The sequence below is a fragment of the Streptomyces sp. NPDC107559 genome (genome assembly GCF_055657365.1).
Genome location: NZ_JBVKBD010000034.1, coordinates 1 through 53442 on the forward strand (window position 1 = coordinate 1; position 53442 = coordinate 53442).

Here is a 53442-nt window from a genome sequence, read left to right on the forward strand (position 1 = left end):
CCCCGATCTTCGACCTGGTCGACTACGGCGTCGTCGGCGACCTCTTCGACGTCGTCCCCCAGCTCACCGACGAGGTCAAGACCCGCAAGGGCTGACCTCTCCCAGGATCCATACGGGGCACACGCATGCGTACTGTGCCCTGCGGCCACCTTCGCCGGGCATGGGCGCTCGGCGAAGGTGCGGCATGGTGGAGTTGGTGTCGAAGTTTCGTTGTCGGTCGATCGGCTCCCGCCGTGCTCGCTGCCGAATTCGGACCGGCTCGCCGGCGATGTCTGCCACTGGCCCGCCTCTGCGCGGTGTGTCTCGGCAGTGCCCGAAGACGGGCGGGGTGACCATCGACCCACGCCACGGGGACGTCACGGCCAACGGGGCGGCATCAAGGGCCGGCTGCCGTGCGGGGTCGCGAGGAAAAGAGCCGACCCCGCCGGTCCTGTCATTCAGGCAGCAACCGGTACCGGTGTCTCTCACCCGGCCGTTGCGACTTCGGCTGGCCGGAGTCGGTGATCATGTCCCCCGAAATCCTGTGCTGAGGCGGCAGCGCATTCGCCCCGCCAGGGCTCGATCGGTCGAGCTGAACCGGCAAGGTCGGCCTGTGGCCCGCTGCACCTGATCGCCCGCGTCCGGATGCGCGGCGGATCACAGCGGGCGGAGGGTGGACAGGGGCGCCGCCACCTCGTAACTTAACGAATGTTCGACAAAGACGGTGATCGTCATTGGTGATCAGAGCTGGGAGCCACGCATGTCCGACGCAGTACTTGCCGAATTCCGCGACGACGGGATCACCGTCATCACCCTCAACCGCCCCGAGGCCCGCAACGCGGTGAACCGTGCCGTCGCCGAAGGCGTCGCCGCCGCGCTCGACGAGCTCGACCGCAGGGACGACCAGGCCGTCGGTGTCATCACCGGAGCCGGTGGCACGTTCTGCTCGGGCATGGACCTCAAGGCGTTTCTCGCCGGGGAGCGGCCGGTCGTCGAGGGGCGCGGGCTCGCGGGGATCACGGAGGCGCCGCCCCGCAAGCCGATGATCGCCGCGGTCGAGGGGTACGCCCTGGCCGGCGGATGCGAGATCGTGCTCGCCTGCGACATGGTCGTCGCCGGCGCCGACGCGCGTTTTGGGATACCCGAGGTCAAGCGCGGTCTCGTGGCCGCCGCGGGCGGACTGCTGCGCCTGCCGCGCCGCATCCCGCAGCAGATCGCCATGGAGATCGCCCTGACCGGCGACTTCCTCGACGCGGGCCGTGCCCACGGCTTCGGGCTCGTCAACCGGCTCACCGAGCCCGGCCGTGCTCTGCACGAGGCACTCGAGCTGGCGCGAGCCGTCGCGGCCAACGGCCCTCTCGCCGTACGCGCCACCAAGCAGATCCTCACCGAGGCCCGCGGCTGGGAGGCCGACGAGGAGTGGACGCGCATGCGGGAGATCACCACCCCGGTGTTCGGCTCCGACGACGCCAAGGAAGGTCCCCGCGCGTTCGCGGAGAAGCGCGCGCCGCGCTGGACCGGACGGTGAGCGCCGGACCGCTGGCCGGAGTGCGCGTCGTCGAACTGGGCGGACTCGGCCCCGGACCGTTCTGCGGGATGCTGCTCGCCGACCTCGGCGCCGAGGTGATCCGGGTCGACCGCCCCGCCGAGGCCGGCCGGGCGACCCGGCATCCCGTCCTCCACCGCAGCCGCACCTCCATCGCCGTCGACCTCAAGCATCCCGAGGGTGCCGAAGCCGTACGGAGGGTGATCGCGGGCGCCGACGCCGTCATCGAAGGGTTCAGACCCGGCGCCGTGGAGCGTCTCGGCCTCGGGCCCGATGTGTGCCTCGCCGCCAACCCGAAGCTCGTCTACGGACGGATGACGGGTTGGGGCCAGGACGGGCCGCTCGCGCAGGAACCCGGCCATGACATCAACTACATCGCCCTGGCAGGCGCGTTGCACGCCATCGCACCCGCAGGCGGCGACCCTGTTCCGCCGGTCAACCTCGTCGGCGACTTCGGCGGCGGCGGCATGCTGCTCGCCCTCGGGCTCCTCAGCGCGCTCCTGCACGCGCGCACGACGGGCGAGGGCCAGGTCGTCGACGCGGCCATGACCGACGGCACCGCCCTGCTGCTCGCCATGACGTACGGCTTCCTGGCACAGGGTGCCTGGGAGGACAGGCCCGGGGTGAACCTCCTGGACGGGGGTGCGCCCTTCTACGCCGTCTACCGGTGCGCGGACGGCGGACACGTCGCGGTCGGCGCGATCGAACCGCAGTTCTACGCCGCGCTGCTGGACGTTCTCGGACTCCGGGACGACGAACGGTTCGCGCGGCAGCGGGACCGCGCGAACTGGCCGGTCATGAAGACCGTGCTGGAGGAGGCGTTCGCCTCGCGTACGCGGGACGACTGGAGTGTCGCCTTCGAGGGGAAGGGCGCGTGCGTCACCCCTGTGCTGTCGCTCACCGAAGCCGCCGAGCATCCGCACAACACCGCCCGTGGCACCCACCGCCGTGGCGTCCACGGCGGACACGAACCCGCGCCCGCTCCCAGGTTCAGCGCCACCCCCGCCGACGAGCCGGTCCCCGCTCCCGTCATCGGGGCACACACGGCCGACGTGCTCACGGCCGTGGCCGGTTTCACCGATGACGAGGTCGACACACTGCGTGAGAAGGGGATCGTCGGATGAAGCGGTACGTGCCCGAAGGAATGCCCGAGAGTCTCACCTACCCGCACGCGTCCGTCGGTGACCTGCTCGCCGGTTCGGCCCGCAGGTACGCCGACCGGATCGCGCTGAGGGACGGCGAACTCACCCTCACCTACCAGGAGCTGTACGACCAGGCTTCTCGCGTCGCGGCCGGACTGCGGGAGCGGGGCGTGCGGCCCGGCGAGACCGTCGCACTCCACCAGCCCAACTCCGCATGGTTCACGGTGACGTACTACGGCGTACTGCTGGCGGGCGCGGTCGTGACGCCGGTCAACCCGGCCCTGCCCCCCAAAGCGCTGCGCGACCAGCTCCAAGAAGCGGGCGCGGTGGCCGTGTTCACGCACCCCCAGACCCGCGCCGTCCTGGAAGAAGCCGAAGTGCCGGGCATCCGGCTGGTCGTCCTGGTCCCGCCGACGCAGGCGGCGCCGGCCCCGGAGGGCGTCGACCCGAGCGGCATCCGTCTGGAGGCGCTGCTGGCCTCCGGGCCGCGGACGCCCGTCGCCCTGTCCGGCGACGACCTGGCCCACCTCTCCTTCACCGGCGGAACCACGGGCCGCTCCAAGGCGGTGCGGGTGCTGCACCGCAACGTCGTCGCCAACGTTCTGCAGATGGCCTGCTGGCGGGGCGCCGCCCGGCCCGTCGTCGACGAAGAGGGGCGCGTGCACCTGGAGCAGATTCCGGAGGCGCAGACCCCGTACACGATCAAGGTCGGCTCGTCGACCGGCGTCGCGCTCGCGCCGATGTTCCACGCCATGGGTCTCATCAGCCAGTCCGTGAGCATGGTCACGGGGACGAGCGTCGTCCTGGCGGGGCGGTTCGAGCCGCAGCGGTTCGTCCGGCTCATCGAGCAGCACCGGGTGAACATGATCCCGGGTTCGCCCGCCCTGTTCCACGCCCTGCTCGCGCTGCCCGGCATCGAGGACGCCGATCTGACCTCGGTCCAGATCGTCAATTCCGGAGCGGCGCCCATCGACAGCCATGCCCTGCACCGGCTCGGCGAGCTGTTCCCCGCCGCGTGCATCGTCGAGGGATACGGGCTGACCGAGGCCACCATGGCCCTCACCACCCATCCGATGCTGCGCGACAGCCCCGTGCCGGCCGGCAGTGTCGGCGCGCCGCTCTTCGACACCGACATCGAGATCAGGGAGCTGGGCTGCGGTCCCGTCGTACCCACGGGCGGGACCGGCGAGGTGTGGGCACGTGGCCCGCAGATCACCGATGGCTACCAAGGGCACCAGGACCTGACCGACGAGCAGTACCAGGACGGCTGGCTGCGCACCGGCGACCTGGGACGCCTGGACGAGGAGGGCTGGCTCCACCTGGTCGGCCGGGCCAAGGACATGCTGATCTACAAGGGGTACAACGTGTACCCGACACCCCTTGAGGATCTGCTCCACGAACACCCGGCCGTCGAAGGAGCGAGCGTCATCGGTGCGCCGGACGCCGAAGCCGGCGAGATCCCGGTCGCGTACGTCGTCACCCGGCCCGGGTACGAGGCAGGTCCTCAGCTCGCCGCGCAACTCATGGAGTTCGTGGCCTCGCGAGTCGCCCCCTACCAGCGGGTGCGCGAGATCCACTTCCTCGACGCCCTGCCGCTCTCCACGGCGGGCAAGGTTCTCAAGACGGAGCTGAGACTGCGTCACGCGTGACGCGCGGCTTCGAGAAAGGCTGTACCACCATGTACGTGCGAACCGTCGAGCACGAGCAGAGAATGGGCCCGCCGGCGACCGTCACGGAGCTGCGCTATCAGCGCTGCACCTGGTGTTCGACGGTCGTCTTCCGCACCGTGCTGCTCTGTCCCACCTGCTCGTCCACCGAACTGCGCTGGTCGCGCAGCCCCGGTCACGGCACGGTCTCCAGCGTCGTCGAGGTGCGACGCAAGGGGCAGCGGCCGCGGATGGTCGCCGTCGTGGAACTGACGGACGGCGTGCGCATGCGCTGTCTCGTCGAGGGGATCTCCGCCTGCGGGGTCCCCCCGTTCGGGGCGTTGGTGTCGGCCGTCGAGGTCGCACCCGACGGCATCCCCGTCTTCCGTCTCGATCCCGTGAGGAGGGAACGCTGGTGAATGGGCTCGTGCGGCGCGTGCCGCGGTCCTTGTTGTCCGTCCCGGGCAGTAGCGAGCGGTTCCTCGCAAAGGCACGGGACGTGCCCGCGGACGGTATCGCGTTCGACCTGGAGGACTCGGTCGCAGCGGCCGACAAGGCGACCGCACGACATCTCGTCGCCGGCAGTCTCGCCGATTTCCCGTCGCGGGGGCGGATGTTGTGGGTGCGTCCCAACGCGCTCGACTCCGGGCTCCTGGAGGCGGACCTGGACGCGGTGGTGGTTCCGGGCCTGCACGGACTGCATCTGCCCAAGGTCGACGACGCCGAGACGCTCGTCCGGGTGGGCCACTACCTGGACTATCTGGAATCGGTACGCGCCCTGGACGCCGGCTCGGTGCGGCTCATGGCGTGGATCGAGTCGGCGGCCGGTCTCGCCGACGTCGAGCGGATCTGCCGCGCGTCGCCCCGGCTCGACGGCATCTCGCTCGGATCCGAGGACTACACCGCCTCCCTCGGCGTGCCCCGTACCCGCGACGGGCGGGAGCTGACGTACGCCCGAGCCCGTGTCGCCAACGCCGCGGCGGCCGCCGGGATCGGTGCGATCGACGGACCGGAGGCCGACTTCCGCGACATCGAACTCTTCAAGGCACAGGCCGAGTCGGCGCGGAGCGTGGGCTTCACCGGGAAGTTCTGCATCCACCCCGGGCAGGTGGACGCCGCCCATCACGTGTTCGCGCCCGGCGACGCCGAGCTGGTCTGGGCGCGCAGCGTGCGCGACGCGTTCGAGGAGGCCGGCGCAGGAGTGGTGACCGTGGCCGGAATGATGGTGGACCGGCCCGTCTACCTGCGGGCCTTGCGGACCTTGGGAGTGATGGACGGATGAGCGGGACCGTGGGCAGCGAGCCGGAAGCGCTGGACGAGGAGGAAGCCGATTCCCTCTGCCCCGGTCCCCTGGGCAAAGGCGAGCACATCTCCGTGCAGGAGGTGGAAGGGGCGGACGACGGCATCGTCGAGGGGTACTGCCACTCCGGTCGTGCTCCCTCCCGCAGCTATGGCGGCGCCGCCCTCGCCCAGGCGCTCGCGGCCGCCTACCGCACCGTCGACGACGACCGTGCCGCGCACTCGCTGCACGCGTACTTCCTGCGGGCTCTGTCGCCTCAGCGGCCCGTGCGCTACGCCACCGACGTGGTGCGCGACGGCCGCAGCTACTCCATGCGGCAGACCACCGCCGTCCAGGACGGCAAAGAGGCGCTCACCATGAGCGTGTCCTTCAAATCGACCCAGGGAGACGGGAGCTGGCGGCAGCCGGACATGCCGGACGTGCCGGATCCGGGGCGGCTCGGTGACGGCTGGGCCTTCCGGCCGACGGACCATCCGCTGCGCACTGCCCTGGAGTACCGGGAGGTGCCCCGGGAGGCCCCGCACCCCGGAACCGGGCGTATCGACCGCTACGCCTGGATACGCACCGTCGGGACGCTCCCCGACGACCCGGCCCTGCACGCCTGCGTCCTGGCCTACATCTCCGACGCCCCGCTCGCCCCGACGGCCCTGGTGCCCTACGGCGAGCCCCGCCCCGCGGGCGTCGCCCTCGCCTCACTCGACCACGCGATGTGGTTCCACCGGCCGGTCCGCCCCGACCGATGGCTCCTGTACGCGTGCCGCAGCACGGTCGCCGGGGACGGGCGCACCATGGCACACGGAGAGTTCTGGACGCGCGACGGCGACCTGGTCGCCTCGGTCGCGCAGGAGGCGCTGCTGCGCGTGCGCTGAGCGGCCCGGACCCGAGAAACCCCTGCTCCACGAGATGACCTCCGTGGGGCAGGGGTTTCTTGGTGCCGGGGCGGCAGGCGCGTCAGAGGAAGATGTCGGTCCGCAGTGCCGCGTCACTGTCCGGGTCCGCGCGGTACGCCTCGAAGTCGGTGACGCCCTCCTCGCGCAGCACCTCCTCGTCGATCAGGCAGTGCCCGCTCGTGTCGCCCGCCGGGCGGATCAGCACGGCGTAGGCGGCGTCCGCCATGATCTGCGGGGTCCGGCTGACCCGCGCCGCCTCGTCGGCTCCGCGGAGATTGGCGGTGGCGGCCGTCGCGACGGTGGTCGCCGGCCACAGACAGTTCGCGGACAGACGTGCGCCGCGATGCTGTTCGGCGATGCCGAGGGTGAGCATCGTCATGCCGTACTTGCTCACGGTGTAGGGCGCGTGGTCGCGCAGCCAGCGCCGCTCGGGGTTCAGCGGCGGCGACAGCGTCAGGACGTGCGCGTGGCCGGAGGCGAGCAGGTGCGGGAGGGCGAGGGAGCTCAGCAGGAACGTGCCGCGCACGTTCACGTCCATCATGAGGTCGTAGCGCTTGAGGGGGAGTTCGCCCGGGTTCTGCAGGGTGATGGCCGAGGCGTTGTTCACCACGATGTCGATGCCGCCGAACCGTTCGACGGTCGCCGACACGGCCTGCCGTACGTCGTCCTCGTCCCGTACGTCCCCGACGATCGGCAGCGCCTTGCCGCCCGCCTTCTCGATCTCGGCCGCGGCCGTGTGCACGGTTCCGGGGAGCCGGGGGTGCGGGGTGTCCGTCTTGGCGAGCAGCGCGACGTTGGCGCCGTCGCGGGCGGCGCGCAGGGCGAGGGCCAGGCCGATGCCGCGGCTGCCGCCGGACATCAGGAGCGTGCGGCCGGTCAGTGGGAGGCGTCCTGAGGTGGACGAGGTCATCGGAGGGTCCTCTCTGGGGCGGGGCGGCCGCAGGATGCGGCGCGGGGCGTGAAGCAGGTCACCTCGTCGTCGTCTCCCTGGACAGGTTCTGCCGCACAGGCATAACTTAACGATCGTTCGAACGAAACGTCTACGGCGCACGCCACATCCGACCGGGCGCCGTGGATCACAGGAGGAGAGGTCGCCGTGCGCCGCACGCTGTTCAACGAGGACCACGAGGCGTTCCGCCAGACGCTGCGGGATTTCATCGCCAAGGAGGTCGTCCCGGTCCACCACGAGTGGGAGGAGGCCGGTCACCCGCCGCGCGACTTCTACCGCAAGCTCGGTGAGCTGGGCCTGCTCGGCATCCAGGTGCCCGAGGAATTCGGCGGAGCGGGGGAGTCCAGCTTCAAGTTCTCCGCCATCGCCGCGGAGGAGACCTCGCGGGCCGGTGTCTCGTTCGGCAACTACTCGGTGCACTCCAATCTGATCCTGCCGTACCTGATGGCGTACGCCACGCAGGAGCAGAAGGAGCGCTGGCTGCCCGGGTTCGTCACCGGTGACCTGATGACGGCCATCGCGATGACGGAGCCGGGCACGGGCTCCGACCTCGCCAACATCCAGACCAAGGCCGAGCTGTCCGCGGACGGCACGCACTACGTGCTCAACGGCGCCAAGACGTTCATCACCGGCGGGGCGCTCGCCGACCTGGTCCTCGTCGTCGCCCGCACGGCGGTCTTCGACCCGGCCGACCGGCGCGCGGGTCTGTCGATCCTCGTCGTGGAGTCGGCGAGCGAGGGTTTCTCGGTGGGCCGCAAGCTCCAGAAGATCGGCCTGAAGGCGTCCGACACCGCCGAACTGTCTTTCGTGGATGTGAAGGTCCCGGTGGCGAACCTGCTCGGTGAGGAGGGGAAGGGGTTCACGTACCTCTCCCACAACCTGGCACAGGAGCGGCTCGCCATCGCCATCGGCGGTGCCGCCACGGCCGCGGCCGCGCTGCGGTTCGCGACCCAGTACGTCAAGGACCGCACCGTCTTCGGCAAGCCCGTCGCCCACTTCCAGAACACCAAGTTCGTCCTCGCCGAGTGCGCCACCGAGGTCGAAGCCGCGCAGCTGATGGCCGACCGGGCCCTCGAACTGCACGACGTCGGTGAGCTGTCGGTGGCCGACGCGGCGAAGGCGAAGCTGTTCTGCACCGAGGCCGCGGGCCGCGTCATCGACAAGTGCCTCCAGCTGCACGGTGGTTACGGCTACGTCACCGAGTACCCGATCGCCCGCCTGTACGCGGACACCCGCGTCTCCAGGATCTACGGCGGCACCAGCGAAGTCATGAAGACGATCATCGCCAAGTCGCTCGGTCTCTGAGCCCCAGCCCCCGAACCCAGCCCGCCCAGAAGGGATCTGTCATGCAGATCGACGCCCGCTCCTCCGCCCTGGTCACCGGTGGCGCCTCCGGTCTCGGCCGTGCCACCGCCGAGCGACTGGCCGCGGCCGGCGCCCGTGTCGTCATCTTCGACCTGCCCACGTCCGACGGCGTCGCCGTCGCCAAGGAGATGGGCGCGACCTTCGCGCCCGGTGACGTCACCAGTGAGACCGACGTCAGCGCGGCCATCGCCGCGGCCACCGCGCTCGCCCCGCTGCGGATCACCGTCAACTGCGCGGGCATCGGCGGCGCGGGCCGCACCGTCGGCAAGGAGGGCCCGTACGACCTGGACAAGTTCCGCAAGGTGGTCGAGGTCAACCTGATCGGCACCTTCAACGTGATCCGCCTCGCCGCGCAGGCGATGGGCGACAGCGAGCCCGTCGACGGCGACCGCGGCGTCATCGTCAACACCGCCTCCGTCGCCGCGTTCGACGGACAGATCGGACAGTGCTCGTACTCCGCGTCGAAGGGCGGCATCGTCGGCATGACCCTGCCGATCGCCCGCGACCTGTCCCGCACGAACATCCGTGTGATGACCATCGCCCCCGGGCTGTTCGAGACGCCGCTGCTCGGCCGTCTTCCGCAGGAGGCGAAGGACTCGCTCGGCGCCCAGGTGCCGCACCCCTCGCGGCTCGGGCAGCCCGCCGAGTACGCGCTGCTCGCCGAGTCGATCATCGTCAACCCGATGCTGAACGGCGAGACGATCCGCCTCGACGGCGCGATCCGCATGGCTCCTCGCTAGACCCCGACCCCCTTACTCATCAAAGGAGTTCCGCATGCGTGACGCGGTCATCGTCGATGCCGTACGCACTCCCGTCGGCAAGGGAAAGCCGGGCGGCGCCCTGTCCGGCATCCACCCGGTCGACCTCTCCGCCCATGTCCTCAAAGCCCTCGCCGAGCGCACCGGCCTCGACCCGGTGACCGTCGACGACGTGATCTGGGGCTGTGTCTCCCAGGTCGGCGAGCAGGCCGGCGGTGTCGGCCGGTACTCGGTGCTCGCGGCCGGCTGGCCCGAGTCCGTGCCCGGTCTGACCGTCGACCGGCAGTGCGGTTCCTCGCAGCAGGCCGTGCACCAGGCAGCCGCCGGAGTCATCTCCGGGCAGTACGACATCGCCGTCGCGGGCGGCGTCGAGTCGATGTCCCGCGTCCCGATGGGGTCGACGCGCGCGGGCGGCCAGGTCGGCGCCCCGTACGGGCCGCTGGTCGGCGAGCGCTACGACCACTACAGGTTCAACCAGGGCGTCGGCGCCGAGATGATCGCCGAGGAGTTCGGACTCACCCGCGACGAACTCGACCGGCACGCCGCCGACTCCCACGAGCGCGCCGCCCGCGCCATCGACGAGGGCCGCTTCAAGGGCCAGATCACCCCGGTCACCCTCGCCGACGGCACCGTCTTCGACACCGACGAGGGCGTACGCCGGGGTACCACGCCCGAGAAGCTCGCCGCCCTGAAGACCCCGTTCAAGCAGGACGGCGTCATCTCCGCGGGCAACGCCTCGCAGATCTCCGACGGCGCCGCCGCGCTGCTCGTCACCACGTCCGAGATCGCCGCGCGAAACGGCTGGTCGCCGATCGCCCGCTTCCACACCGGCGTCGTCACCGGCGTCGACCCGATCACCATGCTCAAGGGTCCGATCCCCGCCACGGCCAAGGTACTCGAGCGCTCGGGCCTGGCGCTGGACGAGATCGGCGCCTACGAGATCAACGAAGCCTTCGCCTCCGTCTCCCTGGCCTGGCAGCGGCAGACCGGTGCCGACTACCTGCGGATGAACCCCAACGGCGGCGCCATGGCGCTCGGGCACCCGCTGGGCGGTTCCGGCGCCCGTCTGATGACGACGCTGGTGCACCACATGAAGGACAACGGCATCCGCTACGGCCTGCAGTCGATGTGCGAGGGCGGCGGCATGGCCAACGCCACCGTCCTCGAACTGCTCTGACACCCCTCACGGAAGGACCAAGGACACCATGGACGCCGCCGACTTCAAAGCGGTACGGGACGCCGTGCGTCGTCTCGTGCGCGAGGACGTGGTCCCGCGCGAGGACGAGATCGAGGAGACCGACGCGATACCGGAGGACATCCGGCGCAAGGCGGCGGACATGGGTCTGTTCGGGTACACGCTGCCCGAGGAGCACGGCGGGCTCGGGGCCTCCCTGCACGAGGACGTGCAGCTGGCCTTCGAGTTCGGCTGGACCACGCCCGCGTTCCGCTCCATGTTCGGCACGAACAACGGCATCGCGGGCAAGGTCCTCGTCAACGCCGGGACGGAACAGCAGCAGCGGCGCTGGCTGCCCCGGCTCGCCGAGGGCGCCGTCGCGTCGTTCGCGCTCACCGAGGCCGAGGCGGGATCCGACCCGTCCGGTCTGACCACGCGCGCGGTGCGCGACGGCGACGGGTACGTGCTGAACGGCTCGAAGCGCTTCATCACCAACGCGCCGCTCGCGGACCTGTTCGTGGTCTTCGCGCGGACCGGTGAGGAGTCGTACGGGACGAAGGGCATCTCGGTGTTCCTCGTCGAGGCCGGGCTGCCGGGTGTCACCGTCGGCCCCAAGGACCACAAGACCGGTCAGGCCGGCGCCTGGACCTCCGAGGTGTTCTTCGACGACGTACGTGTCGACGAGGCATCACTGGTCGGAGGCGAGGAGGGCGCCGGGTTCGGCGCCGCCATGAAGTCCCTGATCCGCGGCCGCATCCACATCGCCGCGCTGTGCGTCGGCATGGCCGAGCGGATCCTGGAGGAGTCCGTCGCCTACGCCGCCTCCAGCAAGCAGGGAGGCCGTCCCATCGGCGAGTTCCAGTTGGTGCAGGCCATGCTCGCCGAGATCCAGACCGGCGTACTGGCCGGCCGGGCGATGGTCCTGGACGCCGCCGAGAAGTACGACTCCGGTGAGGACCGCAGGCTCAGGCCCTCCGCCACCAAGCTGTACTGCTCCGAGATGGTGTCCAAGGCCGCCGATCTCGCCGTGCAGATCCACGGCGGCATGGGCTACATGCGCGGAACCGTCGTCGAGCGCTGCTACCGCGACGCGCGACTGTTCCGCATCTACGAGGGCACCAGCGAGATCCAGAAGCTGATCATCGGCCGCGCCCTCCTCAAGGACGCCCAGAAAGGTGTGAAGTAGCCGATGGCCATGACCGAGATCCCCCTCATCGCCCAGCTCTCCGAGGACGAGCGGGCCATCGTCGAGGTCGTCGCCGACTTCGTCGACAACGAAGTACTGCCGGTCGTGCAGGAGTTGGAGCACTCCAACACCTACCCGGAGAAGCTCGTCGAGCAGATGAAGAAGCTCGGTGTGTTCGGTCTGCTCGCGCCCGCCGAGCACGGCGGCGTGGACGTGTCGACAGCCTGCTTCGCGCTCGTGGCCCAGGAACTGGCGCGCGGCTGGATGTCGCTGTCCGGGTCGATGGGCGGCCACTCCGTGGTCACCTACCTCATCCGCACGTTCGGCACCCCCGAGCAGCGGGCCGCGTACCTTCCGCGCATGGCGACCGGCGAGCTGCGCGCCACCATGGCGCTCACCGAGCCCGGTGGCGGCTCCGACCTCCAGGCCATGGGCACCAAGGCCGTCCTGGCGGACGGCACGTGGACCGTCAACGGCTCCAAGACCTGGATCACCAACTCGCGCCGCGCCGGTCTCATCGCCCTGCTCTGCCGGACCGAGCCGAAGGAAGGCAAGGGCTTCTCCATCCTCCTGGTGGAGAAGGACGCCGGGTACGTCGTCTCCAAGGACCTGCCCAAGCTCGGCTACAAGGGCGTCGAGAGCTGCGAGTTGGTCTTCGACGACGTGAAGGTGCCGGAGTCGGCCGTGCTCGGCGGAGCCTCCGGGTCCGGGTTCGCCCAGATGATGCGCGGCCTGGAGATCGGCCGCATCCAGGTCGCCTCCCGCGCCCTCGGTGTCGCCCAGGCCGCTCTGGACGACGCCACCCGTTACGCCCAGGAACGCCATACCTTCGGGCAGCCCATCTGGCAGCACCAGTCGATCGGCAACTACCTCGCCGACGGCGCCACCAAGCTGCGCGCCGCCCGCCTGCTCACCCTGGACGCCGCTGCCCGGGTGGACGCGGGGGAGCGGGCCGACATGGAGGCCGGCATGGCGAAGTTGTTCGCTTCCGAGGTGTGCATGGAGATCGCCCTCAACGCGGTACGCGTGCACGGCGGTTACGGCTACTCCACCGAGTTCGACGTCGAACGCTACTTCCGTGACGCCCCGCTGATGATCGTCGGTGAAGGTACCAACGAGATCCAGCGCAACGTCATCGCCAAGCAGCACATCGCCCGCAACCGCGTCGACGACGGAGGCCGCCGATGAACGCTCCGTCGACCGGGTACCAAGAAGGACTCGCGGCCGGGGAGCTGCGCTTCCAGCGCTGCGGCGACTGCGATAGCGCCGTCTTCTACCCGCGCGTCCTGTGTCCGAGCTGCGGCGCCGAATCCCTTGAATGGCAAGCGAGTTCGGGGCTCGGCACCGTCTACGCGACGACCGTCCTGCACACGCGCGGCAGCGACCCGTACAACGTCGCCCTGGTCGACCTCGACGAGGGGTTCCGCATGATGAGCCGCGTCGAGGACATCGCGCCCGAGGACGTCGCGATCGGCGCGCGGGTGGGACTGGCCGTGATCGAGGAGGAGGGCGCGCCGCTGGCCGTCTTCCGACCGCTGGAGGACCAGGAATGAGCAGCACCGATCTGCGGGGCAAGGTCGCCGTCGTAGGAGTCGCCGAGTCCGACCTCGGCCAGGTCGCCCCCGGACTCACCCACTTCGACCTCATGGGCCAGGCCACCGCCCGAGCGCTGAAGGATGCGGGCCTGAGGAAGTCCGACATCGACGGCTTCTTCTGCGCGTCGTCGTATCTCCCGTTCCCGACCCTCGACGTCGCCGAATACCTGGGCATCCGGCCCGTGTACGCCGATTCCACGAACGTCGGCGGCAGTTCCTTCGTCGCTCACCTGCTGCATGCCGCGACGGCCATCGAGGCGGGCCTGTGCACCACCGCCCTCATCGCGTACGGCTCCACCCAGCGCTCCGACGGCGGCCGGCTCGTCTCGCCGACGAAGCTGCTGCCGTGGGAGGAGGCCTACAGACCGCGCTACCCCGTCTCCATGTACGCCCTCGCCGCCTCCCGTCACATGCACGAGTACGGCACGACGCGCGAGCAGCTCGCCGATGTCGCCGTCGCCGCCCGGCACTGGGCGCAGCTCAACCCGAAGGCGTTCACCTACGGACGCGGCCCGCTGACCGTCGAGGACGTGCTGTCCTCGCAGATGATCAGCTACCCGCTGACGTCCAAGGACTGCTGCCTCGTCACGGACGGCGGCGGCGCGGTCATCCTCACCAGTGCCGAGCGCGCCCGGGACCTGCCGGTCGCCCCGGCGTACTTCCTCGGCGGCGGCGAGGCCACCTGGCACCGCTCGATGTCGCAGATGCCGGACCTGACGACGACCGCCGCGGTCGACTCGGGGCGCCGCGCCTTCGCGATGGCCGGACTGAAGCCGAGCGACGTGGACGTCGTCGAGCTGTATGACGCGTTCACCATCAACACCCTGCTGTTCCTGGAGGACCTGGGATTCTGCGAGAAGGGCGAGGGCGGGGCTTTCGTGTCGGGCGGGAGGATCGCGCCCGGCGGCGAGCTGCCCGTGAACACCAACGGCGGCGGCCTGTCGTACTGCCACCCCGGCATGTACGGGATCTTCCTGATCATCGAAGCCGTGCGACAGCTCCGCGGCGAGGGCGGCGCCCGCCAGCAGGCGAACACGAACGTCGCCCTCGTCAACGGCAACGGCGGTGTCCTGTCCAGCCAGGCCACGGCGCTGCTCGGCACGGCGGAGGCCCTCGGATGACGGCCGACGTCCGCGAGACCTTCGCCCGGATCGAGGCCGGATGGCGGCCCGCTCCCGTGGAGACCACCGAGTTCCTCACGGCCGCGCCCGCCCAGGCGTTGTCCGGCCTCTTCGACCAGCCTCCCGCAGTCACCGGAGTCGGCGACGCACTGCCCCCTCTGTGGCACTGGCTGTACCTGCTCGACAGGCCCGCTCAGGCAGAGCTCGGCGAGGACGGTCACCCTCGGGACGGACTGTTCCTGCCGCCGCTGCCCGAGCGCCGGCGCATGTTCGGGGGCGGACGGTACGTCTTCCACGCGCCGCTGCGCGTCGGGGACCTGGTGACGCGCCGTTCGGAGGTCCTGTCCGTGCGGGTCCGCGAGGGAGGGTCGGGACTGCTGCTGCTGGTGACCGTCCGGCACACCCTCCTCGTCGAGGGCGAGGTCCGCACGGTGGAGGAGCAGGACATCGTGTACAAGCAGCCCGGCGGTGCCCGTGCCGTCACGTCGAAGTCCGACCGGCAGTCCGACCGGCAGGCTGATCGGCAGGCCGTCCGGCAGGCCGACCGGCAGAGCGTCCCTGAATGGTCGTTCGGCCTGCGGCCCGACCCGTCGCTCCTGTTCCGGTTCAGCGCGCTCACCTACAACGCCCACCGCATCCACTACGACCGCGACTACGCCCGTGACATCGAGGGCTACCCCGACCTCGTCGTGCACGGCCCCCTGCTCGCCCTGTCCCTGCTGGAACTGCCGCGCCGCCATGCCCCGGAGCGCACGGTCACCACCTTCTCGTTCCGCGCCACGGCGCCGCTGTTCGCGCCGCGCGAGCTGCAGGTGCGCGGCACGCGTGACGGCGACGTGGTCGCACTGGACGCGGGCCTGACGGGCGCCGTGCCCGGCATCACCGGCACGGCGACGCTGGCGTAGACGTTCGAAAGTCCTCAGAGAAAGAAGAGTTCCCCCCCCATGCCCAAGGTTTTCTCCTCTCCCGCCGAGTTCGCCGCCGCGGTCGGCACCCACGTCGGTGTCAGCGACTGGGTGACCGTCGCGCAGGACCGCATCGACACGTTCGCCGACGCCACGGGCGACCACCAGTGGATCCACGTCGACCCGGCGCGCGCCGCGGACGGCCCCTTCGGCGGGACCATCGCGCACGGCTACCTCACCCTCTCTCTCATCCCGGTCCTCACCCAGGGGGTCTACAAGATCGAGGGCGTCAAGATGGGCGTCAACTACGGGCTCAACAAGGTCCGCTTCATGAACCCCGTCAAGGCCGGCTCGCGCGTGCGCGCCTCGATCGACATCGTCTCGGCCGACGAGGTGCCAGGCGGCGGCCACCAGGTGGTCAACAAGGTCACCATCGAGATCGACGGCTCCGACAAGCCCGCCTGCGTGGCCGAGACCGTCGTACGCGTCTACGCCTGACCGCGCACCGACACCAACAACTCACCCGCACACGACAATGGAGTGCATCATGTCTTCCGAGGCTGTCCAGAAGGTCGCGATCGTCACCGGAGCCGCCCGGGGCATCGGCGCCGCCACCGCCCGCCGCCTGGCGCAGGACGGCTGTGCCGTCGCCGTCCTGGACCTCGACGAGACGGCCTGTGCCGACACCGTCGCCGCCATCGAGAAGGACGGCGGCCGTGCCTTGGCCGTGGGTGTGGACGTCGCCGACGCCGACAAGGTCAAGGCCGCCGTCGAGCGGGTGGCCGCCGAGCTGGGCGCGCCGCTCGTCCTCGTCAACAACGCCGGCATCACCCGCGACAACCTCCTGTTCAAGATGACCGAGCAGGACTGGGATTCCGTCATCGGCGTCCATCTGCGCGGCGCGTTCCTGATGTCCCGCGCGTGCCAGGCGTACATGACGGAGGCGCGATGGGGCCGCATCGTCAATCTGTCCTCCACCGCGGCCCTCGGCAACCGCGGCCAGGTCAACTACTCCGCCGCCAAGGCCGGACTCCAGGGTTTCACCAAGACCCTCGCGATCGAGCTCGGCAAGTTCGGCGTCACCGCCAACGCCATCGCGCCCGGCTTCATCGCCACCGAGATGACCGCGAAGACCGCCGAACGCGTCGGGATGTCCTTCGACGACTTCAAGGCGCGGGCCGCGTCGAACATCCCGGTCGCCCGTGTCGGCGCACCGGAGGACATCGCCGCCGCCGTGTCGTTCTTCGCGGGCGAGGGTGCCGGATTCGTCTCCGGGCAGGTGCTGTACGTGGCAGGGGGACCGCGCGCCTGACGCGCGCGGACGCTCCTGGAACGGCCACTGCGTCCTTTTGCGCCGTGGCCGTTCCCGTCGTACTTCTGAACGTTCGTTCAAGGCATTGACAGGGGCGGGCCCGCCGACGATGCTCGTCCCAGCGGATATGACCACCTGGTCATATCCGCTCCCCCTTCCTGGAGTGCCCGCTCACGGCCGCACTCCCGCCCCTTCCGTACCCGGCCTCGTCGCCGACGCCGATGGAGGAATCCCGCATGGGCCCCTTTCTGCCCGATGCCGTACGCCGTCACGCCGCCGGCCGCCCGCACGCGCCGGCGATCACCCAAGGCGCCGAGACCCGCACCTTCGCGGATCTCGATGCGCGCAGCAACCGCGCCGCCCGGGCGCTGCTCGCGCTGGGGCTGCCCGCCGGCGCCCGCGTCGGCTACCTGGTCCGCCCCGGCCTGATGGCCGCCGAGCTGCTGGTGGCCTGTGCCAAAGCAGGCCTCGTGGCCACGCCGCTGAACTGGCGGCTAGCCGAGCCCGAGCTGATCGCCGTCGCCCGCGACGCCGGACTGGGCGTCGTCCTCACCGAAACCGAGTTCCTGCCCAAGGCCCGCGCCGTACGTGCAGCCCTGCCCGGCATCGACCTCGTCGCCGAGTCCGGTGCGGGCGAGGAGCAAGACGAGCGGACCTACGGACGCTGGCTCGACGACGCGAGCGCGGACGACCCCGGTCACGGGCAGGACGGCGACGCCGTCTTCCTCCAGCTCTACACCTCCGGCACCACGGGCCTGCCCAAGGGCGTCCAGCTCACCCTGGGCAACGTCAGCGCGGGGGAGCACCAGCTCCGCGAGATGGGCTGGCAGCAGTCCTCGGTAGCCCTGAACGCCATGCCCGTCTTCCACATCGCGGGCACCGGCTGGCTGGTCACGGCGCTGAGCGCGGGCGCGCACACCGTGGCGCTGCGCGACCTGGTCCCGGCGCAGGTCATCGAGGAGATGGAGCGCCACCACGTCACCCACGCGTTCTTCGTGCCCGCCGTGCTCCACCTGCTGACCCAGCTGCCCGGCGTGGGCGAACGCGACTTCTCCGCGCTCGAACTCATCGTCTACGGCGCCTCCCCGATCACCCCGGCTCTGCTGCGCCGCTCCATGGACACCTTCGGCTGCGGCTTCTACCAGAAGTACGGGCAGACCGAGACGACCGGCTCCGCCACGCGCCTGCTCCCGGAGGACCACGTCGTGGACGGGCCGCGCTCCGCGCTGCTGCGCTCGGCGGGCAACACCCGGCCCGACGTCGAGGTCGCCATCGCCGACCCGGTGACGGGCGAGACGGTGGCGCCGGGCGTGGTCGGCGAGATCCTCACCCGCTCCCACCACCTCACCCCCGGCTACTGGCAGCGGCCCGACGAGAACGCCGCCCTGTTCACCGCCGACGGCTGGCTGCGCACCGGTGACGCCGGCTACCTCGACAAGGACGGCTACCTCTTCATCACCGACCGCATCAAGGACATGGTGATCACCGGCGGCGAGAACGTGTACCCCATCGAGGTGGAGTCCGCGCTCGCCGAACACCCCGCCGTCCTCGACGTCGCGGTGTTCGGTACGCCCGACGAGACGTGGGGCGAGGCGGTCACCGCCGCCGTCGTGCTCCGCCCGGAGGCGGCCCCTGTCACCGCCGACGACCTTATCGCCTTCACACGTGAACGCGTCGCCTCCTACAAGAAGCCGCGCGTCGTGCACTTCGTGGACGAGCTGCCGCGCAACCCCAGCGGCAAGATCCTCAAGAGGGTGCTGCGCAGGGAGCTGAGCCCGGACGTCTGACGCCTCCCTGCGATGATGGGGCGCGCACAGCACCGTGCGACGCCCCATCGGAGGATCCTTGCCCACGACGACCTGGCAGCGACTCGATCCCGCGCGCCGCGAGCGGATCACGGCCGCGGCGATGACCGAGTTCGGCCGCCACGGCTACTCGGCGGGAAGCCTCAACACCGTCGCGCGCGAGGCAGGCGTGGCCAAGGGGTCGCTGTTCCAGTACTTCGACGACAAGCTCGACCTGTTCCGGTATGTCGCCGAGACCGCCGCCCAGCGGGTCCGTGACGCTCTCGCGCCCTGGCTCGGCACTCTCCCGCGCGACACCACCTACCACGCCTTCTTCTGCGACGGCGTCATCGCCTGGGTCGACTACTTCGCCACCCATCCGCTGGAACGCGGCGTCATCGCCGCCACCCACCTGGAGATCGACCCCGAGGTGCGCACCGCCGTGCATGAACCGGCCCGCCGCCTGTACACCGCCGAGGTCGCCTCGCTCGCCCGACAGGCCGTCGAGCGAGGCGACCTGCGCGCGGACGCGAGTCCCGACATGTTCGCGGCGCTCGCCAGCGTGCTGCTGCCGTATCTCGCGGTCGCGCCGTACGAGCCCGGTTTCGAGGGCCCTGTGCCGCTCTACGGGCTGCCACGCGACGAGCTGCACTCCCGGGTCAGGGAGCTGGTGTCCGGTTTGTTCGCGGGGTTCGGGCCCGTGCCTGCCTGAGAGCGCCCACGGGCCACGGGCAGCGGCCGGTTGAGACCGCTGCCCGTGGCCCGTGGACGCTTGCCCGGATCGGCTATGCCGTCCCGTCCAGCCACGGCAGATACTCCGGCAGGTCCTCCGGGACCCGCCCCGGAAACTCCGGCGCCCGCCGTTCGAAGAACGACTTCACGCCTTCCCGCGCGTCGGCGCCGCGTACCGTGTCGAAGACGAGACGCGAGTCCAGCCGGTGCACGGCTTCGGGACTTTCGGCCCACGCCATGCGGTACACGAGCTGCCGGGTGACGGCGACCGAGACCGGTGCGGTGTGGTCGGCCAGGTCGCGGGCGAGCGCGTACGCCGCGTCGAGCACGTCGTCCGGATCGTGCAGGCTGTGCACGAGCCCGGCGTCGAGGGCTTCGTCGGCCGGCACGATGCGGCCCGAGATCAGCCAGTCCAGCGCCTTCGCCAGGCCCACCAGGCGTGGCAGGAACCATGCGGACGCACCCTCGGGCACGATGCCGCGCCGCGTGAACGGGAAACCGAACTTCGTGCCGTGTGCGGCGAGCCGGTAGTCGACGGGCAGCAGCATCGTCGAACCGACGCCCACGGCGGCGCCGCGCACCGCGGCGATCACCGGCTTGTTCATCGAGTAGAGGACACGCGTGACCAGGCCGGCGGGCTCCTGGTACGTGCCTGCCGCGATCTGCCGTGCCGTCTCCTCGTCGACCTTCTGCGTGAAGCCCCGGCCCTTGCCGGAACCGGCCGACAGATCGGCGCCCACGCAGAAGTCCTTGCCCGAGCCGGTCAGGACGACGACGCGCACGGCGTGGTCGCCATCGGCGGTGCGCAGCGCGTCGGCGATCTCGTCGGCCATCTGCCGGGTGTAGCCGTTGCGTGCCCCGGGCCGGTCGAGCGTGATCGTGGCGACGCGGTCGGCGAGACCGTAGGAGATCTGCTCGTATTTCTCCGACACGTCCTGTGCTTCCTGCATGTTCGTGCTCCTGGCGTGGTCGGTCACAGCGCACCCCCGGTGTGCAGCGCGGCGAGGGCGTCGCTGTCGTAGCCGAGTCCGCGCAGTACGGACTCGGTGTGCTCGCCGACCGCCGGGACGGGGTCCATACGGGGCGTCAGGCCCGTGGGCGTGGCGGGTGGCAGGAGTGCCTTGACGGTGCCGCCGGGCGTGGCGACGTCCCGCCACCGGTCACGCCCCGCGAGGACAGGATGGTCCCAGAAATCGGCGACCGAGTTGAGGCGCGCGTTGGCCACCTTCGCCTCGTCGAGCAACTTCACCGCGTCGGCGGCGGTCAGTTCGGCGAAGCGTGCGGCGACGACGGCGTTCAGTTCCTCGCGGCGGGCCACGCGCGAGGACCCCTTGCGGAACCGGTCGTCCGTCGCCAGGGCGGCATCCTCGAGGAACACGGCGCAGAACGAGGCCCATTCACGCTCGTTCTGGATCGCGAGCAGCACCGTCTTCCCGTCGGCCGCGTCGAACGGGCCGTACGGCGCGATCGTCGCGTGCTGCGCACCCACGCGCGCGGGCTGCGTGCCCGAGTACGCCGTGTAGTACGCGGGCGAGCCCATCCACTCGGACAGCGCCTCGAAGAGCGACACCTCGACGGGCCGCGCCACACCGGACTCCCGGCGTTCGTAGAGCGCGGTGAGGATGCCCGAGTACGCGTACATGCCCGCCGCGATGTCGGCGATCGAGATGCCCACCTTCGCGGGCGCCTCGGGAGCGCCGGTCAGCGACACCACGCCGGTCTCGCACTGGATGAGCAGGTCGTACGCCTTGCGGTCCGCCCACGGCCCGGTGTTGCCGTAGCCGGAGATGTCGCACACGATCAACGACGGGTGGCGCTGGACGAGTTCGGCCGCGCCTAGGCCCAGGCGGCGGGCCGCGCCGGGCGCCAGGTTCTGCACGAACACGTCCGCCTCGCCGAGCAGCCGCTCCAGGACCTCGCGGCCGCCGGGCGACTTGATGTCGAGCGCCACCGACTCCTTCGAGCGGTTCAGCCACACGAAGTAGCTCGACTGGCCGTGCACCGACTCGTCGTAACCGCGGGCGAAGTCACCGGCTTCGGGCCGTTCGATCTTGATGACGCGGGCGCCGAGGTCGGCGAGCTGGCGGGTCGCGAACGGCGCCGCGACCGCCTGTTCCAGGCTGACGACGGTGATGCCCTCCAGGGGCAGGCGGGTCATTCGTTCTCCAGGGGGCACGCGGCAGAAGGGAAGGAAGCGCGCATCAATTCGGCTGCGCCCTTCCAGTCGAGACCGGTCAGGAGGCCGGCGACGTCGGAGCCGCAGTCCGCGAGCTTCGCCGCGAACTCGGTTTCGGTGGCGGGCAGTTCGGGTGATCCGGGCGGGAAGGCGAGCGTCGCGGTGTGTGTGGCACCGTCGGCCGTGGTGATCTCCACCGTCGTCTCGCCGGTCAGCAGGCCGTCACCGTCGGGCGACGTGACGATCTCGACCAGCTCCATCAGGCGGCGTGCGCCCGGGCGGCGTACCTGCTCGTCGGTGAACGACGCGAAGCCGGGGTGCCGGTCGAGCAGTGCCGAGGCGACGGCGTACTCCAGGCTGAACTTCCCCTGCAGGCCGGTGTCCGGGCGGGCATGGATCAGCGGGTGCACGGCGGCCTTCGGCGTGCGGACGACGATCCGCACGACATCGGCCGAGCCGATGGATCGCTCGGCGACCAGTTCGCGGACCGCGCCGATCGGGCGCTGCATGGCGTAGCAACACGGAAAGATCTTGGTCGCCAGACCGCCGGGCACGGCTGCGGTGGTGGGGGCGAAGGCGTCGGCGGCGAGGGCCTCCCGGTAGCCGCCGACCAGCGGCAGCCACGCGTCCAGGGCGGAGGGGTCGGCGCCCGCGCCGGCCGCCGCCAGTCGTGCCGCCCGCACCCCGGCCTCGGCCGCGAAGCCCACCTGGAGCGACTTGGTGTCCGTGCCGAACGCCCGCTGCACCCCACCTGCCGCGGGCAGCGCCAGCGCGATCGCGCGCGCCAGGCCCTCGGTGTCCAGACCCAGCGCGAGGCCCGCTCCGACGGCGGCCGCCGGCGCGCCGGCCGTGCAGGTCGCGTGCCAGCCGCTGGTGTAGTGCCGCCAGCCGAGCGCGACGCCGAGCCGGGCCATCACCCCGGCCGCGGCCAGGTACTCACGAGCGCCGCCGCCGGCTGCGAGCACCGCGGGCACGCACACGACGGAGATGTGCGCGGTGGACGGCAGATGCAGGTCGTCGAAGTCCAGTACGTGGCCGACCGCGGCCCAGCGGGCGGCTTCCGGCAGTCCGGCGGACAGGCCGGCCATACGGTGCCCGCGTGCGGCCAAGGACACGGCGACCGTGTCCTTGAGCGCGTGCTCGGCCAGGCGCAGGTCGGCGGGGGAGGGGGCGAGGGCGTGGGCCCAGGTGGCCAGCTCCTCGGCGAGGTACGGCATGCGTCTCTCCCGATGGGGGTGATGGGTGGCGCCGCACGGGCCGACGAGAGGGCGGGCGCGCCACGGGAGGCGGGGCTGTCGGATCGGTTGACTGTGCCGGGCGGCCATGGTTACGTGCAGGTCGCATTCATTCGAACGATCGTTAAGTTAACAGATCGGGACCACACCCACCATGCCCCCGTGCGTGACGAACGCCGCACCACGAACCGCATGACGCGTCACCGGACGAAGACCCGCCGCACGCCGGACCCCCGCACGACGAAACGAGGCAACATGTCCGCGCCATCCGCCGCCGTGTCCCCGCTCGACTGGGACGACCCGACCGACGTCACGAACGCCCACCGGGGCCGACTCGGCTCCCTGGAACCGTGTGTGATCAAGAACGCGGAGGGACGGGTGGTCTGGGACAACGAACGCTGGTCGTTCCTTGCCGAGGACTGTCCCGACACCGCCGACCCGAGCCTGTGGCGCCAGGGTCGGCTCAACGCCCTGCACGGCCTGTTCGAGGTGGCCGAGGGCGTCTACCAGATCCGCGGCTTCGACGTGTCCAACATGACCGTTGTCGAGGGCCCGGACGGGCTTGTCGTCATCGACCCGCTGATCAGTGAGGAGTGCGCGGCCGCCGCCCTCGCGCTCTACCGCCGTCACCGCGGCGACACGCTCCCCGTCGCGGCCGTCGTCTACTCCCACAGCCACACCGATCACTTCGGCGGTGTCGGCGGAGTCGTCGACGAGACCGACGTCGCGGTCGGTCGGGTGCGGATCGTCGCCCCCGAGGGCTTCATGGAGGAGGCGGTCAGTGAGAACGTCGTCGCCGGGCCCGCCATGCTGCGCCGCGCCCAGTACATGTACGGCGTCGGTCTGCCCGCCGCCCCCGACGGCGCCATCGGCTTCGGCCTCGGTCAGGGCACCTCCAGCGGCAACGTCGCCCTGATCCCGCCGACGGACCTCGTCACCCGCACCGGTCAGGAACTCGAGCTCGCCGGCATACGGATGGAGTTCCAGCTGACCCCGGGGACCGAGGCCCCTGCGGAGATGAACCTCTACCTGCCCCACCACAAGGTCCTGCTCGTCGCCGAGAACGCCAACCACACCCTGCACAACGTCCTCACCCTGCGTGGCGCGCAGGTCCGGGACGCCCAGGCCTGGGCCGGGTACCTCACCGAGACGATCACCCTCTACGCCGACCGGTCCGACGTCCTGATCGGCTCGCACCACTGGCCCACCTGGGGCCGCGCCGAACTCCTCACCATGCTCTCCGAGCAGCGCGACGCGTACGCCTACCTGCACGACCAGACCGTGCGCCTGATGAACCAGGGCCTGACCGGCCCCGAGATCGCCGAAGAGCTGGCCGAATTCCCGCCGCAGCTGGCCGCCGCCTGGCACGCGCGCGGGTACTACGGATCCCTCAGCCACAACTCCAAGGCCGTCTACCAGCGCTACATGGGCTGGTTCGACGGCAACCCCGCCCATCTGTGGCCGCACCCGCCCGTCGAACAGGCAAAGCGGTACGTGGAGTTCATGGGCGGTGCGGACGAGGTGGTGAAGAAGGCGCGGGAGACCGTCGCGGCAGGGGATCTGCGGTTCGCCGCGGAAGTCCTCAACCACGTCGTGTTCGCCGACCCCGGCCACCGTGAAGCCCGCGAACTCCAGGCGGACACCTTCGAGCGGCTCGCGTACGGCTGCGAGAACGGCACCTGGCGCAACTTCTACCTCTCCGGAGCCCGCGACCTGCGCGACCACTCGGGCGAGGACGCGCGGGGCACCGGATCCGGCACCGGCGGTGGGCTGTCCTGGGCTCTCCCCGCGGACCAGCTGTTCAAGGCGCTCGCGGTGCGGGTGGACGGGCCGCGAGCCGCTGCCCACCGCATCGTCATGCGCTGGGAGTTCGGTACGGGGCAGGGGAACGCCGTCGACTCGTGGACCCTGCTGCTCGCCCATGGCGTGCTCACCCCGATCCATGGCCCCGCCCCTGCCGGGGAGCAGCCGCAGGTGACCGTACGTACCGAGCTCGGAGCCCTTGGCCAGGTACTGGCGGGGCGGGTCACGCTTGCCGGGGCGGGTGCGCGGATCGACGGTGACGCCACCGTGCTCACGACGTTCCTCGGGCTGCTGCAGGCACCCCGCCGAGGGTTTCCGATCGTGACGCCCTGATCCGTGTCCTGTCCGGACACGGCGACGGCCGCACCTCGCAAGGGAGGTGCGGCCGTCGTGCCGTTCCGGCCTGCGGGCCGGGACCTCGGCATGGTTCAGCCCGGCAGGGCGGGTGCTCCGGCCGTGCCACTGCCGGCTTGTCCAGCACGGAGAGCCGGTCGACCTCGGCGACGTCGGCGCTGCGGTTGACCGGTGTGCCGTGCCGGACGGCGTCCGCCGGTGCCCTGTCGTCGGCCAGGGGCTGCTTCAGCAGGCTGAACCGGATCCTGGCATGGCGGTGGCCCGACTCCGCGGGACGCGGAATCGGGCCATTGTGCCGAGCGGGGGTCAGTGCGGGGTGGCGAGCCCTGCCGCGTCCCGCTCGGGATCGGTGAGCAGCGCCGAGACGACCGCGCCCGTCACGACCAGGACGCCGATCACCAGGAACCCGCGTGAGTACCCGACCGCCGCGGTCGGCGCGGAATCCACCAGGCTGCCGAGGAGCAACGGGGCGATGATCCCGCCGAGGCTGTAGAGGGCGACGATCACGCCCATGACGGCGCCGCGCTGCCGAGCCGGTACGACGTCCGACACGGCCGCGAACGCGATGCCGTAGCCGGCGCTCGTGAGCGACGCCCCGACCACCAGCAGCAGCAACTGTGCGACGCTCCGGTCGAGCAGGGCGAACCCGACCGTGCTCAGCCCTCCGGCGCCGGCGAGGGCCGCTGCCAACAGGCAGCGCGCCACCCGGCTGGAGGCCCCTCGCCGCGACAGCCTCGCCGAGGCGAGTCCGACGAGGATCTGGAAGAGAGCAGCCGCCGCGTACGGCAGCGCGACGAGCGTGCCGGACTGCTTTGCGCTGTATCCCAGGCCTTCTCGCAGATACAGCGGCAGCCAACTGACCTTCACCGCGATGCTCCAGTACGAGGTGAAGAACAGCACCAGCAGACCTATGACCGTGCGGGTGCCGAGCAGTCTGCGCAGCGGAACGTGCTCGGGCAGTGCCGTTCGGGCCTGTTCCGGCGTGGCGGGCTCGGTGCTCATCGGTCCCTCGCCGCCGTTGAAGACCCAGGTCAGGACCCAGGCGATGCCGGCCACACAGAGCACCGTGAACGGAGCGTGCCAGTCGAAGCGCAGCATCACCCAGGTCAGGGCGGGGGAGGCGATCAGCGGCCCGAACCCGGCGCCGGCCACGACGATCGACGTCGGCAGGGCGCGCTTCTCGGGCGCGTACCAACTGTGGGTGACGGCGGTGGCCATCGCCGTCGCGGGCCCCTCGGCGAAGCCGAGCAGGACGCGGCAGGCGATGAGGAGCCCGAAGCCGACGCTGCCGGTCATGGGCGCGAGGCTGATGGCCCACAACAGCCCGGCACCCGCCAGCAGCCAACGGGCCTTGACCCGCCCCATCAGCAGGCCGCCGAGAACCGATCCGACGGCGAGGAGCCAGTAGAAGCTGCTCTGTACGAGCCCGAACCGCTCCTTGCTGAGGCCGAGGTCGTGGATGAGGTCGACGCCTGCGAGGCCGATGACGACCTTGTCGGCGTAGTTGATGAGCATGAAGCAGAACAACAGTCCCACCACAAATGCGGCCCTGCGCTTCGTGGGGGCGGCTGTGGTCGAGCCACGGTGCGGCTCGACCACAGCCGACTGGGCGCTTCGGGGCATGCGGGACCTCCGGAGGGTCGCAGAACGCTGGGTGACGTGAGGCATGGGAGCCAGAATTGGTCGAACGTTAACTACATGAGGCGTAGCTCACAAGAGTGTGGGCCAGGCGATCTCTATCCGGCGGATCAATCTGGGGCAAAAAGGGGCAGCGAGCTGAGGGAGGCTCGCGCGACCTGAACGATTGTTCTGGGAATGGGTGCTGGTCAGGCGCTGCATGGACGAAGGAATCCTGGATGGGCGCGGCTCGCGGCGGTACGATGGCGGCACGTCGCCAGTTGTACGACCGTTCAGTCACGGAGTGAGCTGAGCTGCTGAGGAGATCGGAGCACCGTGTCCACGCGACCCGCAGGCCACAAGGCCATCATCGAGGCCGCCCGTGAGGAGTTCTCCGAGCAGGGGTACAGCGCGACGTCGATCCGGGACATCGCCAAGCGGGCCGGGGTCAGCCTCTCCGCGCTGTACTACTACTACAAGGGCAAGCAAGAGCTCCTCGTCGCGATCCTCGACGACGGTCTCGACGCCTACTTCGGCGCCTGCGACGCCGCCCTGCGGGAGGCGGGCGAAGACCCGGCCGAGCAGTTGGAAGCACTGGTCGCGGCCACGGTCCGGTTCCGTATCGAGCACCCCGTCAAGAGCAGCATCGTGCTCACCGAGGGACGCAGCCTGGAGCCGGAACCCCTCGCCCGCTACCGCAAGAACGAGGAGCGTGGCACCCAGCAGTTCCGTGAGGTGATCGAGCGGGGTATGGCCGACGGCGTGTTCCTGACCCCCTACCCGGACGACGCCCGTCGCGCCGTCATCGCCATGTGCAACGCCATCGCGCAGTGGTATCGGCCTGATGGCGAGGTGACCCCTGAGGAGCTCGTCGAGCGGTACGTGTCGCTGGCGCTGACCGTGGTGGAGTACCGGCCGCGCTCCGTGCGCAAGGCCGTGCGCAGGTAGGGCCGGAGGCCCCCTCCGATCCGGCGCCGGCGCTCGCCGCGGCCTGCACAGTCGCGCTGGAGCCGTCCCCCGGAACACCGGTGGACGCTTACCTGACCCGTGGGAGTCGGCGGCGGACAGTTGCTGCCGCGCCCCGCGAGGCTGCGGCGCCTTTCCGGATCACGGCATGTGAGCTGGACCCGTTCCCGGGCCATCGCGGGGGGCGACGCAGGAGCAGGCCGGCGGTGTGACCAGCGGCCACCGCTGGGCCGTCAGTGGCCTTGCGCCCTCTGACGATCAACGGTGGCCGCAACCGTCGACGCTAGCCGGTCACGCCGGCGGTCTCGGCCGTGCCGGTGGTCTGCTGCCGTGGAAGCGCACCCGCCGGCGGCGTCTGCCGCACGGCCCGGTTGGCCGTGGTGAGGAGCGCCAGGACGAGCAGCCATGCTCCGCAGAGCCAGACCAGCGGCTTGGCACCCAGTGTGCTGATCAAAGCGCCGCCTGCGAGCGTGCCGATCGACAAGGCTCCCGTGGTGAGTGTGGAGACCGCACTCGTGGTCCTGCCCAGCAACTCATCGGGGGTGATGGCCAGTTGGTGGGTGGTCATCGCCACCGCGTACACCGGAGCCACCAGCGACTCGGCGGCCGCGACCGCTCCCAGCACCAGCGGGTTGGGTGCGATGGCGTACAGCGGGAACATCAACGCCTCCAGCCACAGCATCACCACGGCGATGCGGCCCAGCGGGAAGCGGCGCGTGGCCCTGTCCGAGACCAGCGCACCCGCCATGGCACCGACCGCCGCGCCGCTGAAGATGACGCCGATCCACAGCGGCGAGGCGCCCACCTGTCGGGCGAGGGTGATGATCAACAGATACCCGGCGCCGTAGCGCACCTTGTCGGCGGCCGAGACCAGGGTGAGGAAGCGTATGACCGGCCGGCGCCAGAGCCAGCCGAGCCCCTCTCGAATCTCGGTGGTGAGTCGGGACGTCGTCCGCACGGCCTGCCGGTCCACTTGGAATCGAGCGCGCATCAGACGCAGCGACGCCGCGGACACGGCGAAGGAAGCCGCGTTGACGGCGAACGGCACGGTCCGGCCGACGGCGTAGAGCGCACCGGCGAGTGAGGCTCCGAAGATGCCCACCGCGCCGGCGGCGGACTGCGAGTAACCGAGCGCGGCGGACAGTTGGCCCGGACCGACCACGTTGGGCAACGCCGCTGTGTTCGCCACCTGGAAGAGAGTGCTCAGGATCCCGACAGACACCGCCGTCGCATACAACTGCGGGACGGTGAGCCTGTCCAGCCACAGTGCGACGGCGACGCCGGCGGTGAGCACGGCCCGGCCGAGCTCACACCAGATCATCGTGGCCTTACGGTCCCACCGGTCGACGAGGGCGCCGGCAATCAGCCCGAACACCAGGAACGAAAGGGTGCCGAGGCCCAGTACGAACCCCGCTTGGGTGGCCGACCCGGTCAGGGCCAGCACGATCAGCGGCAGGGCCATGAACTGAGCCTGGTCACCGATGGCAGAGACCAACTGGCCGCTCAGCAGCAGCGAGAAGTCCCGGTTCCGGAACAGGCCCGGACCGCGAAGAGTATTCATTGAAGTTACGCTCCGTAACAGCTCAAGGACACAAAGGTGACGTCGAAGCTGGTGTCCGAGCTAAGAAACACGGGGCGTGACAGACATGCGTGAACCGTAGGCAGGGCCCGGGCCGGAACGCAATCGGTTTTCGTGGAGACGGCCGTACGAGCCCAGCGACTTCAACGACGGGATACCTCGGCCGGCGCGGAGCCGACGTCGTTCAGTTCTGGCCGACAGCGTTTGTCCCCCGCTTTGGACCGGAGACGGTGATCACGAGGCCGCCGGATGTTCACGGGTGTGGACGGCACTCACTCCTGGTCGTGTCGTGTGGGGATGGCCGCGATCAGTTGCTTCGTCGGCATCGTTCCTCGGCTTCGGCCGGGGTGTCGTAGTAGCCAGGCTGCGCGAGGAGGACCGAGCTGAAGCAGTAGCCCTGTTCTTCCTCCGGTTCGTCATCGGCTGCGAAGGGACGCCAGAAGCTCAACAGCAGATCGGGGGCGAGGAACGATGCCGGATCTTCTGGATCTGCCTGGACCCTGGTGTGTTCGCGCATGACGCTGACCACTTCACGTGCCGGCAAGGAGAACACGTCCAGACCTCGGAACATCACCCGGTCCGTCGCGGCGGCCGGGCGTCCGAGCTCGATCGCCTCCAACTGGCCTCGCATGCAGTGAATGCTGATCATCAGCCCGCTCGGGCGGAAGATGTGCTGACCTGGCCGGTCTGAATCCGACAGCGAGATGAGGTGTCGGCCAGCCGGATCAGCTCCACCGCATCGGCCTGTGTGTGCGTGTCCATGGCCGGGAACCTATGGCAGGCGCTCAGGAGCGACGCCAGCGGGTGTGCCGTCCGCGTTGGCGCTCAACGCCTGCGCCGGCGTGGCCGTGGGCGGGCAGGAAATGCCGGGCCGGTGCGGGCGAGCGTGGTCGCGTCCTGGGAGTCATCCGTGCCCGGCCTGGCGGCTCGCAGCCTTCACTGATGCGGGCAGGCCCCGCACAATCGGGAAGCCAGTCTGCAGCGGTGTTCGGGGAGCGATCGTGGCGATCAGGGACGATATTGGTAGGTGGTGGGTTTCTCCGGCGGCGCGCAGCATGGTGTTCGTGCTCCTCGCAGCACTGGTCTTCAACGGTCTGGTGCTTTTCGGGCAGCTCAACTCTCGAGACGACGCCTTCGTCGAACACGGCTTTCGATCGTGGGCGGCGGTGGCAACCTTCTCGTTCGCCGTCTGGGTCGCCCTGCTCGGCAGGGGAGTTGCCGCAGCCTGTGGACTGCCCGAGTCGTGGCGGGGCGGGCAACGGTGGTGGCTCGCGCCGCTTGCCTCCTACGCACTGCTCATGCTGGCCGCCGCCACAACGCTCAGAGGGATCACACGGGGTAACTCCTTTGACGTGCCGATCCGACACTTTGCAGTGCTGATCGGTGTGCTCACCGTGGTCGGAGCGGTTGCCGCGGCTCCCTGGGTGCTCTCCGTCTGGCTGGCGCAGGAGCGGATGCGGGAGAGGGCGGAGCCGCAGGCGTCCCTGGACTCCCCGCCCGATCCGCCGCACACAGCTGCCACCGTGGCCGATGTCCTGGCCGCGTGGCGGGTCATCGAGAGCAGCGGACTCGCGCTGTCGCTGATCGTGTCGACGTCCGTGCTCAACACCGGCGCATTGCGCCTGGCACTCATTGGCGCGGGTGTTGTCGACCCGGCCGAGTTCCCTGCGCGCTTCGTCCTCGGGTACGGCGCCTTCTTCACTGCCATCCTGGCGGCCGTCCTGCTCCCGCTCGTGCTTTCCTGGCGCAGGCAGACGTTCGCACTCGTCGAGCGGGCACTGCCCGCGCCCGAGTCGGGGCTCCTGGACGACGACGTGCTCGCGGCCAGGGCGCGCATGGAGACGCAGCTCCATGTAAGCGCCCGCTTCCTGAAGAACCCGATCGCTGCCCTGAGCGTTCTGTCACCCTTCGCGACCGCGCTCGTCACCGCCCTTGTTCCCAGCGCTGCTTGACCGAGGACGCCGCGTGCGGGAGCGGCTTTCACGAGAGCGGGCTCTGGCCCAGCTTTTGTGTGGCGTCAGCAGTGGCAGTGCACTCGTACCAGGATCGTGTCGTGGGGCAGTTGCGACAGGTATGCCTCGCTGCCCGGCCAGACAGTGGGCGCGGGGGGTTGGTGGGTACACGAATCCGGGTCGCAGTACGCGTGAAGGGCGCTTCCGTCGCTCTCTCGCCACCAGCCGTCCACGGTGAGTACGTCCGTCTCCCACGGAACCCAGGAGAGCTCACGGATGTAGTCGGCACGGCTGCCGCGGAAGCCGATGATGGGATGCTCCGTATGGAACGGGGAGTCTGGATAGCCGCCCCGGCCGAGGCTCCAGGGGTGATGGATGTAGGCGTTGATCAGGGGCTGGGCCCGGTAGGCGGCCAGCATGCCGTCGGCCCAGGGACCGCCAGGGAACGCGTGCGGATCTTTTTCCCAACGGTCCTCGAAAAACGACAGGGGCAGTGCCGGCGGGTGTACCGCGGACAGTTGCTGCCACAGGTCCCAGGACGCGGCTATCACGCGTTCGGAAGCGGCTTGCGGCCGTGAGAAGTCGAGCAGGCCACGCGGTCCTCCGGCACAGACTCCCGGAGCGCTGGGAGCGGGGAAGCCGTCATATGTGGGCTCGTCGTGAACCAGCCTGGGATCGTCCTCGTATCCGCGGACGACCGCGAACCCCTGACCGTTGCTGCCGCCGCGGATGCGGCGTGAATCCCACATGCCGCGGCCCACGGGGTTGTCACTGTCCTGGTCAAACGGCGCGAGGGCCGCCGTGAGGGCCCCGTCGATGTCGTCCGCGGCTTCGGGTGACAGACACACCGTCACGGTCAGGCCGGCCATACGCTTTCCCTACTCTGTCGGCGAACAGCATGATCGCATCGAGTGGCAACGTTCGGCATGCCGATTTCGCACCGAGCAGGCGTCCCATCCATTCTGAGTCACAGTCCCAGCCCCAGCAGACCGCGCTTGATGTCCGCGATGAGGCCGCAGACCGGCTCCCCACGAAGCGCCTGGCAAGCGCAGAGGCGGCGGCCGTGAGAACGAACCCCAGTGCGTATGCCGCGCGCAATCCAACGAACTCGGCCACCACGGCAGCCAACGGATACCCGAGGCCCAGCCCCGCCCTGCGTCTCGTTGTAGCGGTCGCCGTGAACGCCGAGGCGTGCCGCCAGGGTGTCCAGGTCGGCCCGCTCGTCGGCGGACAGGGGCAGCTGTGTGGCTGCGGCGTTCTCCTCCACCCGGGCGATGCGGCGGGTGCCGGGGATGGGCGCTATCCATGGCTGCTGGGCGAGCAGCCAGGCCAGGGGGCCACCTGTCCGGGGCTGGCGTTCTTGGCGCGTGCGAGGCCGGTGACGTGGTCGACCAGGGCCTGGTTGGCGGCCCGGTTGGCCGCGTCGAAGCGGGGAATCGTGCTGCGGATGTCTCCTTGGGCGAAGGTGGTCTCCGCCTGCACGGTTCCGGTGAGGAACCCCTTGCCCAGGGGGCTGAACGGCACGAATCCGATGCCGAGTTCGGCCAGCGTAGGCAGGACCTCGGGTTCGGGGTCGCGCGTCCACAGCGAGTACTCGCTCTGCACCGCGGTCACCGGATGGACGGCGTGGGCCCGGCGGATCGTCTCAGCCGCGGCTTCGGAGAGCCCGAAGTGGCGTACCTTGCCGACCTGCACCAGTTCCCCGACCGTCCCGGCGACCTCTTCGATCGGCACCTGGGGATCCACCCGATGCTGGTAGAAGAGGTCGATCGTGTCCGTGCGCAGTCGGCGCAGCGAGGCGTCGGCGACGCGGCGGATCTGTTCTGGACGGCTGTCCAGTCCGGTGGAGGCGCCGTTCTCGATGCGCCAGCCGAACTTCGTCGCCAGGACGACCTGCTCGCGCACCGGGGCGAGGGCCTCACCGACGAGTTCTTCGTTGACGTAGGGGCCGTAAACCTCGGCTGTGTCGAAGAATGTGACGCCCCCCCGGTCGACGGTGCCGCGCAGGACCTCGATCATCTGGCTGCGTTCGCCGGGTTGGGGCCGTAGCTCTGGGACATGCCCATGCATCCCAGCCCGATGGCCGAGACTTCCAGGCCCTGGCCGAGCGTACGTGTGTGCACGGTGGAACTCCTGACGGTGTGTGCGCTCGAGTGCATCCTGGAGCGGCGAGCGTTGTGGCTGCCGCCCCCTTCGGTATTGCCGGCGGGCTCTTCAGGGCCGGAGCAGGGCCTTGATGGCGCGGCGTTCGTCCATGGCCTCGTAACCCTGGGCGACCTCGGACAGCGGCAGTTCCAGGTCGAAGACCTTGCCCGGCTCGATGCGGCCGGACAGGACCTGTTCGATCAGGTCGGGCAGGAACTCCCGCACGGGGGCCGGACCGCCGCGCACGCCGACGTGCGAGTAGAACAACTCCGTGCCGTCGATCCGTACATCGTGCGGGACGCCGACGAAGCCGACGTTGCCGCCGGGGCGTGCGGATTGCAGGGCCTGCTGCATCGACTGCTCGTTGCCCACGCACTCCAGGACGCGGTCGGCGCCGATCCCGCCGGTCATGTCCTTGATCCGTGTCACGCCCTCCGTGCCGCGCTCGGCGACGATGTCCGTGGCACCGAATTCGATGGCAAGCTTCTGGCGGGACTCGTGCCGGGACATGGCGATGATCCGCTCCGCCCCGAGTTCCCTGGCGGCGATGACCGCGCACAGGCCCACCGCGCCGTCGCCGACCACGACGACGGTGTCACCGGGGCCCACCTGGGCGGCCACGGCGGCATACCAGCCGGTGCCCATCACGTCCGAGCAGGCCAGCAGGCTGGGAATGTACTTCTCGTCCGGCACCTCGGGGGTGGAGACCAGCGTGCCGTCGGCCAGTGGGACCCGCAGCTTCTCGGCCTGGCAGCCCTCCGCGCCGACGAACTCGCGGTGCAGGCAGTTGGTCTGGTAGCCGTTCTTGCAGTTCGGACAGGTGTTGTCGGAGGCGAAGAACGAGCCGACGACGAACTGGCCCGGCTTGATGTGCTGCACGGCGTCGCCGACTTCTTCGACGATACCGACGTACTCGTGGCCGAACGGTGTGGGCCCGCTGACCGGGTTGATGCCGCGGTAGTCCCACAGGTCCGAGCCGCACACGCAGGTGGCGACGGTGCGGATGACCGTGTCTGTGGGGTTGATGATCTGCGGGTCGGCGCGCTCTTCGAAGCGCACGTCGCCGGGAGCGTACAGGACTGCTCCGTGCATGATGGTGCCTTTCATTCTCAGCCGCCGAGGAGCGGCCTGTCGCGTGTCCGGAACCAGGACGCAGTCCGGTCCGTGAGCCGCGTGGGTTGTGGTGGTCAGGTGGTGCGAGTGCTGCGGCGAGGGCCGTGGTAGTCGGTGTCGGTGACGTGGTCGAGCCACGTGACGTCGTCGCCTTCCCACAGCGCGATGTGGATCATGAAGTGGTCGGGTGCGGCGCCGTGCCAGTGTTGTTCGCCCGGCGGCGTCCAGATCACGTCGCCCGGGTGCGCTTCGAGGATGGCGCCGCCGCGGGACTGGATCAGCGCGATGCCCTCGACGATGTAGAGGGTCTGGCCAATGCCGTGGGAGTGCCAGGCGGTGCGGGCACCGGGCGAGAAGCGCACCACGTTCGCCCGGGCCTGGGAGGCGTCCTCACCTCGGTAGATCACATCAGCCCAGGCATCGCCGGTGAACTGTGCGCCCGGCAGTTTGATCGTGGGCTTCTTCGGCAGGAGTTCCATGGTGTGGCGTCTCTCTCGTACGTGTTCCGTGTGGGTGTGGGCGGGGTGAGGGCGGGGTCAGGCAGCGCCTGACTCTTCGACGATCCTCTTCAGCTGGGTGGCCGCGCTCATGGCGTTGGGCCAGCCGGCGTAGAACGCCAGATGGGTCAGTGCCTCACCCAGCTCCTCCTTGGTCAGCCCGTTCTCGAGTGCCGTCTTCAGGTGATAGCCGAGCTGCTCGGTGCGATACAGCGCCGCGAGCGTCGTCACCGTGATCAGGCTGCGCTCGCGCGGAGACAGGCCCGGGCGTTCCCAGATGTCACCGAACAGGACCTCATCGGTGACTTCGACCAGCTTCGGTGCGACGGCTGCCAGTTCCTGAGGGGCGGCCTGCTTCTTGGCCATGACGTTTGCTCCTTGCTCTCTGGGCTGCGGCGCAGCCGGCTGTCTTCCTGGGGGACGTTTCTCGTGGGCTGGTCGAAGGGGGCGCTGACCAGCATCTGGCTGCCTTCGTCCATCTGTGGGCAGACCCGTCGCGCATGGCGCCCGTCGTGCATGGCGCCCGTCGGGCCGCGCCTTATGGCGCATCTCCGGGTCGGCGTCCACCGTGCCTGGCCCTCACGGACGAGCCGGTCTCAGCAGCAGGCTCGCGGCGGCGGCCAGAGTCATGGCGGCGGCGATGAACAGGCTGAGGCGCAGGCCATGGACGAAGCCGTCCGAGGCGGCCAGCAAGGCGCCGAAGACGGCTACGGCCAGGGCGCCGCCGATCTGGCGACTCGTGTTGAAGACGCCGCTTGCGATGCCCGCACGATGGGCGGGGACGGTGTGCAGAAGAGCTGCCGTGGTCGGAGGCATGACCAGCGGTCCGGCCAGCCCGACGGGAACGAGCAGAAGGGCGATCGCCCAAACGGGCAACGACACCGGCACGGTGCCCAGCACGGCGGACCCGGCGGCCATCAGCACGAGGCCCGCCACGACCGGGACCCGCGCCCCCAGACGTTGCACCAGCCGGTCGGACAAGGGTGTGACGGCCGCGCTCAGCAGCATCATGGGCAGGAAGCAGAGGCCGGCATCGAGCGGGGACAGACCACGCACCTGCTGGAAGTAGAGGCTGAACACGAACGGCAGGCCGTAGAAGCCGACCATGAACGCGAAGCCGATCACGATGGAGAGGGACATGGTCCGCGACCGGAACATGTCCAGGGGGACCATCGGGTGCCGGCCCCGGGCCTGCGCGACGACGAACGCAGCCGACGCGGCCACCGAGACGGCCAGGGCGGCAAGGACACGGGGAGTGGTGAAGCCGTCGGCGCCGGCTTCGATCGCGCCGTAGGTCAGCGCGCCCATCGCCACGATTCCGGTCACCTGCCCGGTCCAGTCGAAGGGCACCCGGTGCCGCGGGGTGGGTCCCGTGCGGGCGAGGAGCAGCAGGGTCAGCACGCCGACCGGCACGTTGATGCAGAAGATCATCCGCCAGCTGGCCAGGCTCAGTACACCGCCCAGAACGGGCCCGGCCGCAGCTGCGACCGCACCGCCCAGGGCCCACAGCGCGACGGCCCGTCCGCGCCCGGCTGCGTCCGGGTAGGCGTGGCGGATCAACGCCATGGACGTCGGCATGGCCACGGCCGCGCCCACTCCCTGGACGAACCGGGCGGCAACCAGCGCTGCCAGCGACGGCGCCAGTGCGCAGGCCGCGGAAGCCATCACGAACAGCGCCAGGCCCCCGCCGAACGCGCGCCGGGCACCGATCCGGTCGGACAGGGAGCCGGCCGACAGCAGCAGCGCGGCGAACATCAGCGTGTAGCCGTCCACCACCCACTGCAGACCGGCGATGCCCCCGCCGAGGTCGTCGCGGATCGAGGGCAGGGCGACGTTGACGATCGTGGCGTCCAGGGTGATGACGAAGAAGCCCAGGACAGCGGCAGCCAGTGTGGCCTTCGCGTGACGGTCGCCCGCGGCGGCTCCGTTGATGACGGCGGGAGCCGTGGCACCGGCGGTTCCGGACATGAGAGCAGCAGCCATCCTTCTCAAGAGGGGTACGGCGACGGCCGGGCGACCCGGCCGGCGCCTCGCGGAAGCAGCGACTCACCCAGGCAACCACTCTCGAAGCAGGTGAGGGAGTGCCTGCTGTCCGGGGTACTGGCAGGACCCCCCTGTCTGCCGCCCCGCATAGCCTGACCTCATGACTTCCGGTCACAACGTGCGCGCAGACATCCGCGAATTCCTGAGTACACGGCGCGCCCGCCTCACCCCTCAGCAGGCAGGCCTCCCGGCCTACGGCCGCACACGACGCGTGCCCGGACTACGCCGCGAAGAAGTAGCGACGCTCGCCGGCGTCAGCATCGACTACTACGTACGGCTGGAGCGCGGACACGTGGGAGGCGTCTCGCAGGAGGTGATCGAGAGCCTGGCATGCGCCCTCCAGCTCGACGACGTCGAACGCGCCCACCTCATCGACCTCGTGAGCTTGGCGAACGCCTCGGCTTCGGCCCGAGACCACACGCCACCTGAACACGCCCGGCGCGGCGTACGGCAGATCCTGGACGCGATGACCGGCGCTGCGGCGTTCGTCCGCAACACCCGCCTGGATGTCCTGGCAGCCAACCGGCTCGGAACCGCGCTCTACGCCGACCTCTTCGACAGCCCTGCCCGGCCCGCCAACCTCGCGCGATTCGTGTTCCTCGACAACCGCTCGCGGGAGCTCTACCGCGACTGGGAACGCATCGCCGACGCCGCCGCCGGCAGCCTGCGAACGCAGGCCGGCCGCAACCCCACCGACGAAGCCCTCTCCGGACTCGTGGACGAACTCGCCGCCGGGAGCGAACCGTTCCGGGCCCGCTGGGCCGCACACGACGTCGGCTACTACCGCAACGGCGTGCAGTACTTCCATCACCGGATCGCAGGAGACCTCGACCTGGACTACGACGCCCTGGAGATTCCGGCCGATCCCGGGTTGACCATCGTCGCCTACACAGCCGCTGCGGGGTCACGCGCATATGAAGCACTGGAGAGGCTCGGCGACTGGGCGTCGCGTCGCACGCATGCTCCTTGATCTTCCAGGTGGGCCGGCCTGCGAGTTCTTCACAGGCGGCCGACCGGGTACGCCGTGCGCTGGTGAACATGGACTCCGGTGCAGTCCGCATGCCACGCCGGTCTCTTGTCTGTGCGTGCCGGCGTCGGGTGGTGGTCAGGCTTGGGGGAGCGAGCCGGGCGTCGCGACGGGGCGGACGTTGCCTGTTGCGCCCTGGCTCCCGGGCAGGGGCCGATCGTCGATGACGTTCTTCATGACGAGAGTCGAGGTCAGGCGCTGGACTCCGGGAAGCCGGGCCAGCTGCTGGTCGTAGAGCTGCTGAAAGGCCGCGAGGTCGGCGGTGGCCACGCGCAGGAGGTAATCCGGCTCTCCGAACAGGCGCTGTGCCTGCAGCACGTATGGGACCGCGGACACGGCCTCCTCGAAGGCACTGACGGTGTCGGGGGTCTCCCAGCGCAGGGTGGCGAAGACGAGGGCCTCGAAGTTCAGACCGACGGCCGCCGGATCGACGACGGCACGGTAACCGCGGATCGCTCCCTCACGCTCGAGGTCGCGCAGTCGCCGGTGGCAGGGAGAGACGCTCAGCTGCACACGGGCGGCCAGCTCGGTGACCGTCAGACGGCCATCGAGCTGCAGTTCGGCAAGAATCTTCCGGTCCAAGGCATCCATGAGAGAGATTCTCCCTCACTTCGCCCAACCATGGGGTAGATACGCAAACACTTTCGGGCAAATCAAACCTATTCTTCCCTCTGGTGCAAGACGTGCGAGAGGGAACGAACGATGGACGCGACGACGCTGGCGGCCTTCCTGGCTGTGGACCTGCTGCTGGTCTTCACCCCGGGCGCGGACTGGGCTTACGCGATCTCCGCCGGACTGCGGGGACGCTCGGTCGTCCCGGCCGTCACAGGGCTGATAGCCGGCCATGCGGCCTATGCGCTGGTGGCCGTCGCGGGCCTGGCGGTGATCATGACGAGCTTCCCGGCCGCACTCACCGCCCTGACCGTGGTGGGCGCCGGGTACCTGCTGTGGCTGGGATGGGGCGTTCTGCGGCAGCCGGCCGTGCCGACGGCCGCCGGAAAGAGCGCTGACGCCTCCCGGCTGCGGGTCATGCTCAAGGGGGCCGGGATCAGCGGTCTGAACCCGAAGGCGCTCCTTCTGTATTTCTCGCTGTTTCCGCAGTTCATCCACCCCGCCACGGGCTGGCCGGTCGCCGCGCAGACCGGAGTGCTCAGCACGGTGCACCTGACCGCGTGCGCCGTCGTCTACCTCGCCGTCGGCGTCCTGGCCCGCACGGTGCTGAGCACCCGTCCCTCGGCCGCCCGCATCGTCACTCGTGTCAGCGGTGCCATGATGATCGCCATCGGCGCCTTCCTGCTGGTGGAACGCCTGGCCGGCTGAGAAACCCGTCCCGCTCCACCCGACACCGATCCGAAGGAGAGCACGCACGTGGAAGACCGGATGCAGCAGGAACAGGCGAGCCCCGCAGTGCAGAAGCGCGTCCAGGACAGCTTCGACCTGCAGGGCCTGATGTCCCACCTCGGCGCACGGATCACTCACATCGGACCCGGCCGGGTACACATCGTGCTCCCGGCCCGCCCCGAGGTGACACAGCAGCACGGCTACATCCACGCCGGTGCCACCAGCGCCATCGCCGACAGCGCCGGCGGCTACGCCGCGCTCACCCTGTTCGACGAACAATCCGAGGTCCTCACCGTCGAGTACAAGATCAACCTCCTCGCGCCCGCCGCCGGCGACCACCTCGAAGCGATCGGCCTCGTCCTCAAGCCCGGACGCACCCTGACCGTCTGCCAGTTGGAGGTCTACGGCGTCCAGGCCGACGGCGCCCGCAAGCTCGTCGCCAACGGCCAGCAGACCCTGATCCGCGTGGACAAGCTCGGGTAACTGCGCCTGCGGACCGACCGCGTAGCCGACGTCGACGACCACCGCCCCGACCTCGGAGGCGATGGACTCCGCGATGTGGTCGTCCTGCGGCTCCGCTTCGGGATTCGCGCGTCGTCGGTGCGCGCGAACCGGCGCGGGCGCGGCGATGCCGATGCCACGCCCCAAGCCGGTGGACCACGGCGGCTGCCCGGGTGAGAGCGGTGCGGGCGGGGAGGGGAAGGCGCCGGACTCGGGTGAGGCGGTCAGTCCCAGACGGACTCGGAGACGGGGCGCCACTTGTCGTCGGACTCGGCGAGGGCCTGGGCGGCGGCGCCGGCGTACTGCACGGCGTCCTTGCCCAGCAGGAGACGGACCGGGGCGTCATCGTTCCCGGCCAGGCCGACGATGGTTCGGGCGACCCGCGCGGGGTCGGCGGAGTGCGCGGCCGCGACGTGGGGGTCGGTGTTCCTGAGCATGTCGGCGAAGGCGCCGACCGTGGGCCGGTAGGGGGCGCTGATCGGCGGGACGGTCATGGAGGAGCCGGCCCAGTCGGTGCGCATGCCGCCCGGTTCGAGAACGGTGACCTTGACGCCGAAGGGGGCCACTTCCTGGGCGAGGACGGTGGAGAAGCCGCCGACGGCCCACTTGGCGCTCTGGTAGGCGGCCAGGCCCACCGAGCCGATCCGGCCGCCGAGGGAGGAGACCTGGAAGATGTGCCCGAAGCCCTGCTCGCGCAGGACCGGCGTCACGGCCTTGCTGACGTAGTAGACGCCGTAGAAGTTGGTGTCGATCTGGGCGCGGAAATCGTCGACGGTGCCGTCTTCGACGGAGGCGAGGTCGCCGTACCCGGCGTTGTTGACGACGACGTCGTAGCGGCCGAACGTCTTCAGGCCCTCCTGGACGGCGCGTTCCACGGCTCCCGGGTCGGTGACGTCGAGGGCGACGGGGTGGACGCGGTCGCCGTAGCGGGCGACGAGGTCGTCGAGCTTCGCGGTGTCGCGGGCGGTGGCGACCACTTGGCCGCCTGCTTCGAGGGCCGCGACGACGATGGCGCGGCCCAGGCCGCGGGAGCTTCCGGTGATGAACCAGACCTTGGACATGAGCATGCTCGTTTCCTGTCGTGGTGGGGGCCGGCAGGCGTTCTCGGAGACTGCTCAGAGTCGGCCCGAAATATCAGACCGCCGGTCCGTTGCGATGCCTCCAACGTAAGAGACCATCGGTCTGATGTCAAAAGACCGTCGGTCTGTAATATCTGGGGCATGAACACTTTCCAACGGGCGCGCAGCGAGGAGCAGCGGGAGTCGCGGCGGCGGGCGATTCTGGACACTGCCGCCGCCATGCTCGACGAGATGGCCGTGAGCGCGGTCAGCCTCAACGAGCTGAGTCGCCGCGTCGGACTCGCCAAGTCGAACGTCCTGCGCTACTTCGAGTCCCGCGAGGCCATCCTCCTGGAACTGCTCGATCAGGCCTGGAAGCAGTGGACGGCCGAGCTGCCGGAACAACTGGCTGCCGGCGTCGACGCTGCTGCGCCGGCGGTCGAGCGGGGCGAGCAGTTCGCCGCGGTGGTCACCGCCTCCCTCGCCGGGCGCCGGATGCTGTGCGACCTGCTCAGCGCGCAGGCCGGCGTGTTGGAGCACAACGTGTCCCCAGAGGTGGCGGCCCGCTACAAGAGGGCCGCCATCGCGAACGTGGACGAGCTCGCGGCCCTCGTGCGGGCGCACCTGCCCGAGCTCGGCGACAGCGCGCACCAGCTGGCCGCGTCCATGCTCCTGGTGATCGGCGCGGTGTGGACCCACGCCCGCCCGTCGCAGGCGATGCTCGCCGCCTACGACGCCGACCCCGCCCTCGCCGTCCTGAAGATGGACTTCGCCGCCTCCCTCCAAGGGCTGCTCGCCACCCTCGCCGCGGGCACCCTCGCCCGCAATCCGTCCTGACCCACCCACCTACCGGAGCCATCGTGCGCGTCATCGTCTTCGGAGCGTCCGGCATGATCGGACACGGCGCCCTGCGAGCCTGCCTGCTCGATGACGGCGTCACCGAGGTACTCGCCGTCGTCCGCCGCCCACTGCTCGTCGAGCACCCCAAACTCCGGCAGATCATCCACACCGACTTCACCGACTACAGCGCCATCCAGGACCAGCTCAAGGGCCTGGAGGCCTGCTTCTACTGCCTCGGCGTCTCGGCGGTCGGCAAGAGCGAACAGGAGTACACCCGCGTCACCCACGACTACGCCCTCGCCGCCGCCCGAGCCCTCCACACCGCCAGCCCGACGCTCACCTTCGTCTACGTCTCAGGGGAGGGAACGGACCCCACGGGCAAGAGCCGCCAGATGTGGGCACGGGTCAAGGGCCGCACCGAGAACGACCTGCTCGCCCTGCCGATGACCGCGTACATGGTCCGTCCCGGCTACGTCCAGCCCGTGGACGGAGCCACCTCCCGCACTCCCGTGTACCGCGTGATGTACCGCGCCATGACGGGCCTCTACCCGCTCCTGCGGCGCGCCTTTCCCCACCACGTCACCACCACCGCGGCCGCCGGCCGCGCCATGCTCGCCGCCGGCCGCGCCGTCGTGCGGTTCCCCGGCGACGTGCCCCACCAGATGGTCTGTCTGAGCGAGCGGGCGACGCTCCACATGGTCACCACCATTCCGCAGGTCCGCCGGATCGGCCCCACCGTCACCAAGGGCGGTGCCGCAGAGAACGTGGACGAACGCGACTGAGGCGGCTTCCCGGAGCGCGAGACGGACAGGACCGCCCTCGGAGCGGGTCGCAGGGCGGTCCTGTCGTAGGTCTGCTCGTCGGGCGCCCGCCGCCGGACGAGTGCCCGATGCAGTGATCAGGCCAGGGACGAGCCTGCACTCGGTTCAAGTCGTGCGAACGTGACGTGACATGACGTCGATGATCGTCGAGATGTCCATCCCCTTGATGTCTTCCAGGAAGCCCGGGCCCTGCATGCAGGCGCGCTCGATCGCCCCCGGGTCGGACCCGTCGCATCCCGAAGACCTGGACCTCGATGCGGTCGCTATAACACTGGATCTCGCGGGGCTTGGTCGAAGCGTGCATCAGGTGGTCAGCTACCCTCAGCGGCGTTGCTGGAAGTGCGACGGCCGAGTCCTTTCGTATGCGGACACGGCCAAACCCTTTGACGCGCAGAGACGTTGTGGGACAGCTGGCACTATTCGGCGGCACCGAAACATTTCGCGATGTTCTGCCGACGGGGAAAAGAATTATGACGACGCATGCCGCGGGGGTTCAGCAGGACCAGCAGTCCGGTTCCGGTCGAACCAGGGCGTACAGCACCATGATGCGAGTCCTGTTCTTCGCGGTGACCGCGCTCGTGGCCGGGGCCACGGGAGTGGCCGGCACCTTGCTCTACCAAAGGATCACCGCTCCGGACACATCCGCCGTCGACGCACAGGCCGCCGAGATAGCCGAAGGCCTGCGTGAAAACCTGAACTCGGGCTTCTACTCGGGCGGCCAGCCCTACGGAGGGCAGTTCACCGAGGGCACGATCGTCGCCCAGGTCGAGGCCCACGGCGGTGCACTGCTGAGTCTCGGCAAGGCACAGGGCCAGCCCGACGGCAACGTCCACGCTGCAACCGTGATGTTGGGGCTCGTACCCCCGGAAAAGGAGACCGTCGCCGCGCACGCTTACCCGGTCCGCTGCTACCGCTACACGTTCGGCTTCGGCCCATACACCGTGGAGCAGTCCGCCATCTCCTGCCCGGCGTTGCGGACCGACAGCAGGCCCGGCAGCCTGACGGCGCAGATGGGCGCGCTCCTCATACGGCAGCCCGTCGGCAACAACGTGTACCGGCGGATGGCGACCGACGGGTATGCGCATACGCCGCAGGGGGCACTGGACTTCCTCAGAGACAGGCAGATGGTTGCCGCCGACGACACCGTGAGCGTGGTCGCCGGTAAGGCTGGAGGCGGGGACCTGTACGTCGTCACTCTGCGCATCAATGATGTCTGCCACTACCTGCGCATGGAATCCTCGTCCACCGCGTCCCGCTTGATACCGCTGTGGGCCGCCCCAGCCGACGAGCAGGAGACGTGCAGCGTGAAGCAGGCCATGGCCGCCGCCACCCTGTTTGGGATCGACCCGGCGAAGGCGGGGTGACGCCCGCGCGGCCGATCCGATGTCCCGGGCGGCCGTTTCGGTGAGTCCTCTCGGGCGGGGGCGCCGGGCGGCTGTTCTCGGGCAGAAGAACGCGGCTGATTCGAAGGGCAATCGCCGAACGGGTCGAGTCCGGAGTCTCGGTTTCTTCAAGTCCTGTGCCTATCGGGCCGGCCCGCGCCTGAAATTGGGGCGTGCTGGTCTGGGTCTCGGCGTTGCTCAGGGCACTGTCCTGGTCCGGGGGAGGTACCCGCATCTGCTCCCCGGAAGCGCTCGTCACCACTTCGAAGAACGCAACCAGGCTGTCGGCCTGGGGACTTCCACCTTCCGGGAAATTGTTGCCCGCACCGCCGCGGGCGCCGTGCCGCAGGATTCCTCGTGGTCTTGGCCGATTGCGGTGATGCGGGGGAGTAGTGCGGGCGGCTTTACGTCGGAGCCAGGCACCCCGTTCAATGGGGTGGCGGTAGCGGGTCCAGGGCATTGCCGACGGTGCAGCCGCCCTCTCCGGGCATCCGCTGGATCCGGGGCGGCACCCACACCTCGGTGGCGCCGGGGCTCACGCGGGCGAGAAGGCAGTCCTGCGCGTCGAAGCCGTTGCCCTTGACCGACAGGAGAACGCCGACCCGGCCGCCGTCCGTCTTCACTTCGGTGTGGATCGCCGGAGGCAGGTCCAGGGCGGCGAGCGTACGGCGCACCTCGGCCTCGTCCACCCGGCCGTCCTTCGGTACCCGGGGAAGTTTCGCGCGGAGCTCCTCGTACGGCAGCCGGGGCGGTTCGGGTGGCGGGGCGAAGGTCAGTGCAGGGCCGTGCGGGCAGTCCACGTCACGGGGATCCTCACCCCACTCCGATTCGGGCGACACGCGCACCGCGAAACAGCGCTGCACGGCGACTTCCTGAGCGTCGAACCATCCGTTGTACGCCGAGCCGGACGTGCGCACGATGACGTCGACGCCGTCCCCGTCGTGAGTCGAGGTCCCCGTCACCCGCATCACTTCCACCCGGTCGATATGGGAAGCGGAGCGCCCGACTTCCTCCGCCGTGCGTGGACGCTGGCTGTAGAGCTGCTTACCCGCGTTCCTGGCCACCTCGCGGGCGGCGTCGGTCGCCTTGTCCTCGGAGGACGGCGCCAGCCCGCAGCCGGCGGTGAAGAGCAGTAACAGTGGGGCGAGCAGCAGTAGTCGGCGCATGCGTCCACCCTTCTGGAGCCGCGCGCGCCGGGCAACAGCTCACGTACCCAGACCGGCGTAGGTGTTCGTACTCAGCCGGTGCGGCAATCGGGAGGTGGGCGTACCCCGTGAGTTCCGGCGGCGTGAAGGCACCAACGTGTGGATCCGCCTGCTGGAGCTGGCCAACGGTAGTGCCCACGACGACATGGGGACCGAGATCTGGTCCCCCCAGCAGGACATCGACGTCGTGGCCCGAGCAGTGATCCGGTGCTTCGACGAGGTCGTGAGGGAGTACGGCGAGAGCGCATTCCGCGGCAAGTGGGGTGAGCACTTCCCACGAGCCGAGCTCGAAGCCCTCAGGGCCGCGTGGCGCGAACATCGAGGCGACTGGGCAGTCTCCTCGACACCATCGAACCCGTGAAGTTTCGGCACCACCTGGCAGGGGTTCGCCGGAACGTGTGCGCTTTCCCGAATGACTCGTCATAAGCGATGGCGACGCTGTTCTTCTCCTTGCACTTGGTTCTCGTCAGCGGCTTCGTCCAGCTCGTTCACCAGCTTCGTGGCCAGCGTGTACCGGACGCGGCAGCCGTTCATCGCCGCCTTGGTGTGCAGGGCGGTGGCCTCCCCGTTCATGCGGTGCCACGCGGTTTCGGCGCCGTGCCGGCCCGGCAGGGCTGGCCCGTCCGATTCCGCTGCTTCCTGCCCTGTCTGCCGCAGGCAGCGCCACCTCCTCGGTGCATGTGTGCTGGGGTGGCGGGTGTGTGGCGTGAGGTGTCAGCCGAGTGTGCGCAGCACCTCGGCGATGGTGGCGCGGTACGTCTGCAGCGCCTGCAGTCCGGCGGTGTAGCGGTCGTGGTGGCGGGTGATGTCGGCGGTCTGCTTCTGTGCTTGTACGGTGTGCCAGAGTTCGGCGGTGCGGTGGCGGCGTTTGCAGGTGACGTCCGCGACGGCAGTGGCGCGTTCCCGCTGCGTGTGCCGGGTGTTGCCGTCGCTGCCGCGCTGCCAGGCGGTGTCCGTGTACGCCTCGACGGGGTCGGGATAACGCGGGGATCCTTGTTCGGCCATACAGCGGGACCACGTCAGCCAGGCCGCGCGCAGGCGCGGGTCGCGCTTGACCTCCTTGTCGACCTCGATCGCGCGGGTGCCGGCGTACAGCCAGTCCCCTTTGAGGTCGATGCCGCGCATCAGGCGCCGGTTCGCGTCGGCGTTGCAGCCGGGGAGGTCCGCGTACTCGGCGGCGGTCATGCGGCGGCCCTCGGGCTGGGGGGCCGGGGGTTTTGCCGGGTCCCAGCCGTAGCCCCAGCGGCGGGCGGCGGCGAGGTCCAGGACGCCGTAGTCGGTGCCGACCGCGGTGGCGACGATCGGGTCGCTGGGGTAGCGCGGATCGAGCGGGAACTCCGGGTGGCCGTGCTGCGCCATGCACTGCCGGACCAGCAATGCCGTTGCCTGCTGCGATCGTTGATAGTCCTGCGGCGTGTAGGCGTAGCGGTCGGCCGGGAGGGGGCCGAGGTCGGATGCCGTGTTGATGACCTGCGGGCGTGGTGGAGCTGAGGCGCAGAGCGCCGCCAGCACCGCCACGGTACCCAGCCGCCACCCGCGCCTCATCATGCGAAGGAATGTTAGCGGGCGGCCTGCGGCGGCCGGTCATGGCCCCCGGCGCTTCGTCCTCGCACGCCCAGGCTTGGATCCGGTGCGGCTCATGCACGACTTCTGGACCACGCTCTACCAGGCCATGGACGACTGACGGCACCGGAGGCGATGCCTGTCCGCCGAGGGGCGCAGATTCCCTCGGCGGGTGTGTGGCCCCCGTCGCCCCCTAGCGACCTACGCGCAGGCGTTGCAGTCGCCGACCGGGCCGGTCCACCTGTCGATCCCCATAAGTGACCGGAAGCAGTCTGAACCGGCGGAGGAAGAGGAATGTTCGAGCCGGACTCGGGGCCGAGGGGCCGCCGCTGCCTTCGTCCGATCGGCAAATCCCAAGATCGGTACGGCAACAGCCACTAACGTGGCCGGCGACAACGGTGAACTGCGCTGCATCGGAGACCGAGTTGGCTGAACGGCTGAACGGGCAACGCCCCACACTCGAGGACGTGGCGCGCAGGGCAGGGGTGTCGAAGTCGACGGTGTCACGGGTGATCAACGGCGAGCCGAAGGTACGGGCGGCAGTCGCCGATCGTATCCGGGACGCGGTGGCGGAACTCGGCTACGTACCGAACCAGGCCGCCAGGAAGCTGGTCACCCGCCACAACAACGCCGTCGCCGTGGTGGTCACCGAACCGCAGAACCGCCTTTTCGTCGACCCGTACTTCGACTGCCATCTCCGTGGCATCCGACAGGAACTCGTCCGGCATGGAGCCCAGCCCGTACTTTTGTTCATCGAGGAACAGGACGACTATCCGCGTGTCTGCGACTTCCTGGGAGGCGGTCACGTCGACGGTGCCCTGCTGTTCTCGCTGCGCGCCGACGACCCGTTGCCGGACATGGTCGAACAGATGGGGCTACCGGCTGTCTTCGGCGGACGTCCCGTTCTCGGCTCCGGACATAACGGCGACGTCTACACGTACGTCGATGCCGACAACCGCGGTGGTGCCCGGGAAGCCGTTCGGTACCTCGTGTCGCTGGGACGTCGACGCATCGCGACGATCACCGGGCCGCTCGACCAGGGGGCCGCGATCGACCGCCTCGACGGCTACCGCGACGTCCTGCTGAACACCCCGTCCCGACTGCTTACCCAGGGCGACTTCACGTTGCAGGGCGGCGCCGACGCCATGGCCCTGCTGCTCGACCAGGCACCGGATCTGGACGCGGTGTTCGTCGCCTCGGACCTGATGGCTTCCGGTGCGCTGCGGACCCTGCGCGAGCGGGGGCGTAGCGTGCCGGAGGATGTGGCCGTCGTCGGCTTCGACGACCTCACGCCCATCGCCGAGGCGACGCAGCCACCGCTGACGACGGTGCACCAGGATATCGAGGAGATGGGACGGCTCATGGCGCGGATCCTGTGCCACCGGACGTCGCACCCGCTTGTCCAAGGAGAGGGTCCCCCGTCTCTGCCGTCCGTGGTCACCCCCACGCGACTGGTCATCCGCGATTCGGCCTGAGCGCGGGGCGGACTCGACCACGCGTGTGTCCCGTCGGTCGCTCAGCAGGTCCGGCCGGAGGAGTGGTCGAGGCGGTAGAGACTCCTTTCCTCCTCGGTGAAATCGCGGCCCACGAAACGGCCGATGCTGTTCATGGCCTCCGTCCAGGACGGCAGCGCGACGTTCCACGGGCGCACCACGTCCTGGCTTGACCTTTTACCGGTGCGGCGTGGTCGTGGGGTGGTCGAGTTCTTCGTTCCCTGTTTCGCCGCCGCTGTTTTGCGGGGTGGGTGCACGTCGTGGCGGGGTGTGGGCCGGGTGTTCGTTCGGCCCGATGGCTGTCCGGGACCGGGACGGGAAGGTTTCGGTGCTTGGGCCGGGCCGGCGGCTTGTGGGCGGATGTGCCGGAAGTCGCGGCGGACTCGGGCGGGGGTGAGTCTGTCTGGTGGGGTGGGTTTCTCCCAGGGCCGACGCCGGTCGGCTGCGAGTGGGCGGGCGAGCCGCAGTTGGGTGTAGGCGGCGAGGATGAGCCAGGTCCATCGGTCGGCTGCCTCGGGGGTGCGGATCTTGGGGGAGGTCCAGCCGAGGGTCTGTTTGAACAGGCGGAAGGTGTGGTCGATGTCGAAACGTCGCAGGTATGTCTGCCAGAGACGGTCGGCGTCTGCCGGGGTGGCATCGGTGCCTGACCACCACAGCCGGACCGGCTTCGGTGTTGCTCCGCTGGGCAGGTGGTCGATATCCAGGCGGATGACCGTCCCTTCGACGATGGGGAGGGTGCCGTCCGCTGCCGCCCAGGAGGAGCGGTGGGTCAGTCTGGGGTGGAGCCGGTTCCAGGAGCGGGCGGTGGCGGTGCCGTAGAGGCGGGTTTCGGTGACGGATTCGGTGCTGGGGGTGTCCCAGGTGTCGGGCTGTCCGAAGTCGAACTCGCCGCCGTGCCGGGGCGGTCGGCCTCGGGTGCGAGGCAGCCGGGGTGGGACAGCCCTGCGCAGGACGCGGTCGGATCGCATCCTGGCCAGCACCTGGACCGGCAGGTCACCCAGGAGGAAGCCGAGGCGGGGTGCGTCGTATCCGGCGTCCGCGACGATGAGGATGTCAGGGTCGCCGCTGCGCCACTGTCCCGCGGTGATCAGCCGCTGAAGCAGATCACGCAACTGCCGGGCAGTGACAGTGGCGGTGTCGTCGCCGGGCGCCAGGCGCAGCGCGTCCAGCGGTGCGGTCCATGAACTGGGGCCGGGCTCGAGCGCGCAGATGATCGAGTAGGGCCGGCCGGGAACGGGGATGTCGGGTGGTACGCGCCGCCTCTCCGATCGCAGAGTTGAACGCGTTCAATATGTCTGGCAAGGTAGCTGCCACGGCCCACTTCCTGACTCGGTTGGCCGATGCGGGCTGAGGGTGGGAGGTCCTGGTGGCGGGCGGGAGCAGGCTGGGTGCGTGGGGAGCGGTTCTCGGTGGCTTGATGCTGGCTTTGACTGCCCTGACTGGGTGCGCCAACCCCTACCAGTACTACGGGGGAACAGGGGTCCACGACACTACGGTGGCCGAAGTCGCTGGGGGTTGGGAAAACGTCGAGGGGACCCGCGTGGTGCTGCGCGAAGGCGGAACGGCTCTTCTCGAAAAGCTCGACGGGCATGACTTCGACTTCGATGACGGCTGGCGCCTCTCCGGTACGGGAACCTGGGAACTGACAGACGACGACGGTGGGCAGGTCCTCCGACTCGTGCTGTCAGCCCGGACCCGAGTGGAGAGCCGTTCCCCCGCGGCGGCCACTGACACCTCGACTCCTGCACCCCCGTCGACATACGCGTGGTCCTTCTTCGTAGACCGCGATAAGCACGACGAGGTGCGGCTGTTCTTCTTCTACGGCGATCCCGACGCCGGGAACAGATACGTGATGACGCGCGAGACAGGGATCGACGGCACGTCCGTACCGATCACCCCAGCCGGTGCCCTGGCGCAGTAGCGCGCGCGGATTGCCGAGCCGGAGGCGGGCTAGGACGGCGCATCGGCCACCACCGGCGAGCCCGCCGCGCTCGCAGCCACGCTGCGCGACAACACCCCCACAAGGCCCAGAAATACACCGTCCGCACCACCGTCGCGTCCTTCGCCCACGGCCTCAACAGCCGCTCATGGCCCTAACGCAACGGTGCTGAGGCCCCAGCCCGTGGTGACGAGGGGCCTTCACCACGGCGCGCCCGGCCCGAACGGTTCGAAGAACATGACGTCCAGCGGATGCAGGTCCCGGCCGGTCAGACCGGGGAAGCCGGATTCGGCGGGGCCGTCGCGCAACCACGTGAGCAGGGTTGCCGTGAAGTCGTCTGGCAGGGGCGGTCCTTGGTCGCAGTGGCGTGGGTTGACGGCTACGCGCCAAGTCTCGGGCGGGCCGTCCGCGCACCAGCCGATCTGGTCCCCGTCGATCGTCGACGCGAACGGCAGGAAGCCGCCGGGCTCGGGCCTGTCTCGATCGCGATCGGGATCGGATCGTCCGGACTGTCACCGTGCTCGGCGAGCAACCGAAGCAGGTCCTGGAAGCCTGCTGCGTCGTCGCCGATCCTGAGCTTGCCGAGCAGCCGAGCGTCCCGGTCGACCACGGCAACGTCGTGGTGATCCTCAGCCCGGTCGATTCCACAGGTCACGTGCAACGCGCGCTCCTTTCGGGCCTTGCCTGTCCGTCCGTGTCGGGCCGTGGCAGGACCACCCGGAGACCTAATAGAAGCGCTCACTGGCGCACCACCCCATCAGCCGTCCGTGGCCCCAGCAGTGTCCAGGGTCCTCGCTCTCGTGAAGAGCTCCACGACTCCGGCTGATCGGGAGGTGTTCCTGGGAACGGCTCGAACCACGGCACGGTATGGCGACCGCGCTCGAATCGGCAGAGGCCGTGCACGCGTCCCTCTTGTCGAAGCACTCCCAGGCGCTGCATACAGCCCAGACGTCTCGCCCGGCCCCTGCCAGGACTGACAACTGCCAATCCACAGTGCCTATTAGGCGTACGGTTCCCGTGCGAACCGCGCCTGCCTGCGCAGACGAGGTGTGCTCTGCACCATCCCGGAGAAGTCCGACCAGGTCCGCAACCGCAAGAGGCTCGGCTCCCGAGGCGGCCGTCCGCCCAAATTCGACAAGGAGGACTACAAGAAGCGCCACGCTGTCGAGTGTGGGATCAACAGGCTGAAGCGCCACCGGGCCGTGGCCACGCGATACGACAAGCTCGCGGTCCGCTTCCTGGCCACTGTGCTGGTCGCTGCGGTCAACGAGTGGCTGTGACCAGCACAGTCCCAACACGCTCTGGCGTCAGCTCTCTTGCAGCACCGTCCGGATTACATGCCGGGCATTGTGCGCCATCGCCGGGTTCGTCTTTCGGTAGTACGGCAGCGCGATCAGCGCCTGCGAGAGTGTCCGTCCCCGGCCGCGGATCCAGGTCGCGTTGTCCACGCTCAGCGCCTCGCGGAAGACTTCCCTAGCCTTGGCCGGCAGCAGATTCCACGCTGGGAACAGATCGCAGGCCGGATCGCCCGCCCCCAGGCACCCGAAGTCGATTACCGAGGTCAGCCTGCCATCGTCCACCAGCAGGTTGCCCGGCATGAGATCGGCGTGCAGCCACACCGGCGGCCCGTCCCAGCCGGGGGCCCGCAGCGCCTGCTCCCACACGGCTGTGGCGGCATCGCAGTCGACGCCCTCCTGTGGGATCCCGCGCAGTTCCTCGATCGCCGCCCGGGTCTCCGCGTCGAGCGAGGCGACCGGCCCCCCGCGGTGGGCCTGCGGCGCACCCGGCAGGGTGATGCTCCGCATCGCCGCCACGAACTCGGCCAGATCCTCGGCCAGCAGTATCGGCTCGCTCAGGGCTCCCGCCTCGGGATTCTCCCCCGCCAGCCACCGGTACACCGACCACGGCCATGGGTACCCCTCCGCGGGCTCCCCCTCCCCGAGTGCCTCGGGAATGGTCGTAGGCAGGTGAGGCGCGAGCCGGGGCAGCCACGTCCGCTCCACCGACACGTCGTTGGCCCCGCCTTGCACGAGCGGCAGCCGTACGACCATGTCATCGCCGAGCCGGTACATGGCGTTGACCGTCCCGCCGGACGGAAACTGCTCGACCGCCAGCGCCGCCCACTGCGGGAACTGCCCGGCGATCAGCCGCCGTACAAGGTCGACGTCGATGGCGTGCATGCCGGGATGCATCTGGCCTGTGTTCATCACACGTCATCCGACCGCCGGACACCGGCGAGCGTCAATCGCTTTTCCGGCGGTACCACTTTCGCAACACGCCCTGGCCTCGCGCTTTCACGAGGTCGGCGGCGGCGCACCCGTTCCGGTTGGCCGAGGATCACTCCGCCGCGGACCACACGCTGAGATAGCGCTCGCCGGTGTCCGGGAGCACAGTGACGATCGTCCGCCCCGCCTGTTCCGGGCGGCGTGCCAGGCGCAGCGCAGCATGCACGGCCGCGCCCGAGGAGATCCCGGCCAGCACGCCCACTCGCCGGGCCAGCCAGCGCGCGGTCTCCAGTGCCTCGTCGTCGGAGACGGTCAGCACCTCGTCGATCAGCGAAAGGTCGGTGGTCGGGGCCACGAAGCCGCCGGTCAGTCCCGGAATCGCATGCGGTCCCGCGAACCCTTGGGAGAGCAGCGGGGAGGAGGCCGGCTCCACCGCCACCGCCCTCAGCTGCTCGTTGTGCTCCTTGAGGAAGCCCGCGGCCCCGCACAGCGTGCCGCCCGTACCGATCCCGCAGACCAGCAGGTCCACACTGCCGCCGGTGTCGGCCCAGATCTCGGGGCCGGTCGTCTCGCGATGCGCGCGGACGTTCGCCACATTCTCGTGCTGCCGCGCGTACCAGGAGCCGGGGGTGGCGTGGTGGATTTCCTCGGCTTTGTCGATGCAGCCCTGGAAGCGCAGTTCGCGCGGAGTGAGGACCACCTGCGCGCCCAGCGCGCCCAGCAGGTCTATCCGCTCCTGGGTGGCGTTGTCCGGCATCACGATCACGCAGCGGTAGCCGCGAGCGGCGGCCAGGCCGGCCAGCGCGATGCCGGTGTTCCCGGATGTCGCCTCGATCACGGTTCCCTGGCCGGGCACCAGTTCACCGGCCGCCTCGGCGGCTCGGAGCATCCACAGGGCCGTCCGGTCTTTGACGCTGGCCAGCGGGTTGGCCGATTCCAGCTTGGCCAGAACCTGGACGCCGGGCGCGGCCTGCCCGTCGAGCGGCAGTCGCAACAGCGGCGTGCCGCCGATCAACTGGTCGATGCCGTCGGCGATGCGGGGTGCGACTGCGGGGGCCATGGCGAGATAGCTGGGAATGGTCACAGAGGTCCTACCTTTCTTCTTGGGCTTGATCGGTCATTCGTAAGATCGATGGGCCCAGGGGCTCTGGGTATGGCTGTCACAGGCACGCCGCTGGATGGC

Annotated in this window: 48 protein-coding genes and 5 pseudogenes; 31 read left to right on the plus strand and 22 right to left on the minus strand. The window is 69.9% G+C overall.

Annotated features, from left to right (window positions below; genetic code table 11):
- Positions 1-739: 739 nt before the first annotated feature.
- From ACZ7OY_RS43145 to ACZ7OY_RS43170, 6 genes are read left to right on the plus strand one after another with little or no spacing between them, the layout of a single operon-like run.
- Positions 740-1507, plus strand: coding sequence for a crotonase/enoyl-CoA hydratase family protein (locus ACZ7OY_RS43145; RefSeq protein WP_472250967.1), 768 nt, complete (start codon positions 740-742; stop codon positions 1505-1507).
- Positions 1504-2649, plus strand: coding sequence for a CaiB/BaiF CoA transferase family protein (locus ACZ7OY_RS43150; protein ID WP_472250968.1), 1146 nt, complete (start codon positions 1504-1506; stop codon positions 2647-2649). Before ACZ7OY_RS43145 ends, ACZ7OY_RS43150 begins: the two co-directional genes overlap by 4 nt.
- On the plus strand, positions 2646-4316 hold the full coding sequence (locus ACZ7OY_RS43155; protein WP_472250969.1) for a class I adenylate-forming enzyme family protein: 1671 nt from the start codon (positions 2646-2648) through the stop codon (positions 4314-4316). Before ACZ7OY_RS43150 ends, ACZ7OY_RS43155 begins: the two co-directional genes overlap by 4 nt.
- A 29-nt stretch (positions 4317-4345) precedes the next feature.
- Positions 4346-4732: a Zn-ribbon domain-containing OB-fold protein gene (locus ACZ7OY_RS43160; RefSeq protein WP_472250970.1), complete on the plus strand. Its 387-nt coding sequence runs from the start codon at positions 4346-4348 to the stop codon at positions 4730-4732.
- Positions 4733-4749: 17 nt separating this feature from the next.
- A complete protein-coding gene (locus ACZ7OY_RS43165; RefSeq protein ID WP_472251010.1) occupies positions 4750-5595 on the plus strand; it encodes an HpcH/HpaI aldolase/citrate lyase family protein in 846 nt (281 codons plus the stop codon).
- On the plus strand, positions 5592-6482 hold the full coding sequence (locus ACZ7OY_RS43170) for an acyl-CoA thioesterase (protein WP_472250971.1): 891 nt from the start codon (positions 5592-5594) through the stop codon (positions 6480-6482). The genes ACZ7OY_RS43165 and ACZ7OY_RS43170 overlap by 4 nt, the downstream gene beginning before the upstream one ends.
- An 82-nt stretch (positions 6483-6564) precedes the next feature.
- Here ACZ7OY_RS43170 and ACZ7OY_RS43175 read toward each other — a convergent pair whose 3' ends face one another.
- The gene (locus ACZ7OY_RS43175) at positions 6565-7413 is read right to left on the minus strand and encodes an SDR family oxidoreductase (protein WP_472250972.1); all 849 of its coding nucleotides are present in this window, start codon (positions 7411-7413) and stop codon (positions 6565-6567) included.
- A 186-nt stretch (positions 7414-7599) separates the two neighbouring features.
- Between ACZ7OY_RS43175 and ACZ7OY_RS43180 the strand changes: the two genes are divergently transcribed.
- The 12 genes from ACZ7OY_RS43180 (at position 7600) to ACZ7OY_RS43235 (ending at position 19364) form a co-directional block, all read left to right on the plus strand.
- A complete protein-coding gene (locus ACZ7OY_RS43180) occupies positions 7600-8757 on the plus strand; it encodes an acyl-CoA dehydrogenase family protein (protein ID WP_472250973.1) in 1158 nt (385 codons plus the stop codon).
- A 41-nt stretch (positions 8758-8798) separates the two neighbouring features.
- Positions 8799-9557, plus strand: a complete 759-nt coding sequence (locus ACZ7OY_RS43185) for a 3-hydroxyacyl-CoA dehydrogenase (protein ID WP_472250974.1) — start codon at positions 8799-8801, stop codon at positions 9555-9557.
- A gap of 34 nt (positions 9558-9591) precedes the next feature.
- The gene (locus ACZ7OY_RS43190; RefSeq protein ID WP_472250975.1) at positions 9592-10752 is read left to right on the plus strand and encodes a thiolase family protein; all 1161 of its coding nucleotides are present in this window, start codon (positions 9592-9594) and stop codon (positions 10750-10752) included.
- Positions 10753-10780: 28 nt separating this feature from the next.
- Positions 10781-11935, plus strand: a complete 1155-nt coding sequence (locus tag ACZ7OY_RS43195) for an acyl-CoA dehydrogenase family protein (protein WP_472250976.1) — start codon at positions 10781-10783, stop codon at positions 11933-11935.
- Positions 11936-11944: 9 nt separating this feature from the next.
- Positions 11945-13123 (plus strand): acyl-CoA dehydrogenase family protein, encoded by a 1179-nt coding sequence (locus tag ACZ7OY_RS43200; RefSeq protein ID WP_472250977.1) that lies wholly within the window; start codon positions 11945-11947, stop codon positions 13121-13123.
- The gene (locus ACZ7OY_RS43205) at positions 13120-13488 is read left to right on the plus strand and encodes a Zn-ribbon domain-containing OB-fold protein (protein WP_472250978.1); all 369 of its coding nucleotides are present in this window, start codon (positions 13120-13122) and stop codon (positions 13486-13488) included. Before ACZ7OY_RS43200 ends, ACZ7OY_RS43205 begins: the two co-directional genes overlap by 4 nt.
- A complete protein-coding gene (locus tag ACZ7OY_RS43210) occupies positions 13485-14651 on the plus strand; it encodes a thiolase (RefSeq protein ID WP_472250979.1) in 1167 nt (388 codons plus the stop codon). The genes ACZ7OY_RS43205 and ACZ7OY_RS43210 overlap by 4 nt, the downstream gene beginning before the upstream one ends.
- Positions 14648-15556 carry an HTD2 family dehydratase gene (locus ACZ7OY_RS43215; protein ID WP_472250980.1) on the plus strand — a complete coding sequence of 303 codons (909 nt, stop codon included), beginning with the start codon at positions 14648-14650 and terminating at the stop codon, positions 15554-15556. Before ACZ7OY_RS43210 ends, ACZ7OY_RS43215 begins: the two co-directional genes overlap by 4 nt.
- Positions 15557-15595: 39 nt before the next feature.
- Entirely contained in the window at positions 15596-16054 is a 459-nt protein-coding gene (locus ACZ7OY_RS43220; RefSeq protein WP_472250981.1) for a MaoC family dehydratase, read from the plus strand.
- Between the two features lie 49 nt (positions 16055-16103).
- Positions 16104-16868: a 3-oxoacyl-ACP reductase FabG gene (gene fabG / locus ACZ7OY_RS43225; protein WP_472250982.1), complete on the plus strand. Its 765-nt coding sequence runs from the start codon at positions 16104-16106 to the stop codon at positions 16866-16868.
- Positions 16869-17104: 236 nt separating this feature from the next.
- Positions 17105-18655 carry a long-chain-fatty-acid--CoA ligase gene (locus tag ACZ7OY_RS43230; RefSeq protein WP_472250983.1) on the plus strand — a complete coding sequence of 517 codons (1551 nt, stop codon included), beginning with the start codon at positions 17105-17107 and terminating at the stop codon, positions 18653-18655.
- Positions 18656-18713: 58 nt separating this feature from the next.
- Positions 18714-19364 carry a TetR/AcrR family transcriptional regulator gene (locus tag ACZ7OY_RS43235; RefSeq protein ID WP_472250984.1) on the plus strand — a complete coding sequence of 217 codons (651 nt, stop codon included), beginning with the start codon at positions 18714-18716 and terminating at the stop codon, positions 19362-19364.
- A 73-nt stretch (positions 19365-19437) separates the two neighbouring features.
- On the opposite strand, the gene ACZ7OY_RS43240 is transcribed toward ACZ7OY_RS43235, so the two are convergent.
- Genes ACZ7OY_RS43240 through ACZ7OY_RS43250 form a run of 3 tightly spaced genes read right to left on the minus strand, consistent with a single transcriptional unit; the run spans position 19438 to position 22777 of the window.
- Positions 19438-20334 carry an enoyl-CoA hydratase-related protein gene (locus ACZ7OY_RS43240; RefSeq protein WP_472250985.1) on the minus strand — a complete coding sequence of 299 codons (897 nt, stop codon included), beginning with the start codon at positions 20332-20334 and terminating at the stop codon, positions 19438-19440.
- 23 nt (positions 20335-20357) lie between these two features.
- Entirely contained in the window at positions 20358-21542 is a 1185-nt protein-coding gene (locus tag ACZ7OY_RS43245) for a CaiB/BaiF CoA transferase family protein (RefSeq protein ID WP_472250986.1), read from the minus strand.
- Complete coding sequence (locus tag ACZ7OY_RS43250) at positions 21539-22777, minus strand: MmgE/PrpD family protein (RefSeq protein ID WP_472250987.1); 1239 nt, start codon at positions 22775-22777, stop codon at positions 21539-21541. The genes ACZ7OY_RS43245 and ACZ7OY_RS43250 overlap by 4 nt, the downstream gene beginning before the upstream one ends.
- A 273-nt stretch (positions 22778-23050) precedes the next feature.
- Between ACZ7OY_RS43250 and ACZ7OY_RS43255 the strand changes: the two genes are divergently transcribed.
- On the plus strand, positions 23051-24931 hold the full coding sequence (locus tag ACZ7OY_RS43255) for an alkyl/aryl-sulfatase (protein WP_472250988.1): 1881 nt from the start codon (positions 23051-23053) through the stop codon (positions 24929-24931).
- A 327-nt stretch (positions 24932-25258) separates the two neighbouring features.
- Here ACZ7OY_RS43255 and ACZ7OY_RS43260 read toward each other — a convergent pair whose 3' ends face one another.
- On the minus strand, positions 25259-26575 hold the full coding sequence (locus ACZ7OY_RS43260) for an MFS transporter (protein WP_472250989.1): 1317 nt from the start codon (positions 26573-26575) through the stop codon (positions 25259-25261).
- 330 nt (positions 26576-26905) lie between these two features.
- Between ACZ7OY_RS43260 and ACZ7OY_RS43265 the strand changes: the two genes are divergently transcribed.
- A complete protein-coding gene (locus tag ACZ7OY_RS43265) occupies positions 26906-27517 on the plus strand; it encodes a TetR/AcrR family transcriptional regulator (protein ID WP_472250990.1) in 612 nt (203 codons plus the stop codon).
- 301 nt (positions 27518-27818) lie between these two features.
- Here the strand turns inward: ACZ7OY_RS43265 and ACZ7OY_RS43270 are convergent, their stop codons facing one another.
- Positions 27819-29096, minus strand: coding sequence for an MFS transporter (locus ACZ7OY_RS43270; RefSeq protein ID WP_472250991.1), 1278 nt, complete (start codon positions 29094-29096; stop codon positions 27819-27821).
- A gap of 325 nt (positions 29097-29421) precedes the next feature.
- The gene (locus ACZ7OY_RS43275; RefSeq protein WP_472250992.1) at positions 29422-29745 is read right to left on the minus strand and encodes a hypothetical protein; all 324 of its coding nucleotides are present in this window, start codon (positions 29743-29745) and stop codon (positions 29422-29424) included.
- A gap of 370 nt (positions 29746-30115) precedes the next feature.
- Here ACZ7OY_RS43275 and ACZ7OY_RS43280 point away from each other — a divergent pair, with 370 nt between their 5' ends.
- Complete coding sequence (locus tag ACZ7OY_RS43280) at positions 30116-31066, plus strand: hypothetical protein (RefSeq protein WP_472250993.1); 951 nt, start codon at positions 30116-30118, stop codon at positions 31064-31066.
- Positions 31067-31131: 65 nt separating this feature from the next.
- Here ACZ7OY_RS43280 and ACZ7OY_RS43285 read toward each other — a convergent pair whose 3' ends face one another.
- From ACZ7OY_RS43285 to ACZ7OY_RS43310, 6 genes and pseudogenes are all read right to left on the minus strand, one after another.
- Positions 31132-31935 carry a hypothetical protein gene (locus tag ACZ7OY_RS43285; RefSeq protein ID WP_472250994.1) on the minus strand — a complete coding sequence of 268 codons (804 nt, stop codon included), beginning with the start codon at positions 31933-31935 and terminating at the stop codon, positions 31132-31134.
- 284 nt (positions 31936-32219) lie between these two features.
- Positions 32220-33189, minus strand: a pseudogene (locus ACZ7OY_RS43290) (aldo/keto reductase); the annotation flags it as partial.
- Between the two features lie 91 nt (positions 33190-33280).
- Entirely contained in the window at positions 33281-34303 is a 1023-nt protein-coding gene (locus tag ACZ7OY_RS43295; RefSeq protein ID WP_472250995.1) for a zinc-dependent alcohol dehydrogenase family protein, read from the minus strand.
- Positions 34304-34398: 95 nt separating this feature from the next.
- Positions 34399-34803, minus strand: coding sequence for a (R)-mandelonitrile lyase (locus tag ACZ7OY_RS43300; protein WP_472250996.1), 405 nt, complete (start codon positions 34801-34803; stop codon positions 34399-34401).
- A 57-nt stretch (positions 34804-34860) separates the two neighbouring features.
- Complete coding sequence (locus tag ACZ7OY_RS43305) at positions 34861-35187, minus strand: carboxymuconolactone decarboxylase family protein (protein ID WP_472250997.1); 327 nt, start codon at positions 35185-35187, stop codon at positions 34861-34863.
- 213 nt (positions 35188-35400) lie between these two features.
- Positions 35401-36789: an MFS transporter gene (locus ACZ7OY_RS43310; RefSeq protein WP_472250998.1), complete on the minus strand. Its 1389-nt coding sequence runs from the start codon at positions 36787-36789 to the stop codon at positions 35401-35403.
- Positions 36790-36964: 175 nt separating this feature from the next.
- On the opposite strand from ACZ7OY_RS43310, the gene ACZ7OY_RS43315 reads away from it, so the two are divergent.
- Complete coding sequence (locus tag ACZ7OY_RS43315; RefSeq protein WP_472250999.1) at positions 36965-37834, plus strand: helix-turn-helix transcriptional regulator; 870 nt, start codon at positions 36965-36967, stop codon at positions 37832-37834.
- A gap of 135 nt (positions 37835-37969) precedes the next feature.
- Here the strand turns inward: ACZ7OY_RS43315 and ACZ7OY_RS43320 are convergent, their stop codons facing one another.
- A complete protein-coding gene (locus tag ACZ7OY_RS43320) occupies positions 37970-38482 on the minus strand; it encodes an Lrp/AsnC family transcriptional regulator (protein WP_472251000.1) in 513 nt (170 codons plus the stop codon).
- 111 nt (positions 38483-38593) lie between these two features.
- Here ACZ7OY_RS43320 and ACZ7OY_RS43325 point away from each other — a divergent pair, with 111 nt between their 5' ends.
- On the plus strand, positions 38594-39211 hold the full coding sequence (locus ACZ7OY_RS43325; protein WP_472251001.1) for a LysE family translocator: 618 nt from the start codon (positions 38594-38596) through the stop codon (positions 39209-39211).
- Positions 39212-39271: 60 nt separating this feature from the next.
- Positions 39272-39715, plus strand: coding sequence for a PaaI family thioesterase (locus tag ACZ7OY_RS43330; RefSeq protein WP_472251011.1), 444 nt, complete (start codon positions 39272-39274; stop codon positions 39713-39715).
- A 242-nt stretch (positions 39716-39957) separates the two neighbouring features.
- Here ACZ7OY_RS43330 and ACZ7OY_RS43335 read toward each other — a convergent pair whose 3' ends face one another.
- Positions 39958-40794 carry an SDR family NAD(P)-dependent oxidoreductase gene (locus ACZ7OY_RS43335; protein ID WP_472251012.1) on the minus strand — a complete coding sequence of 279 codons (837 nt, stop codon included), beginning with the start codon at positions 40792-40794 and terminating at the stop codon, positions 39958-39960.
- A 159-nt stretch (positions 40795-40953) separates the two neighbouring features.
- Between ACZ7OY_RS43335 and ACZ7OY_RS43340 the strand changes: the two genes are divergently transcribed.
- From ACZ7OY_RS43340 to ACZ7OY_RS43350, 3 genes are all read left to right on the plus strand, one after another.
- Complete coding sequence (locus ACZ7OY_RS43340) at positions 40954-41628, plus strand: TetR/AcrR family transcriptional regulator (protein WP_472251002.1); 675 nt, start codon at positions 40954-40956, stop codon at positions 41626-41628.
- 23 nt (positions 41629-41651) lie between these two features.
- The gene (locus tag ACZ7OY_RS43345; protein ID WP_472251003.1) at positions 41652-42413 is read left to right on the plus strand and encodes an NAD-dependent epimerase/dehydratase family protein; all 762 of its coding nucleotides are present in this window, start codon (positions 41652-41654) and stop codon (positions 42411-42413) included.
- A 509-nt stretch (positions 42414-42922) separates the two neighbouring features.
- A complete protein-coding gene (locus tag ACZ7OY_RS43350) occupies positions 42923-43816 on the plus strand; it encodes a hypothetical protein (RefSeq protein WP_472251004.1) in 894 nt (297 codons plus the stop codon).
- 446 nt (positions 43817-44262) lie between these two features.
- Here ACZ7OY_RS43350 and ACZ7OY_RS43355 read toward each other — a convergent pair whose 3' ends face one another.
- Positions 44263-45000 carry a translation initiation factor IF-2 gene (locus ACZ7OY_RS43355; RefSeq protein WP_472251005.1) on the minus strand — a complete coding sequence of 246 codons (738 nt, stop codon included), beginning with the start codon at positions 44998-45000 and terminating at the stop codon, positions 44263-44265.
- A 94-nt stretch (positions 45001-45094) separates the two neighbouring features.
- Between ACZ7OY_RS43355 and ACZ7OY_RS43360 the strand changes: the two genes are divergently transcribed.
- Positions 45095-45400: a hypothetical protein gene (locus ACZ7OY_RS43360; RefSeq protein WP_472251006.1), complete on the plus strand. Its 306-nt coding sequence runs from the start codon at positions 45095-45097 to the stop codon at positions 45398-45400.
- 92 nt (positions 45401-45492) lie between these two features.
- On the opposite strand, the pseudogene ACZ7OY_RS43365 reads toward ACZ7OY_RS43360, so the two are convergent.
- Positions 45493-45594, minus strand: a pseudogene (locus ACZ7OY_RS43365) (IS21-like element helper ATPase IstB); the annotation flags it as partial.
- A 159-nt stretch (positions 45595-45753) separates the two neighbouring features.
- On the minus strand, positions 45754-46587 hold the full coding sequence (locus ACZ7OY_RS43370; protein WP_472251007.1) for a hypothetical protein: 834 nt from the start codon (positions 46585-46587) through the stop codon (positions 45754-45756).
- A gap of 440 nt (positions 46588-47027) precedes the next feature.
- Between ACZ7OY_RS43370 and ACZ7OY_RS43375 the strand changes: the two genes are divergently transcribed.
- Entirely contained in the window at positions 47028-48077 is a 1050-nt protein-coding gene (locus tag ACZ7OY_RS43375; RefSeq protein WP_472251013.1) for a LacI family DNA-binding transcriptional regulator, read from the plus strand.
- A 197-nt stretch (positions 48078-48274) separates the two neighbouring features.
- Here ACZ7OY_RS43375 and ACZ7OY_RS43380 read toward each other — a convergent pair.
- A pseudogene (locus ACZ7OY_RS43380) lies at positions 48275-49336 on the minus strand (transposase); the annotation flags it as partial.
- A gap of 254 nt (positions 49337-49590) precedes the next feature.
- On the opposite strand from ACZ7OY_RS43380, the gene ACZ7OY_RS43385 reads away from it, so the two are divergent.
- Entirely contained in the window at positions 49591-50016 is a 426-nt protein-coding gene (locus ACZ7OY_RS43385) for a hypothetical protein (protein ID WP_472251008.1), read from the plus strand.
- Between the two features lie 493 nt (positions 50017-50509).
- Here ACZ7OY_RS43385 and ACZ7OY_RS43390 read toward each other — a convergent pair.
- Positions 50510-50695, minus strand: a pseudogene (locus ACZ7OY_RS43390) (IS110 family transposase); the annotation flags it as partial.
- Between the two features lie 343 nt (positions 50696-51038).
- On the opposite strand from ACZ7OY_RS43390, the pseudogene ACZ7OY_RS43395 reads away from it, so the two are divergent.
- A pseudogene (locus ACZ7OY_RS43395) lies at positions 51039-51314 on the plus strand (IS5 family transposase); the annotation flags it as partial.
- 27 nt (positions 51315-51341) lie between these two features.
- On the opposite strand, the gene ACZ7OY_RS43400 reads toward ACZ7OY_RS43395, so the two are convergent.
- Positions 51342-52241 (minus strand): aminoglycoside phosphotransferase family protein, encoded by a 900-nt coding sequence (locus tag ACZ7OY_RS43400; RefSeq protein WP_472251009.1) that lies wholly within the window; start codon positions 52239-52241, stop codon positions 51342-51344.
- A 130-nt stretch (positions 52242-52371) separates the two neighbouring features.
- Positions 52372-53319, minus strand: coding sequence for a cysteine synthase A (cysK, locus tag ACZ7OY_RS43405; protein WP_472251014.1), 948 nt, complete (start codon positions 53317-53319; stop codon positions 52372-52374).
- Between the last annotated feature and the right edge of the window lie 123 nt (positions 53320-53442).

Excerpts from the sequence above, each read along its gene's own strand:
- ACZ7OY_RS43155 (WP_472250969.1), top strand. The coding sequence starts at position 2,646 with ATGAAGCGGTACGTGCCCGAAGGAATGCCCGAGAGTCTCACCTACCCG.
- ACZ7OY_RS43185 (WP_472250974.1), top strand. The coding sequence starts at position 8,799 with ATGCAGATCGACGCCCGCTCCTCCGCCCTGGTCACCGGTGGCGCCTCC.
- ACZ7OY_RS43200 (WP_472250977.1), top strand. The coding sequence starts at position 11,945 with ATGACCGAGATCCCCCTCATCGCCCAGCTCTCCGAGGACGAGCGGGCC.
- ACZ7OY_RS43300 (WP_472250996.1), bottom strand. The coding sequence starts at position 34,803 with ATGGAACTCCTGCCGAAGAAGCCCACGATCAAACTGCCGGGCGCACAG.
- ACZ7OY_RS43400 (WP_472251009.1), bottom strand. The coding sequence starts at position 52,241 with ATGAACACAGGCCAGATGCATCCCGGCATGCACGCCATCGACGTCGAC.
- ACZ7OY_RS43295 (WP_472250995.1), bottom strand. The coding sequence starts at position 34,303 with ATGCACGGAGCAGTCCTGTACGCTCCCGGCGACGTGCGCTTCGAAGAG.
- ACZ7OY_RS43210 (WP_472250979.1), top strand. The coding sequence starts at position 13,485 with ATGAGCAGCACCGATCTGCGGGGCAAGGTCGCCGTCGTAGGAGTCGCC.
- ACZ7OY_RS43215 (WP_472250980.1), top strand. The coding sequence starts at position 14,648 with ATGACGGCCGACGTCCGCGAGACCTTCGCCCGGATCGAGGCCGGATGG.
- ACZ7OY_RS43305 (WP_472250997.1), bottom strand. The coding sequence starts at position 35,187 with ATGGCCAAGAAGCAGGCCGCCCCTCAGGAACTGGCAGCCGTCGCACCG.
- fabG (WP_472250982.1), top strand. The coding sequence starts at position 16,104 with ATGTCTTCCGAGGCTGTCCAGAAGGTCGCGATCGTCACCGGAGCCGCC.
- ACZ7OY_RS43250 (WP_472250987.1), bottom strand. The coding sequence starts at position 22,777 with ATGCCGTACCTCGCCGAGGAGCTGGCCACCTGGGCCCACGCCCTCGCC.
- ACZ7OY_RS43285 (WP_472250994.1), bottom strand. The coding sequence starts at position 31,935 with ATGGCCGGCCTGACCGTGACGGTGTGTCTGTCACCCGAAGCCGCGGAC.
- ACZ7OY_RS43320 (WP_472251000.1), bottom strand. The coding sequence starts at position 38,482 with ATGGATGCCTTGGACCGGAAGATTCTTGCCGAACTGCAGCTCGATGGC.
- ACZ7OY_RS43370 (WP_472251007.1), bottom strand. The coding sequence starts at position 46,587 with ATGATGAGGCGCGGGTGGCGGCTGGGTACCGTGGCGGTGCTGGCGGCG.
- ACZ7OY_RS43230 (WP_472250983.1), top strand. The coding sequence starts at position 17,105 with ATGGGCCCCTTTCTGCCCGATGCCGTACGCCGTCACGCCGCCGGCCGC.
- cysK (WP_472251014.1), bottom strand. The coding sequence starts at position 53,319 with ATGGCCCCCGCAGTCGCACCCCGCATCGCCGACGGCATCGACCAGTTG.
- ACZ7OY_RS43205 (WP_472250978.1), top strand. The coding sequence starts at position 13,120 with ATGAACGCTCCGTCGACCGGGTACCAAGAAGGACTCGCGGCCGGGGAG.
- ACZ7OY_RS43355 (WP_472251005.1), bottom strand. The coding sequence starts at position 45,000 with ATGCGCCGACTACTGCTGCTCGCCCCACTGTTACTGCTCTTCACCGCC.
- ACZ7OY_RS43330 (WP_472251011.1), top strand. The coding sequence starts at position 39,272 with ATGCAGCAGGAACAGGCGAGCCCCGCAGTGCAGAAGCGCGTCCAGGAC.
- ACZ7OY_RS43340 (WP_472251002.1), top strand. The coding sequence starts at position 40,954 with ATGAACACTTTCCAACGGGCGCGCAGCGAGGAGCAGCGGGAGTCGCGG.
- ACZ7OY_RS43240 (WP_472250985.1), bottom strand. The coding sequence starts at position 20,334 with ATGCAGGAAGCACAGGACGTGTCGGAGAAATACGAGCAGATCTCCTAC.
- ACZ7OY_RS43315 (WP_472250999.1), top strand. The coding sequence starts at position 36,965 with ATGACTTCCGGTCACAACGTGCGCGCAGACATCCGCGAATTCCTGAGT.
- ACZ7OY_RS43145 (WP_472250967.1), top strand. The coding sequence starts at position 740 with ATGTCCGACGCAGTACTTGCCGAATTCCGCGACGACGGGATCACCGTC.
- ACZ7OY_RS43350 (WP_472251004.1), top strand. The coding sequence starts at position 42,923 with ATGACGACGCATGCCGCGGGGGTTCAGCAGGACCAGCAGTCCGGTTCC.
- ACZ7OY_RS43275 (WP_472250992.1), bottom strand. The coding sequence starts at position 29,745 with ATGCGAGGCCAGTTGGAGGCGATCGAGCTCGGACGCCCGGCCGCCGCG.
- ACZ7OY_RS43335 (WP_472251012.1), bottom strand. The coding sequence starts at position 40,794 with ATGTCCAAGGTCTGGTTCATCACCGGAAGCTCCCGCGGCCTGGGCCGC.
- ACZ7OY_RS43220 (WP_472250981.1), top strand. The coding sequence starts at position 15,596 with ATGCCCAAGGTTTTCTCCTCTCCCGCCGAGTTCGCCGCCGCGGTCGGC.
- ACZ7OY_RS43190 (WP_472250975.1), top strand. The coding sequence starts at position 9,592 with ATGCGTGACGCGGTCATCGTCGATGCCGTACGCACTCCCGTCGGCAAG.
- ACZ7OY_RS43170 (WP_472250971.1), top strand. The coding sequence starts at position 5,592 with ATGAGCGGGACCGTGGGCAGCGAGCCGGAAGCGCTGGACGAGGAGGAA.
- ACZ7OY_RS43270 (WP_472250991.1), bottom strand. The coding sequence starts at position 29,096 with ATGAATACTCTTCGCGGTCCGGGCCTGTTCCGGAACCGGGACTTCTCG.
- ACZ7OY_RS43195 (WP_472250976.1), top strand. The coding sequence starts at position 10,781 with ATGGACGCCGCCGACTTCAAAGCGGTACGGGACGCCGTGCGTCGTCTC.
- ACZ7OY_RS43255 (WP_472250988.1), top strand. The coding sequence starts at position 23,051 with ATGTCCGCGCCATCCGCCGCCGTGTCCCCGCTCGACTGGGACGACCCG.
- ACZ7OY_RS43325 (WP_472251001.1), top strand. The coding sequence starts at position 38,594 with ATGGACGCGACGACGCTGGCGGCCTTCCTGGCTGTGGACCTGCTGCTG.
- ACZ7OY_RS43260 (WP_472250989.1), bottom strand. The coding sequence starts at position 26,575 with ATGCCCCGAAGCGCCCAGTCGGCTGTGGTCGAGCCGCACCGTGGCTCG.
- ACZ7OY_RS43175 (WP_472250972.1), bottom strand. The coding sequence starts at position 7,413 with ATGACCTCGTCCACCTCAGGACGCCTCCCACTGACCGGCCGCACGCTC.
- ACZ7OY_RS43245 (WP_472250986.1), bottom strand. The coding sequence starts at position 21,542 with ATGACCCGCCTGCCCCTGGAGGGCATCACCGTCGTCAGCCTGGAACAG.
- ACZ7OY_RS43160 (WP_472250970.1), top strand. The coding sequence starts at position 4,346 with ATGTACGTGCGAACCGTCGAGCACGAGCAGAGAATGGGCCCGCCGGCG.
- ACZ7OY_RS43310 (WP_472250998.1), bottom strand. The coding sequence starts at position 36,789 with ATGTCCGGAACCGCCGGTGCCACGGCTCCCGCCGTCATCAACGGAGCC.